This is a genomic window from Embleya hyalina (genome assembly GCF_003967355.1).
Lineage (GTDB): Bacteria > Actinomycetota > Actinomycetes > Streptomycetales > Streptomycetaceae > Embleya > Embleya hyalina.
The window spans coordinates 288,357-336,977 of sequence record NZ_BIFH01000020.1; the positions used below are offsets into that span (position 1 = coordinate 288,357).

Annotated in this window: 41 protein-coding genes (1 of these 41 cut by a window edge); 13 read left to right on the plus strand and 28 right to left on the minus strand. The window is 71.6% G+C overall.

Annotation, left to right across the window (positions count from 1 at the left end; all coding sequences use genetic code 11):
- Positions 1-535: the 5' portion of a glycine--tRNA ligase gene (locus EMA17_RS20275; RefSeq protein WP_126638477.1), read on the minus strand. 848 nt of this gene lie to the left of the window's left edge; 535 of the gene's 1,383 nt are visible here — the first part of the coding sequence; its start codon is at positions 533-535; the stop codon falls past the left edge of the window.
- Between the two features lie 163 nt (positions 536-698).
- On the opposite strand from EMA17_RS20275, the gene EMA17_RS20280 reads away from it, so the two are divergent.
- The 4 genes from EMA17_RS20280 to EMA17_RS20295 are packed head-to-tail and all read left to right on the plus strand — an operon-like array spanning position 699 to position 3,806.
- Entirely contained in the window at positions 699-1,658 is a 960-nt protein-coding gene (locus tag EMA17_RS20280) for a metal ABC transporter substrate-binding protein (RefSeq protein WP_126638478.1), read from the plus strand.
- Positions 1,655-2,431 carry a metal ABC transporter ATP-binding protein gene (locus EMA17_RS20285; RefSeq protein ID WP_126638479.1) on the plus strand — a complete coding sequence of 259 codons (777 nt, stop codon included), beginning with the start codon at positions 1,655-1,657 and terminating at the stop codon, positions 2,429-2,431. The genes EMA17_RS20280 and EMA17_RS20285 overlap by 4 nt, the downstream gene beginning before the upstream one ends.
- Complete coding sequence (locus EMA17_RS20290; RefSeq protein ID WP_126638480.1) at positions 2,428-3,390, plus strand: metal ABC transporter permease; 963 nt, start codon at positions 2,428-2,430, stop codon at positions 3,388-3,390. Before EMA17_RS20285 ends, EMA17_RS20290 begins: the two co-directional genes overlap by 4 nt.
- A complete protein-coding gene (locus EMA17_RS20295; protein ID WP_126638481.1) occupies positions 3,387-3,806 on the plus strand; it encodes a Fur family transcriptional regulator in 420 nt (139 codons plus the stop codon). Before EMA17_RS20290 ends, EMA17_RS20295 begins: the two co-directional genes overlap by 4 nt.
- A gap of 21 nt (positions 3,807-3,827) precedes the next feature.
- On the opposite strand, the gene EMA17_RS20300 is transcribed toward EMA17_RS20295, so the two are convergent.
- The 8 genes from EMA17_RS20300 to leuA all read right to left on the minus strand — a co-directional run bounded on the left by EMA17_RS20300 (position 3,828) and on the right by leuA (position 11,896).
- Positions 3,828-4,370: a hypothetical protein gene (locus tag EMA17_RS20300; protein WP_126638482.1), complete on the minus strand. Its 543-nt coding sequence runs from the start codon at positions 4,368-4,370 to the stop codon at positions 3,828-3,830.
- 144 nt (positions 4,371-4,514) lie between these two features.
- A complete protein-coding gene (locus EMA17_RS20305; RefSeq protein ID WP_126638483.1) occupies positions 4,515-5,303 on the minus strand; it encodes a TIGR03943 family putative permease subunit in 789 nt (262 codons plus the stop codon).
- Positions 5,300-6,388, minus strand: coding sequence for a permease (locus EMA17_RS20310; protein ID WP_126638484.1), 1,089 nt, complete (start codon positions 6,386-6,388; stop codon positions 5,300-5,302). Before EMA17_RS20310 ends, EMA17_RS20305 begins: the two co-directional genes overlap by 4 nt.
- Before the next feature lie 170 nt (positions 6,389-6,558).
- A complete protein-coding gene (locus EMA17_RS20315) occupies positions 6,559-7,446 on the minus strand; it encodes an isoprenyl transferase (protein WP_126638485.1) in 888 nt (295 codons plus the stop codon).
- Positions 7,443-8,195: a DNA repair protein RecO gene (gene recO / locus EMA17_RS20320; protein ID WP_126638486.1), complete on the minus strand. Its 753-nt coding sequence runs from the start codon at positions 8,193-8,195 to the stop codon at positions 7,443-7,445. Before recO ends, EMA17_RS20315 begins: the two co-directional genes overlap by 4 nt.
- A gap of 63 nt (positions 8,196-8,258) precedes the next feature.
- The gene (locus EMA17_RS20325) at positions 8,259-8,930 is read right to left on the minus strand and encodes a TerB family tellurite resistance protein (protein WP_126638487.1); all 672 of its coding nucleotides are present in this window, start codon (positions 8,928-8,930) and stop codon (positions 8,259-8,261) included.
- 117 nt (positions 8,931-9,047) lie between these two features.
- A complete protein-coding gene (locus EMA17_RS20330) occupies positions 9,048-9,995 on the minus strand; it encodes a TauD/TfdA dioxygenase family protein (protein WP_126638488.1) in 948 nt (315 codons plus the stop codon).
- A gap of 143 nt (positions 9,996-10,138) precedes the next feature.
- Entirely contained in the window at positions 10,139-11,896 is a 1,758-nt protein-coding gene (leuA, locus tag EMA17_RS20335) for a 2-isopropylmalate synthase (RefSeq protein WP_126638489.1), read from the minus strand.
- Between the two features lie 313 nt (positions 11,897-12,209).
- Here leuA and EMA17_RS53135 point away from each other — a divergent pair, with 313 nt between their 5' ends.
- The gene (locus tag EMA17_RS53135) at positions 12,210-12,959 is read left to right on the plus strand and encodes a hypothetical protein (protein WP_176605552.1); all 750 of its coding nucleotides are present in this window, start codon (positions 12,210-12,212) and stop codon (positions 12,957-12,959) included.
- A 39-nt stretch (positions 12,960-12,998) separates the two neighbouring features.
- Here the strand turns inward: EMA17_RS53135 and era are convergent, their stop codons facing one another.
- The 11 genes from era to hrcA form a co-directional block, all read right to left on the minus strand.
- The gene (gene era, locus EMA17_RS20345) at positions 12,999-13,949 is read right to left on the minus strand and encodes a GTPase Era (RefSeq protein ID WP_126638490.1); all 951 of its coding nucleotides are present in this window, start codon (positions 13,947-13,949) and stop codon (positions 12,999-13,001) included.
- An 83-nt stretch (positions 13,950-14,032) separates the two neighbouring features.
- Positions 14,033-14,392: a cytidine deaminase-like protein gene (locus tag EMA17_RS20350; RefSeq protein WP_126638491.1), complete on the minus strand. Its 360-nt coding sequence runs from the start codon at positions 14,390-14,392 to the stop codon at positions 14,033-14,035.
- A 120-nt stretch (positions 14,393-14,512) separates the two neighbouring features.
- Complete coding sequence (locus EMA17_RS20355; protein WP_246126779.1) at positions 14,513-15,841, minus strand: hemolysin family protein; 1,329 nt, start codon at positions 15,839-15,841, stop codon at positions 14,513-14,515.
- 51 nt (positions 15,842-15,892) lie between these two features.
- Positions 15,893-16,366 carry an rRNA maturation RNase YbeY gene (gene ybeY, locus EMA17_RS20360; protein WP_078977380.1) on the minus strand — a complete coding sequence of 158 codons (474 nt, stop codon included), beginning with the start codon at positions 16,364-16,366 and terminating at the stop codon, positions 15,893-15,895.
- A 5-nt stretch (positions 16,367-16,371) separates the two neighbouring features.
- Positions 16,372-17,424, minus strand: a complete 1,053-nt coding sequence (locus EMA17_RS20365; RefSeq protein WP_246126789.1) for a PhoH family protein — start codon at positions 17,422-17,424, stop codon at positions 16,372-16,374.
- A gap of 214 nt (positions 17,425-17,638) precedes the next feature.
- The gene (locus EMA17_RS20370) at positions 17,639-18,550 is read right to left on the minus strand and encodes a ribonuclease Z (RefSeq protein WP_126638493.1); all 912 of its coding nucleotides are present in this window, start codon (positions 18,548-18,550) and stop codon (positions 17,639-17,641) included.
- Positions 18,551-18,556: 6 nt separating this feature from the next.
- The gene (locus EMA17_RS20375; protein WP_126638494.1) at positions 18,557-18,919 is read right to left on the minus strand and encodes a histidine triad nucleotide-binding protein; all 363 of its coding nucleotides are present in this window, start codon (positions 18,917-18,919) and stop codon (positions 18,557-18,559) included.
- Positions 18,920-19,010: 91 nt separating this feature from the next.
- Positions 19,011-19,751: a 16S rRNA (uracil(1498)-N(3))-methyltransferase gene (locus tag EMA17_RS20380; protein WP_126638495.1), complete on the minus strand. Its 741-nt coding sequence runs from the start codon at positions 19,749-19,751 to the stop codon at positions 19,011-19,013.
- Positions 19,748-20,815: an NAD(P)H-dependent flavin oxidoreductase gene (locus tag EMA17_RS20385; protein ID WP_126638563.1), complete on the minus strand. Its 1,068-nt coding sequence runs from the start codon at positions 20,813-20,815 to the stop codon at positions 19,748-19,750. Before EMA17_RS20385 ends, EMA17_RS20380 begins: the two co-directional genes overlap by 4 nt.
- A 535-nt stretch (positions 20,816-21,350) precedes the next feature.
- The gene (gene dnaJ / locus EMA17_RS20390; RefSeq protein WP_126638496.1) at positions 21,351-22,484 is read right to left on the minus strand and encodes a molecular chaperone DnaJ; all 1,134 of its coding nucleotides are present in this window, start codon (positions 22,482-22,484) and stop codon (positions 21,351-21,353) included.
- Between the two features lie 2 nt (positions 22,485-22,486).
- A complete protein-coding gene (gene hrcA, locus EMA17_RS20395) occupies positions 22,487-23,503 on the minus strand; it encodes a heat-inducible transcriptional repressor HrcA (protein ID WP_026218791.1) in 1,017 nt (338 codons plus the stop codon).
- 150 nt (positions 23,504-23,653) lie between these two features.
- Between hrcA and EMA17_RS20400 the strand changes: the two genes are divergently transcribed.
- From EMA17_RS20400 to EMA17_RS20410, 3 genes are all read left to right on the plus strand, one after another.
- Positions 23,654-24,409: an MBL fold metallo-hydrolase gene (locus EMA17_RS20400; RefSeq protein ID WP_126638497.1), complete on the plus strand. Its 756-nt coding sequence runs from the start codon at positions 23,654-23,656 to the stop codon at positions 24,407-24,409.
- A 29-nt stretch (positions 24,410-24,438) separates the two neighbouring features.
- Positions 24,439-25,269 carry a DUF3097 domain-containing protein gene (locus tag EMA17_RS20405; RefSeq protein WP_126638498.1) on the plus strand — a complete coding sequence of 277 codons (831 nt, stop codon included), beginning with the start codon at positions 24,439-24,441 and terminating at the stop codon, positions 25,267-25,269.
- Positions 25,270-25,330: 61 nt separating this feature from the next.
- The gene (locus EMA17_RS20410; protein WP_126638499.1) at positions 25,331-26,536 is read left to right on the plus strand and encodes a WD40 repeat domain-containing protein; all 1,206 of its coding nucleotides are present in this window, start codon (positions 25,331-25,333) and stop codon (positions 26,534-26,536) included.
- A 66-nt stretch (positions 26,537-26,602) separates the two neighbouring features.
- Here EMA17_RS20410 and EMA17_RS20415 read toward each other — a convergent pair whose 3' ends face one another.
- Entirely contained in the window at positions 26,603-27,172 is a 570-nt protein-coding gene (locus EMA17_RS20415) for a Uma2 family endonuclease (protein WP_174861400.1), read from the minus strand.
- A gap of 116 nt (positions 27,173-27,288) precedes the next feature.
- A complete protein-coding gene (locus EMA17_RS20420; protein ID WP_126638501.1) occupies positions 27,289-28,182 on the minus strand; it encodes a phenylalanine 4-monooxygenase in 894 nt (297 codons plus the stop codon).
- Between the two features lie 295 nt (positions 28,183-28,477).
- Here EMA17_RS20420 and EMA17_RS20425 point away from each other — a divergent pair, with 295 nt between their 5' ends.
- The 4 genes from EMA17_RS20425 (at position 28,478) to EMA17_RS20440 (ending at position 36,452) form a co-directional block, all read left to right on the plus strand.
- Positions 28,478-30,523, plus strand: coding sequence for a dynamin family protein (locus tag EMA17_RS20425; RefSeq protein ID WP_160161481.1), 2,046 nt, complete (start codon positions 28,478-28,480; stop codon positions 30,521-30,523).
- On the plus strand, positions 30,520-31,629 hold the full coding sequence (locus EMA17_RS20430; RefSeq protein WP_126638503.1) for a C39 family peptidase: 1,110 nt from the start codon (positions 30,520-30,522) through the stop codon (positions 31,627-31,629). The genes EMA17_RS20425 and EMA17_RS20430 overlap by 4 nt, the downstream gene beginning before the upstream one ends.
- A gap of 43 nt (positions 31,630-31,672) precedes the next feature.
- Positions 31,673-34,408 (plus strand): dynamin family protein, encoded by a 2,736-nt coding sequence (locus tag EMA17_RS20435; RefSeq protein WP_126638504.1) that lies wholly within the window; start codon positions 31,673-31,675, stop codon positions 34,406-34,408.
- Positions 34,409-34,478: 70 nt separating this feature from the next.
- Positions 34,479-36,452, plus strand: a complete 1,974-nt coding sequence (locus EMA17_RS20440) for a dynamin family protein (protein ID WP_160161482.1) — start codon at positions 34,479-34,481, stop codon at positions 36,450-36,452.
- Between the two features lie 299 nt (positions 36,453-36,751).
- On the opposite strand, the gene hemW is transcribed toward EMA17_RS20440, so the two are convergent.
- The 3 genes from hemW to lepA form a co-directional block, all read right to left on the minus strand.
- Entirely contained in the window at positions 36,752-37,972 is a 1,221-nt protein-coding gene (gene hemW / locus EMA17_RS20445; RefSeq protein WP_126638506.1) for a radical SAM family heme chaperone HemW, read from the minus strand.
- 49 nt (positions 37,973-38,021) lie between these two features.
- Positions 38,022-39,878, minus strand: coding sequence for an AMP-dependent synthetase/ligase (locus tag EMA17_RS20450; RefSeq protein ID WP_170222195.1), 1,857 nt, complete (start codon positions 39,876-39,878; stop codon positions 38,022-38,024).
- Positions 39,879-40,284: 406 nt separating this feature from the next.
- Positions 40,285-42,138 (minus strand): translation elongation factor 4, encoded by a 1,854-nt coding sequence (gene lepA / locus EMA17_RS20455; protein WP_126638507.1) that lies wholly within the window; start codon positions 42,136-42,138, stop codon positions 40,285-40,287.
- Between the two features lie 341 nt (positions 42,139-42,479).
- Between lepA and rpsT the strand changes: the two genes are divergently transcribed.
- On the plus strand, positions 42,480-42,746 hold the full coding sequence (gene rpsT / locus EMA17_RS20460; RefSeq protein WP_078977364.1) for a 30S ribosomal protein S20: 267 nt from the start codon (positions 42,480-42,482) through the stop codon (positions 42,744-42,746).
- A gap of 318 nt (positions 42,747-43,064) precedes the next feature.
- Here the strand turns inward: rpsT and holA are convergent, their stop codons facing one another.
- The 3 genes from holA to EMA17_RS20475 are packed head-to-tail and all read right to left on the minus strand — an operon-like array spanning position 43,065 to position 48,225.
- Complete coding sequence (holA, locus tag EMA17_RS20465; protein WP_174861401.1) at positions 43,065-44,054, minus strand: DNA polymerase III subunit delta; 990 nt, start codon at positions 44,052-44,054, stop codon at positions 43,065-43,067.
- On the minus strand, positions 44,003-47,503 hold the full coding sequence (locus EMA17_RS20470) for a ComEC/Rec2 family competence protein (RefSeq protein ID WP_126638509.1): 3,501 nt from the start codon (positions 47,501-47,503) through the stop codon (positions 44,003-44,005). The genes holA and EMA17_RS20470 overlap by 52 nt, the downstream gene beginning before the upstream one ends.
- Positions 47,500-48,225, minus strand: coding sequence for a ComEA family DNA-binding protein (locus tag EMA17_RS20475; protein WP_246126780.1), 726 nt, complete (start codon positions 48,223-48,225; stop codon positions 47,500-47,502). The genes EMA17_RS20470 and EMA17_RS20475 overlap by 4 nt, the downstream gene beginning before the upstream one ends.
- Positions 48,226-48,621: the final 396 nt, after the last annotated feature.

Below are 48,621 nucleotides of genomic sequence, written 5' to 3' on the forward strand. Positions count from 1 at the left end.
GCGAGGTCTGCTCGACGGCCTTGTAGTTGACGAAGATGCCCTGGGCGGTCTCCGGGCGCAGGTAGGCGCGGCCGGACTCGTCCTGGGTGGGGCCGAGGAAGGTCTGCAGCAGGCCGTTGAACATCTTGGGCTCGGTGAAGGTGCCCTTGTTGCCGCAGTTGGGACAGGTGATGTCGGCGAGGCCGTTCTCCGGCAGCCGGCCGCGCTTGGCCTCGTACGCCTCTTCGAGGTGGTCGGCGCGGTAGCGCTTGTGGCACGAGGTGCACTCGGTCAGCGGGTCGACGAACGCCTCGACGTGGCCGGACGCCTCCCACACCTCGCGGGCGAGGATGACCGAGGAATCCAGACCGACGATGTCGTCACGCGAGGTGACCATCGTGCGCCACCACTGGCGCTTGATGTTCTCCTTGAGCTCCACGCCGAGGGGACCGTAGTCCCAGGCGGCCTTCTGGCCGCCGTAGATCTCACTACAGGGGTAAACGAAGCCTCGGCGCTTGCTCAGGCTGACGATGGTGTCGATCTTGTCGGCGGCCACAATGCTCTCTTCGGTGCGACGATGCGGGCAGTGACAGTGTCGGCACAGGCTACCGGCGTGCTGGTCACCCCCGTAAATCGATAACTGCCGACCCGGGTCCGCCACGGTTGGCCCAAACCCGTATTATTGACAACGATTGTCATTCTAGTTGAGAATCATTGTCATGAAGATACGCCGCTCCGCCCCGGTCGCCCTGCTCGCGACCGCCGCCGCATCCGCGCTGCTGCTCACCGGATGCGCCGGCACCGACGACGCGAAGGCGGACACCGGGGCGGGTGCGAAGGTGCGGGTGATCGCCGCGTTCTACCCGATGAAATTCGTCGCACAGCAGGTCGGCGGCCCGCACGTGAAGGTGACCAACCTGACCAGGGCCGGGGCCGAGCCGCACGACCTGGAGCTGACCCCCAAGCAGGTCGGCGCCGTCTCGCAGGCCGACCTGGTGGTCTACCTCAAGGGCCTGCAGCCCGCCGTGGACAAGGCGATCTCGCAGAACAAGCCGAAGCACGTCGCCGAGGCGAGCCGGTTCGCCCCGCTGGAGGAGCACGGCACCGAGGTACACGGCGCCGAGGACGAGCACGCGGGCCACGACCACGCCGACGCCGAACACGGCGACCCGCACGTGTGGCTCGACCCGACCCGGCTGGCCGCGATCGCGACCGGCGTGGGCGAATCGCTCGCCGGCGCCGACCCGGGCAACGCGGCCGACTACCGCGAGCGCGCCGCGGCGCTGGTGACCCGGCTGAAGACCCTCGACGGCGAGTTCACCGCCGGCCTGGCCACCTGCGCCCGCAGGGACGTGGTGACCAGCCACGCCGCCTTCGGCTATGTCGCGGAGCGTTACCACCTGAACCAGATCGCGGTGAACGGCGTCAACCCGGAGTCGGAGCCCTCCCCCGCCCGGCGGGCCGACATCCAGCGCCTGGCCCGGGACCGGGGGGTGACCACGATCTTCTTCGAGACCCTCGCCGAGCCCAAGACCGCCAAGACGCTCGCCGAGGACCTGCGTGTGCAGACCGCGGTCCTGGACCCGCTCGAGGGCATAAAAGACGAGGCCCACGACGATTACTTCTCGGTGATGCGCGCCAACCTGGACGCGCTGCGGAAGGGGCTGGGCTGCTCATGACGGAACCTCGGACGCCGGTCGCCCGGTTGATCGGCGGCACCGCCTCCCTCGGCGGCCGACCGGTGCTGCGCGGAGTGGACCTGACCGTGCGCCCCGGCGAGGTGGTCGCGCTGCTCGGCGCCAACGGCTCGGGCAAGTCCACGCTGGTGCGCACCCTGGTCGGCCTGGTCCCGCTCACCGGCGGCACGATCGAGCTGTTCGGCACCCCGTTCGCGCGTTTTCGCGACTGGTCCCGGATCGGCTACGTACCGCAGCGCACCACGGCGGCGGCGGGTGTGCCCGCGAGTGTGCGCGAGGTGGTCGCCTCGGGCCTGCTCGACGGCCGCCGGCTGTTCGGGCCGGGCCGCGAGGGGCGGGCCGCGGTGGACGCGGCGCTCGACGCGGTCGGCATGCGCGACCGCGCCCGCGACGGCATCGCCCACCTGTCCGGCGGCCAGCAGCAGCGGGTGCTGATCGCCCGCGCCCTGGCCCGCCGCCCCGACCTGCTGATCATGGACGAGCCGATGGCCGGCGTGGACCTGCGCAGCCAGGAGGTACTGGCCGGCACCCTGCGCGGACAGCAGGAGCAGGGCCGGGCGGTGCTGCTCGTCCTGCACGAACTCGGCCCCCTCGAGCCGCTGATCGATCGTGCCGTGGTGCTGCGCGAGGGCTGCGTGTGCCACGACGGACCGCCGCCGCGCGCGGTCGGGCAGCACGCGCTGCCCGGCCACGACCACGTACACCCGCACGACGATCACACCGCGCGCCACGCCGGGATGGGACTGCTCTCGTGACGATCCTGGACTTCCCCTTCATGCAGCGCGCGCTGCTCGCGGCCCTGCTCGTGGGCATGACCGCGCCCGCCGTCGGCGTATACCTCGTGCAGCGCCGGCAGGCGTTCATGGGCGACGGCATCGGGCACGTCGCGCTCACGGGTGTGGGTCTCGGCTTTCTGCTCAGCACCTCCCCCGTGCTCACCGCGGTGCTCACCGCGTCGGTCGGCGCGGTGTTGATCGAACTGATCCGCGAGCGCAGCCGGGTCAGCGGCGACGTCGCGCTCTCGGTGCTGTTCTACGGCGGCATCGCGGGCGGGGTGATGCTGATCAACCTGGCCCCCGAGGGCTCGAACGCCAATCTCCAGTCGTACCTGTTCGGCTCGCTGACCTCGGTCTCGCCCGAGGACATCCGGGTGATCACGATCCTGGCCGTGGCCGTGCTCGCGGTCACCCTCGGGCTGCGCCGCGCGCTGTTCACCGTGTGCCAGGACGAGGACTTCGCCCGGGTCACCGGGCTGCCGGTGCGTGCGCTGAACCTGCTGCTCGCGGTCACCGCCGCGGTCACCGTCACGGTCGCGATGCGGGTGGTGGGCCTGCTTCTGGTCAGCGCGCTGATGGTGGTCCCGGTCGCGGTCGCGCAGCAGCTCTCCCGCACGTTCTCGATGACCGCGGCGCTCGCGATCGTGGTCGGCGTGCTGGTCTCGGTCTCCGGCACCGCGCTGACGTACTACGTCGACGCGCCGCCCGGGGCCACCATCGTGTTGCTCGCGATCGGGCTGTTCGTTCTGGTGGGAGTGCTCGCGACGCCGTTGAATCGGCGCCGGGCCCGACGCGCGGAGGCGGCGGCGGGGGAGGTGGACCCGCCTCGGATCGACGACGTGCGTGTGGACGCGGAGGTCCCCGGCGCCGGCACAATGGCGGGGCAGGCACCCAGCGTCGTCGTCCGGCCCGCACCCATCGAGGAGGCACCCAGGTGACCACCGCCCACGGCACGAGCCCGGTTCGGGGTAGGTCCACCCGGCAGCGTGCCGCCGTCTCCGCGCTCCTCGACGAGATCGAGGACTTCCGCAGTGCGCAGGATCTGCACGACCTGCTCAAGCAGCGCGGCGAGGCGGTCGGTCTGACCACGGTGTACCGCACCCTCCAGGCGCTGGCGGACGCGGACGAGGTCGACGTCCTGCGCACCCAGGACGGCGAGTCGGTCTACCGTCGATGCAGCCGTGGGCACCACCACCACCTGGTCTGCCGCTCCTGCGGCCGCACCGTCGAGGTCGAGGGCCCGGCGGTCGAGCGCTGGGCGAACCGGATCGCCGCCGAACACGGCTTCGGCGACGTCTCCCACGAACTGGAGATCTTCGGCACGTGCGCCCAGTGCGCCGACACGCCGGGCTGACCCCGCCCGGATCGGCCTCGGCTACCAGCCGCCGCCCCCGGTCGTGGTGCCGCCCCACGTCCCGCCCTCGGAGCACGTGCCCGTGGGCCGCACCGTGGCCGAGCCGACCGGGTTCGGCTTCAGCACGTTGAGCTGCCCGGCCGCGATCGAACCGCCGGACAGGAACTCCGAGTAGGCGAACGTCTTGGTGATCGACTTCTTGCCCGCGGGCACGTCGATCTCCTCCTGCTTCATGCCGCCGGAGGATCCGCCGTAGGAGATGGTGATCCGGCCGCCCCGGTGCCCGTCGGCGAAGGTGATCGTGCCGATGTACGTCTCCATGAACGCGGTCCTGCACCGGACGCCGGCCAGGGTGCCGGGCGTGACGGTCAGGAACACCCCCTCGACCCGGAGATCCCCGTCGCCGGCCCTGCCGTCCGTATCGGCGGTCCCGACCGGCTCGCTCGTCTTTCCCTTCCGGTCGGCGTCCGCTCCCCGGTCCTGCTTTTGACACGCGGTCGCACCCGATACGAGTACGCCCACGACGGCCGCCGCGACGGCGGCACGACGAATTCCCCAGCCCATGACGATTCCCCCCGATGGCTCGGCGGATCGTCCTCCCCAGGCGATCCGTCCGCGAACTCACGGTAGGGGAACGGATCTTGCCGCACCGCCGCGCTCGCAGGACGCGAACGCGGCGGTGACGGGACGGTGACATCGTCACAACGCCTACTCGTACGGCTCCTTCGGAGTCGGCACCCGATCGACCTTGGCCGCGGTCAGCGCCGGCATCGCGTCGTCGGCCTGGACCTGGCCGTTGGGCAGCCAGCGGCCGGTGACCGTCACCCACGAGTCGGTCGGCGGGGCCGCGGCGCCGTGCACCTCGATCTTGCGCGCGAACGCGTCGGCCGCGCAGCAGCTGATCACCATCCGGGTCACGTACCAGGTGCCCGCGCTCTTGCCGGGTGTGACGAAGCCGGTGAGCTGGACGTCGCGGTCCTTCAGCGGCGCGGCGGTGTCCCACACCGAGCGGATCAGGAAATCGGCCAGGGTCATCGGCAGCGGGTCCCCCGGCGGCAGCGCGGGAAAGCCGGCGTCGTTGTTCGCGGCGGCCGGCTTGGCCACCACGTTGTCCGAGCGCGAGGCGGTGTACGACCCCAGCGCGGGCGGCGCGATCAGGAACAGCGCGAGCACCGGCAGACACAGCAGCCAGGCCGCGCGCGGGCCCGCCGAGTGGTCGTGCCCGTGCCCGGCCTCGTCGGCCGCCGGGGCGGGCGCGACGGGCTCCCCGTCCGCCGCGTGCGCGTGCCCGGCGTCCGCCGCCGGTTCCACCGCCCGCCGCTGGATCCCGTCCCGGACCGCCGAGACCAGGCCGACCAGGAGCAGGATCGCGCCCGCCGCGATCAGCGCGGGCCGCAGGCCGTCCTTGACGTAGCGCAGATACATGTCGGTCAACGAGATCCGCAGCAGCGCGCCGCCGATCAGGATCAACAACACCGCCTGAACGTCCCGCCTCACAACAACCACCATCCGACGACGTAGCTCGCGACGATCGCCACCACGAACGTCGCCGAGGAGAACCGGGCCGCGAAACCGCGCCCGAAGGTGCCCGACTGGAGCGCGATCAGCTTCACGTCCACCATCGGGCCGACCACCATGAAGGCCAGTTTCGCGGTCGGCGAGAAGCCGAGCAGGCTCGCCGCCACGAACGCGTCCGCCTCCGAGCACACCGCGAGCACCACGGCCAGGAAGGCCAGCGCGAGCACCGCGAACCAGGGCGAGCCGGAGACCGCGTCGATCACGTGCTTGGGCACCGTGACGTTGAGCGTCGCGGCGGTGATCGCGCCGACCACCAGGAAGCCGCCCGCGTGCAGGAAGTCGTGCTGGAGCGCGAGCCGGAAGTTCTCCCACCTGCCGTTGCCGCCGTGATCGTGCGGACGGCGCATGGGCTTGATCCACTCCGGCCGGCCGAACCGGGCCCACAACCAGCCCATCAGCACCGCCGTGCCGAGCGAGGCGACGAAGCGGGCGAGCACCATCTCGGGCTGCTTGGGGAAGGCGACCGCGGTCGCGGTCAGCACGATCGGGTTGATCGCGGGCGAGGACAGCAGGAACGCCAGCGCCGCGGCGGGCGCGACCCCGCGCGCCATGAGCCCGCCGGCCACCGGCACCGACGCGCACTCGCAGCCCGGCAGGATCGCCCCGGCGGCGCCCGCGACCGGCACCGCGAGGGCTTGTCGTTCGGGCAGCACCTTGGTGAACACCGAGGGCGGTACGAACGCGGTGATCGCGGCGGACAGCAGGGTGCCCAGAACCAGGAACGGCAGCGCCTGGACGGAGATCGCGACGAACACGGTGGCCCAGGTCTGCACCGCGGGCGTGCCGAGCCGATCCACGATCCACGGCTGCGCGAACAGCAGCACGAGCAGGGCGAGTACGAAGAATTCGAGTTGGCCCGGCCGCCACCGCTCGGCGGGCGGGCGACCGGGTGCCGCGGACCCGGCGGTCGCGGCCGACGACTCGGCGCCACGGAGTGGCGGGGGCGCCACCCGAGCGGCGGCGGCGGGGCGCGGCGGCGCGCTCTTTTCGAACATGACGTTCATGTTCGCATCGATCGCGACGCCGCCGCTCGCTCCACACCCCGCTTTGCGAAGCTTTCACGCTTCGGCAGTCGCGACTTCGGGAGTCGGCCGGCCGAGAACCGGCATTTCGGGCCGTCGAGCCCAAGGGCCCGAGACCCGGGCCTCGGGCCCGAGACCCGGGAGCCCGAGTCTCAGGAGCCCGACGACACCGGTTCCGGCGCGGTGACCGCGTTCGGCAGCGCGCCGCCGTAGCGGCGGTCGCGCGACGCGTACGTCTCGCACGCCTGCCACATGTGCCGCCGGTCGAAGTCCGGCCACAACACGTCGAGGAAGACCATCTCGGCGTAGGCGGACTGCCACAGCAGGAAGTTGGAGGTGCGCTGCTCACCGGAGGAGCGGATGAACAGATCGACATCCGGCATGTCCGGTTCGTCGAGATACTTGGCGAACGTCTTCTCGTCGACCTTCTTCGGGTCGAGCCGGCCCGCCTTGACGTCCTCGGCGATCAGCGCGGCGGCGTCCGCGATCTCGGCCCGTCCGCCGTAGTTGATGCACATCGCCAGGGTCAGGCGGGTGTTGTCCTTGGTGCGCTCCTCGGCGATCTCCAACTCCTTGATCACGCTCGCCCACAACCGGGGTCGCCGGCCGCACCAGCGGATCCGCACACCGAGTTCGTCCATCTCGTCGATCCGGCGGTGGATCGTGTCGATGTTGAAGCCCATCAGGAAGCGCACCTCCTCGGGCGAGCGCTTCCAGTTCTCGGTGGAGAACGCGTACGCGGAGACGTACTTGACGCCGATCTGGGCGGCGCCCTCGACCACGTCGAACAACGACGCCTCGCCCGCGGTGTGCCCGTCGGTGCGGGCCAGGCCGCGCTCCTTGGCCCAGCGGCCGTTGCCGTCCATCACCAGCGCGACATGCCTGGGCACCAGATCGGCCGGGATGTCCGGCGGCAGCGCGCCCTCGGCGTGCGGCTTGGGGTCGCGGTAGTGCCGCTGCTCGCGAGCGGCCCGGGCGGGCGCCGACTCGGCCCGCCGACGGCGGGGGAACAGGCCGAAGCGGCCACGCGACTGACTCACGATCTCTCCACCAATCTCAACGAGCGGATACCCCGCTCCAGGTGCCATTGCAGATACGCGGCCACCAGGCCGCTGCCCTCGCGCCGGTGCCGCGGCTCGCTCGCGTCGGCTCGGCCCCAGTCGCCGGTCAACAGCGCACCGAGCAGGGAAAGGGTCTCGGGTGAGGGTACGACGGATCCGGCCGGCCGGCAGTCGCCGCACACCGTCCCGCCGCCCTGGACGGTGAAGAACCGGTTCGGTCCGTCCAGGCCGCAGCGGGCGCAGTCGGCGAAACTCGGCGCGTAGCCGGCCACCGCGAGCGAGCGCAGCAGGAACGCGTCGAGGACCAGACCGGGCTCGTGGGTGCCCGACGCCAGCGTGCGCAGCGCGCCGATCAGCAGCAGGTATTGCTGCAACGCGGGCTGGCCGCGCTCGTGGTCGGTCAGGCGCTCGGCGGTCTCCAGGATCGCCGTGCCCGAGGTGTACGCGGCGTAGTCGAGCGCGAGCCGACCGCCGTACGCGCCCAGGGTCTCGGCCTGCGTGATGATCGGCAGGCCGCGCCCGGGGAAGTCGCTGCCCCGGGTGAAGAACTGGACGTCGACGTGGGCGAACGGCTCCACCCGGGCGCCGAACTTGGACTTGGTCTTGCGCACCCCGCGCGCCACGGCGCGCACTATCCCGTGGTCGCGGGTCAACAGGGTGATGATGCGGTCGGCCTCACCCAACTTCTGGGCTCGCAACACGACACCCTCGTCACGGAGGAGGCTCATGCTCCCATTGTGCCGCGCGCGGCCGACGTACCGCGTCGGCCGGTCCCCTCGCGGGCCCGCGGGTCACGGGCCCGCGAGCACGTGGTCGACGCGGGCGCGGCCGAGCCCGAGTTGGTCGCCGGCGTGGTACAGGATCACCCGATGCGCCGGGTCGTACGCCCCGCAGGCCAGCGCCACCCGGGCCGCGACGCCGACCAGGTGCTCGCGCCCGGCGACGGCGAGGTGCGGGGCGATCTCGGCGAGCGCCCACGCGGTGTCCTGGGGCAGGTGCGCGCCGACGTCGACGGCGAGCGCGCACGCGTCGTAGCTCGGCATGCCGGCGGCCCGCACCGCCTCGACCGCCGCCGCACGGACCGCGTCCACCTCCTGCGGCTCGTCGTCGACGGCGGCCACCACGGCCACCACCAGCGTGCGCACCGCCTCGCGCAGGAGCAGGGTCAGCGCCCGGGCGGTCGGCGTCTCGAGGACCGCGACGTCGTGCCGGGTGCAGCACACCGCGCACTCGACGCCGGAGCCGGCCCGCCCGAGCGGGATCAGCGCGACGCCGAACAGCACGAGCCGACGCCGACCGCCGCCCTTGCGAAAGCGCCGATCGCCTCCGCACGCCGGACAGTGGAACTCGCCGTCACCGATCGCCGATCGGATGGTCCGGATGCCCACGACGAAGAACATGGTGCCGCCCCCTGCGTCCCGCGCGGCGGAGAGCCTTCTGCCCGCCTGCTTCGATGCTGCCACGAATTTCACGAAGCGTCATCGAAAGCGGACAGATGGTTACTTTTTCCCGGCGCGGAACGGGGCTGACCTGCATCGGAGCCGATCGGGTCGGCGAGGATCGGCAGGGGCCGACGGACGTCAGTAGGGCCGGTCGCCCAGGATCGCCGCGCGCTCCATCACCCGCACGTGCGGGTGGTAGTCGTTGACCGCGTAGTGCTGGGTGGCCCGGTTGTCCCAGAAGGCGACCGTGTCCGGCGCCCAGCGCAGCCGGACCTGGTACTCGGGCGTCATCGCCTGCCGGAACAGCACCCCGAGCAGTTCCTCGCTCTCCGCCTCGGGCAGCCCGACGATGTGGTCGGTGAAGATCCCGTTGACGAACAGCGTGCGTCGACCGGTCACGGGGTGGGTGCGCACCACGGGGTGCTCCACCGGCGGGAACTCCCGGCGCCTGGCCGCCAGTTGCTCGGCGTCGAGACCGTGCCCGAAGGCCAGGGTGAAGTCGTGCACGGCGGTCAGGCCGGCCAGTCGCTCCTTCAGGTCGGCCGGCAGCGCGTCGTAGGCGGCGCCCATGTCCGCCCAGACCGTGTCACCGCCCCGCTCGGGCACCTCGACCGCGCGCAACACCGAGCCGAGCGCGGGCCGTTCGCGCCAGGTGACGTCGGTGTGCCAGATGTTCTCCACGCCCACCGAGGCGGCGTCCTTGGCGAATCGCACCACCTCGGGCACGTCCCCCTGCCCGAGGAAGGGGTGCACCTCCAACTCGCCCCACAGGCGGGCGAAGGCGCAGTGCTGCGCGGGGGTGATCGGCTGGTCCCGAAAGAACAGCACCTTCCATTCGAGCAGGGCGCGGTCGAGTTCGGCGAACAGTTCGGGGCCCACCGGTTCGGCGAGCGAGACGCCGCGGATCTCGGCGCCGATCAGGTCGCCGTACGGGACGAGTTCGAACCGGGTGTACGGCTCGGACCCGACGCCCTCGGGTAGCCGGCGCAGCGGTCGCGGTCCCGGCATCAGGCCGCGGTCGGCGATCCGACCGCGCCCGGGGGCGGCGGGCGCGGCGGGGGTACCGGGGGCGGTGGATGACGTCATGGCAGAGCCCTCCCTGGAGTAGAGGGCCGCACTTTAACTCAGCCGAGTTAAATGGGGAATGGCGTCGAACCGGCCGGACACGACGAGAACGGCGGCCCCCGGTCGCCCGGGAACCGCCGTCGTCTCGCCTCACCGCGTCGAGGTCACCCGCGGGCGGCCCGGTTCACCGCGCTCACCACGGCCTCCAGCGACGCGCGCACGATGTTCTCGTTCACGCCGATGCCCCACAGCACCCGGCCGTCGACCGCGCACTCGACGTAGGCCGCGGCCCGCGCGTCCTCGCCGCCGCTCATCGCGTGCTCGCTGTAGTCCAGCACCCGGGTGTCGAAGCCCAGCCCGCCCAGAGCCCGGACGAAGGCGTCGATCGGACCGTTGCCGATCGCCTCCAGCGTCTGCGCCTCGCCGTCCACGCTCAGCTCGACGGTGAGCACGTCCTTGCCGTCCGCGCCGGAGACCGTACGGTGGCCGCGCAGCGCCAGCCGGCCCCACGGGGCGTCGGGGGTGGGCAGGTACTCGTCCCGGAACACCGCCCAGATCTGAGCCGGCGTCACCTCGCCGCCCTCGGCATCGGTCTTGGTCTGGATGATCCGGGAGAACTCGATCTGCGCGCGCCGCGGCAGGTCCATCCGGTGGTCCGCCTTGAGCACGTACGCGACGCCGCCCTTGCCGGACTGGCTGTTCACCCGGATCACGGCCTCGTAGGTGCGGCCGACGTCCTTGGGGTCGATGGGCAGGTACGGCACCGCCCACTCGATCTCCTCGACCGACTTGCCGGCCGCCGCCGCGTCCCGCTCCAGGATCTCCAGGCCCTTCTTGATCGCGTCCTGGTGCGAGCCGGAGAACGCGGTGTAGACCAGGTCGCCCGCGTACGGGTGGCGCGGGTGCACCGGCAGCTGCGTGCAGTATTCGACGGTGCGCCGGATCTCGTCGATCTCGGAGAAGTCGATCATCGGGTCCACGCCCTGGCTGAACAGGTTCATCCCCAGCGTGACCAGGTCCACGTTGCCGGTGCGCTCGCCGTGCCCGAACAGGCAGCCCTCGACCCGGTCGGCACCGGCCATCACGGCCAGCTCGGTCGCGGCCACCGCGGCGCCGCGGTCGTTGTGCGGGTGCACCGACAGGGCGATGAACTCGCGGCGGGTCAGGTTGCGGCTCATCCACTCGATCTGGTCCGCGTACACGTTCGGCGTCGAACGCTCGATCGTCGCGGGCAGGTTCAGCGTGATCTCGCGACCGGCCTCCGGCTGCCATACGTCCATCACCGACTCGCAGACCTCCAGCGCGAAGTCCGGCTCCGTGTCGATGAAGATCTCGGGCGAGTACTCGTAGCCGAACGCGGTCTCCTCGCCCAGGTGCTTCTCGGCGTAGCGCATCACGTGCTCGGTGCCGGTCACCGCGATCGCCCTGCACTGGTCGCGGTCGACGTTGAAGACCACGCGGCGGAAGGTCGGCGCGGTCGCGTTGTAGAGGTGGACCGTGGCCTTGGGCGCGCCGATCAGCGACTCCACGGTGCGCTCGATCAGCTCTTCACGGGCCTGGGTCAGTACCGAGATGGTGACGTCGTCCGGTACCGCGCCCTCCTCGATGATCGAGCGGATGAAGTCGAAGTCGGTCTGCGAGGCGGCCGGGAAGCCGACCTCGATCTCCTTGTAGCCCATCCGCACCAGCAGGTCGAACATGGTGCGCTTGCGAGCCGGGCTCATCGGGTCGATCAGCGCCTGGTTGCCGTCGCGCAGGTCGGTGGACAGCCAGCGCGGGGCGACGGTGATCGTCTTCGACGGCCAGGTGCGGTCCGGCAGGTCGACGCCCCGGAACGGCTGGTACTTGTGGATCGGCATCCCGGACGGCTGCTGGGTCACGGACGCGGCGGTGATCGGGGTGGAGCGATTCACGGAAGGCATGCGGCTTGGTCTCCTGAACGCGAGGAAGGACTGCGGCGAGAGCAGATGGGCCGGCGACGGGAGGAACGACATCCCGGAGGCTCCGACGTGCGGACATGCCTCTATCCCCGCGACGGGGGAGCCGGTCTGACCTCTGTCAGAGGGATGAGCCCCCGGCGCGGCGGCTAAGGAGAAGCAGCCACTGACGCATGATGTCGGCAACCATACCCGACCGGTCGAAGACGTCGAGACGGCGTCCGTCATACGAACACATGTGATCTTTTCGGCCGGCCCCCTCCCCCCGATGGGCGCGATGCTCCTACGCTCACTCCCCATGAGCGACTACAACCAGGGTCCGTACGGACCACAACCGGGCCAGGGCGGGCCTGGCGGATACCCCCAGCAGGGCGGTCCGGGCTACGGACAGCAGCCCCAGCAGGGCGGATACGGACAGCAGCCGCCCCCGCAATACGGCCAGCAGCCGCCGCAATACGGACAACAGCCGCCGGCCTACGGGCAACAGCCGAACCCGTACGGACAGCAGCCCGGGTACGGACAGCAGCCCGGTGGATACCCGCCGCCCGCGCCGGGCGGAGGCGGCGCGGGCGGCGGGCTTCCGTCGTTCGGACCGGGGGCGATCGCGGGCGCGGTCGGCGCGGTGATCGTGGCGATCGGCTCGTGCCTGGCCTGGATCGGCGCCAAGGGTGACAGCGACACGATCAAGGGCCTCGACGGCGACGGAAAGTGGACTCTCGCGGCCGGGATCGTGGCCGTACTCCTGTTCGCCGCCGGCATCGCCACGCGCAAGGCCGTGGCCTCGGCCGGAGCCGGCGTCCCGGCCCTGGTCGCCCTCGGCTTCGCCATCTGGAACGTCGCGGACAAGTACCGGCTACCCATGCTGAAGGAAGACGTCCCGAGCGACAAGAAGGACCAATACAAGCGGCTGCTCGAACAATCGGACGTCACGCTCAAGGTCGAGGCGGGCCTGTGGATGGTGCTCGCCGGAGCGGTGATCGCGATCGCCGCCGCCGGGTTCGTCCTGATGACCTCGAAGCGGAACCAGTCCGGCCCCTACGGCCGCTGACCCGCCCCTTCGGGCGGGATTGCGAGGGCGGGCTCGGGGTCAGAAACCGAGCTTGCGCAGCTGCTTGGGGTCGCGCTGCCAGTCCTTGGCCACCTTCACGTGAAGGTCCAGGTAGACGGGCGTCCCGAGCAGCGCCTCGATCTGCTTGCGGGCGCGCGTGCCCACGTCCTTGAGCCGCCCGCCCTTGTGCCCGATGACGATCGCCTTCTGGCTGGGCCGCTCGACGTAGAGGTTCGCGTGCACGTCGAGCAGCGGCTTGTCGGCGGGCCGGTCCTCGCGCGGGATCATCTCCTCGATGACCACCGCGAGCGAGTGCGGCAGTTCGTCGCGCACACCTTCGAGCGCCGCCTCGCGGATCAGCTCCGCGGCCATCACCATCTCGGGCTCGTCGGTCAGCTCGCCGTCCGGGTACAGCGGCGGGCCGGCCGGCAGCAGCGGCATCAGCAGGTCGGCGACCAGGGTCACCTGGCTGTCGCCGACCGCGGAGACCGGGATGATCTCGGCCCACTCGATGCCGACGTCCTCGCCCATCTTCTGCACCGCGAGCAACTGCTGGACCAGCGTCTGCGGGTCCACGAGGTCGGTCTTGGTGACGATCGCGACCTTGGGCGTGCGCTTGGCCTCGGCCAGCTCGGCCGCGATGAAACGGTCGCCGGGACCGACCTTCTGATCGGCCGGGATGCAGAAGCCGATCACGTCGACCTCCGCCCAGGTGGCCCGGACCAGGTCGTTGAGCCGCTGGCCGAGCAGGGTGCGCGGCTTGTGCAGGCCGGGGGTGTCGACCAGGACGAGCTGGCCGTCGGGGCGGTGCACGATGCCGCGCACCGTGTGCCGGGTGGTCTGGGGGCGGCCCGACGTGATCGCCACCTTGGTGCCCACCAGCGCGTTCGTCAGGGTGGACTTGCCGGCGTTGGGGCGGCCCACGAAGCACGCGAAGCCCGAGCGGTGGACGGGTGCGGAGGGGTTGGGGCGATCACTCATGGGTGACATTGTCGCTCAAGCCGCGAGCGTTCCTCGCCGCGCGGGTCGGTCGCGGTCGCGCCGGCCGGGGGGAGGCGGGCCCGGGGGCGGCCTCAGACCGTCACGATCGTGCGCACGACCGCGTCCGGACCGGCGGACAGGATCGGCGTGCCGGCGCCGCCGAGGTCGCGCACCGCGTCCCGGTCGGCCTCGGTCACGGTGTCGTCGGTCCCGACGATCGCCGCCGCCTCCAGGCCGCGCGCGCCGCCCGCGACGGCCATCGCGACCGCCGTGCGCAGCGCGGACAGCTCCAGCGAGGGCAGCGCGACCGTCGACGCGGTGTAGGTGCGCCCGGTCTCGTCCCGTACCGCGGCCCCCTCGTCGGCCCCGTTGCGCGCCCGGGTGGCCCGGGCCAGCGTGACGATCTTGGCGTCCTCGGGGTCGACGACGAACTCGGGCGTCTCGGCGCTCACGGGGGCTCTCCTGTTCGGCGCGGTACGAATGCCGACACAGTAACTTGCCACCGCCGATGCCCGGTGGACCGGTCCGGACCGGTCCACCGAGCCGTCGTCACCGCCCCCGCCGACCGGACGTCACCGGTTCCGCTCGGTCGCGGAACCCCCCTCGGCGGGCTTCGCCGGGTGCTCCTCGCCCCGCTTGATCCGGCGCACCACGATGGTGCCGACCCGGTTGCGCCGCCCCGACGGACTCTCCGCGACCAGCCGCAGCCCCTCGACCACCGCCGTCGCGCCCGGGATCGGCACCCGGCCCAGCGCCTTGGCCAGCAGGCCGCCCACGGTCTCCACGTCCTCGTCGTCGAGTTCGAGCCCGAACAGCTCGCCCAACTCGTCCACGGGCAGCCGGGCGGTGACCCGGAACGCGCCGTCGGGCAGCGGCTCGACCGGCGCGGTCTCGGTGTCGTACTCGTCGGTGATCTCGCCGACGATCTCCTCCAGGATGTCCTCGATGGTGACCAGGCCGGCGGTTCCGCCGTACTCGTCGACCACCACGACCATGTGCGTGCGCTCGAACTGCATCTCGCGCAGCAGGTCGTCGGCCGGCTTGCTGTCCGGCACGAAGGTCGCGGGGCGCATGATCGAGTCGACGCTCTCCTTGGCCCAGCCCGGATCGCCCATCGTGCTGCGCCGGGCCAGGTCCTTGAGGAAGACGATGCCGACCACGTCGTCCTCGTTCTCGCCGATCACCGGGATCCGCGAGTAGCCGCTGCGCAGCGCCAGCGACATCGCCTGCCGCAGCGTCTTGTGCCGCTCGATGAAGACCATGTCCGGGCGCGGCACCATCACCTCGCGCACGATCGTGTCGCCCAGTTGCAGCACCGAGTGCAACATCTCGCGCTCGTCGTCCTCGATCAACGAGTCCTTCTCGGCGAGGTCCACGAACGCGCGCAGCTCCGCCTCGGAGGCGAACGGCCCCTCGCGGAAACCCTTGCCGGGGGTGAGCGCGTTGCCGAGCAGGATCAGCAGCTTCGGCAGCGGCCCGAGCACCCGCGCGAGCCCGAACAGCACGGGCGCACCGATCGTGGCCACCGTGACGGGGTGTTGCCGGCCGACGGTGCGCGGGGAGACTCCGACGGCGACGTAGGACACCACGACCATGATGCCGATGGTGACCAGTACGGCCTGCCAGGTCTCGTCGAAGTCGTCCACGCACACCACGGTGACCAGCACCGCCGCCGACAACTCGCACGCGACCCGCACGAGCAGGGCCAGGTTGAGGTACCGGGCGGGATCCTGAACCACCGTCAGCAGTCGCTTGGCGCCTCGGCGTTCGGCGCGGACCAGTTCCTCTGCGCGGACTCGCGAGATGCGCGAGAGGGCGGTCTCCAGGCACGCGAAGAGACCGGCCACCACGACCAGGACGATCGCGCCGACCACGAGGCGCACCACGCTGTCAGCGGGCACTGCCGCCCCCGACGCGTGCTCGGCCGGGGGCGGGGATATCCCGTGGCCGGCTCATCCGCGGTCGTCCGCGGCGCGGCGGGCCTCCCGCCAGGATTCGAGCAGTTCCTTCTGCAGCGCGAACATCTCGCGCTCCTCGTCGGGCTCCGCGTGGTCGTAGCCGAGCAGGTGCAGCACGCCGTGCACGGTGAGCAGGTGCAGCTCGTCGTCCATGGTGTGGCCGGCCGCCGCACCCTGGCGCTCGGCGACGGTCGGGCACAGCACGACGTCGCCGAGCAGCCCCTGCGGGGGATCCTCGTCGGCCTTGCCCGGACGCAGCTCGTCCATCGGGAAGGACATCACGTCGGTCGGACCGGGCAGGTCCATCCATTGGATGTGCAGTTGCTCCATCGCGGGTTCGTCCACGATGACCACGGACAGTTCCGCCAGTGGATGGATGCGCATACGGTCCAGGGTCCATCGGGCGACGTCCACGATCGCGTGTTCGTCCACCCCCGTCCCGGACTCGTTGGCGATGTCGATGGACATGGCCCTCAGTTCACTTCCCGTTCCACTGTCTGCATGTTCACTGTGTGCTTGCCGCGGCCGTTCTTGTCGATCGGCCGCCGGCCGCGCGACCTGGGCACGTCACCGTTTCCGGAGCCGTCGCCGTTCGGCCGCCCGTCCGCCTCGACTTGGATGTCGTAGCGCGCGTACGCGTCCACGATCCGGCCGACGAGCTTGTGTCGGACCACATCATCGCTGGTGAGACTGCAGAACGCGATATCGTCCACGCCGCGCAGGATCTCCTGCACCACCCGCAGCCCCGACTGGGTGCCGCCGGGCAGGTCGACCTGGGTGGTGTCCCCGGTGACCACCATGCGCGAGCCGAACCCGAGCCGGGTCAGGAACATCTTCATCTGCTCGGCCGAGGTGTTCTGCGCCTCGTCGAGAATGATGAACGCGTCGTTGAGCGTCCGGCCGCGCATGTAGGCGAGTGGGGCGACCTCGATGGTGCCCGCGGCCATCAGGCGTGGGATGGAGTCGGGGTCGATCATGTCGTGCAGCGCGTCGTAGAGCGGGCGCAGGTACGGGTCGATCTTCTCGTAGAGGGTGCCGGGCAGGAAGCCGAGGCGTTCGCCCGCCTCGACCGCGGGCCGGGTCAGGATGATCCGGGTGACCTGCTTGGACTGGAGGGCCTGGACGGCCTTCGCCATCGCGAGGTAGGTCTTGCCGGTGCCCGCCGGGCCGAGTCCGAACACGATGGTGTGCTCGTCGATCGCGTCCACGTAGCTCTTCTGGTTGAGCGTCTTGGGACGGATCGTGCGGCCGCGGTTGGACAGGATGTTGAGGGTCATCACCTCGGCGGGACCGTGTCCGTCGTTCGAGCGGACCATCGCCACCGAGCGCTCCACGGCCTCCTCGTTGAGCGGCTGGCCGGTGCGGACGATGACCAGGAGTTCGTCGAAGAGCCGGCGGACGAGGGCGACCTCGGCCTCGTTGCCGGAGGCGGTGACCTCGTTGCCGCGGACGTGGATGTCGACCTCGGGGAAGCCCTGCTCGACCACTCGCAGGAACGAGTCGCCGGAACCGAGGAGCGCCACCATCGGATGCTTGGCGGGGATCGTGATCTTCGCCTGGGCCTGCGCGGTCGGAGTTGCCCGGGAGTCGGCCCGCGGGGTGTTCTCGGAGCTCGCGCCTCGCGCGTTCGTCGTGGGAGCCATGGGCGGCCTTGGCGGCCTGATCACGCCTCATTTCCGTGCTCGGGAAGCGGTTCGATGCTGCTCAATGGTAACTCTCCGGCCCCCGCGAACTTCGGGATTATTCCGGCGCCGGCCGGCGGCGCGGGATCGTGATCCGGTCCAGGTCGTGGGCGGCGACGGTGTCCGGGAACACCTCGCGGGCCTGGTCCAGGAGCGGGCCCACGTCGGGGTAGCGCTGCGAGAAGTGGGTGAGCACCAGTTGCCGCGCGCCCGCCTCGGCCGCGATGGCCGCCGCCTCGCGGGCGGTGAGGTGGCCGACCTCGTACGCGAGCTCGGCGTCGGCGTCGGCGAAGGTGGACTCGCACACGAGCAGATCGACGTCCCGGGCCAGCTCGACCGCGGCCGCGCAGCGCCGGGTGTCCATCACGAAGGCGAACTTCTGCCCGGGACGGGGCACGCTCACCTGCTCCAGGGTCACCCCGCCGATCCGGCCCTCGCGCTGGAGTCGGCCCACGTCGGGCCCGGCCACGCCGTGCGCGGCGAGACGCTCGGGCAGTATCCGGCGGCCGTCCGGCTCGACCACGCGGTAGCCGTAGGACTCGACCGGGTGGGACAGGCGGCGTGCCTCCAGCGTGAACGGCCCGGCGGGGATGTGGACGTGCTCGCCCGCGAGCGGGTGCTCGATCGGCACGGCGGCCTCGTGGAAGGCGGTCGCGTGGTGCAGTCGGTCGAACCAGTGTTGCCCGCTGGCCGGGAAGTAGGCGGTCACCGGGTGCGGGACGCGGTCGAGCGAGAGCCGCTGGAGCACGCCGGGCAGGCCGAGGCAGTGGTCACCGTGGAAGTGCGTGACGCAGATCCGGGTGATGTCGTGCGCGGCCACGCCGGCGTGCAACATCTGGCGCTGGGTGCCCTCGCCCGGGTCGAACAGCAGCCCCTCGCCGTCCCAGCGCAGCAGGTAGCCGTTGTGGTTGCGCTGCCGCGTCGGGGCCTGGCTCGCGGTGCCGAGGACGACGAACTCCCTGGTGGACACGTACGCCTAACCGGGAGGCCAGCTCAGCCCGCGGCCGCCGAGGAGGTGGGCGTGTACGTGGAAGACGGTCTGGCCGGCGCCGGCGCCGGTGTTGAAGACGATCCGGTAGCCCGAGTCGGCGATGTCCTCGGCGGTCGCGATCACGGCGGCCTCGGCCAGCAGCGCGCCGGCCAGCTCGGGGGCCTCGGCGCCCAGCTCGCCGGCGTTGGCGTAGTGCGCGCGCGGGATGACGAGGATGTGTGTGGGTGCCTGCGGGTTGATGTCGCGGAAGGCCACCACGTCCTTGGTCTCGTGGACGATCGTGGCCGGGACGTCGCCGGCGAGGATCTTGCAGAACAGGCAGTCGGCCTGGGGTTCCCCCGCAGCCATGGGTGCCTCCATCGGGTCCGTGTCGATCACGAGCGGTCGTCCCCGATCGTAGTGGGGTGAACACCCCGCTCGCGCGGGCCGGCCGGGCGACTCAGCTCCAGCGGCCGGCGTGGGCCAGGAGCACCGAGGCGGCCGAGACGCCTGCCGTGGAGGTGCGCAGCACGGTCGGGCCGAGTCGGTAGGCGGTCGCGCCGACGGCGGTGAACGCGGCCAGCTCGTCCGGGGTGATCCCGCCCTCGGGGCCGACCACCAGGACCAGGTCGCCCTCGCTCGGGATGGCGGCGGTCGCGATCGGCTCGGTCGCCGCCTCGTGCAGGACGCCCGCGAACGAGGCGGTCGCCAGCAGCGCGGTCACCTGCCGGGTGCTCATCGGCTCGGTGACCTCGGGCAGGTGCAGCCGACGGGCCTGCTTGCCCGCCTCGCGCGCGGTGGCGCGCCACTTGGCCAGCGCCTTGGCCCCGCGCTCGCCCTTCCACTGGGTGATGCAGCGGGCGGCGGTCCACGGCACGATCACGTCGACGCCGACCTCGGTCGTCGTCTCCACCGCCAGTTCGCCGCGATCGCCCTTGGGCAGCGCCTGGACCACCACGATCCGGGGCGCGGGAGCGGGTTCCTCGGTGCGTGAGTCGACGTCGATGTAGAGCGTGTCCTTGCCCTCGGTGCGGTTGACCGTGCCGTACACGGCCAGCCCGGCACCGTCGGCGAGGACGATCGGCTCACCGGCCGCCAGTCGGCGCACCGTGACGGCGTGCCGGCCCTCGGCTCCGTCCAGGACGACCTGCCGGCCGTGCCGGATCGTGTCGCCGGGGGCGAGGAAGACGGGGGCGCTCAAGCGCATGCCTTTCGGGCTGCGGCCATCTCGTCGACGAGCCGGTGGATCACCTCGGCGGCCGGCTCCTCGCGGGCGAGGCGCCAGCCCTGACCGGCCCACAGGGCCAGGCCGTCGGCCTCGCCACGCGCGGCGGCGGCCTTGCGGATCGGCGCGACCAGGTGGTGGACGTACGGGTAGACCCCGGGGGCCTCGGCCTCGTGGCGGGCGGCGAAGCCGTTGTACAGCCCCCGCGCCCAGCGGCCGGAGAAGGCGCGAGTGAGCACGCTGCGCTCGAAGGCGGGGTCGCCGAGCGCGGCCTTGTGCGCGGTCGAGGCGACGCTTTCCGGGCCGCGGAGGAAGGCGGTGCCCAGTTGGGCGGCGCTGGCCCCGGCGAGCCGGACGGCCTCGATCTGCCGGCCGGTCATCAGGCCGCCGGCGGCGATCAGCGGGAGGTCGGTCTCGGCGGCGATCAGGGTGAGCAGCGTGAGCAGGCCGTACGGGGCGGGGGCGGCGGGATTGTCGAAGCTGCCCTGGTGGCCGCCGGCCTCGCCGCCCTGGACGCACAGCGCGTCCACGCCGTGCGCGACGGCGAGCCGGGCCTCCTGGGGGGTGGTGACGGTGGCGACGGTAAGCGTCCCGGCCGCCCGCAGCGCGGCGACCGCCTCGATGTCGGGCAGGCCGAAGGTGAAGCTCACCACCGGGACGGGACGGGCCAGGAGGAGGTCGAGCTTGGCGTCCCAGTCGTCGCGCTCGACGCCCGGCGCGGGGGTGCCGACGGTGCCGCCGTACCGCGCGGCGGCCCGGGCCAGCGAGCGGGCGTAGCGCGCGGTGAGCTCGTCCTCGGCGCGGGTGGGCGGGGGCTGCGGCATGAACGCGTTGACCCCGAACGGCACGTCGCCGAGCAGCGAACGCAGTTCCTCGATCTCGGCGCCCAACGCCGCGGCCGACCGATACCCGGCCGCGAGAAACCCGAGGCCGCCGGCACGCCCGACCGCCGCCGCCAGCGCGGGCCCACTCGCACCGGCCATCGGCGCCTGCACGATCGGCAGTTCGGTCAGTCGGGTCGGATCGGCGTTCGTCGGCATCATGCTCCCCGTTCCCTCGATCGACTGGGCACCCGTCACCCACCCAAGCCTAGGCCGCCCCCACGCCCTCGGGCCCGCGGCCCCGAACGTCCGCGGCGAGCGTCTTTCGAACGCCGGACGGGTCGGGCGTGGTCGCTTTCGGTGGCCGAAGCCGCGGTCCCGGAACGCCCGCGGCGAGCGTCCTCGCCCGCCGGAAGGGCCGGGTTCGGCCGTGCTCGGGGGATGAGGTCGCGGTCACGGGGATCCCACACCCCGGACGGGCCGACTTCGGTCGAGCCCGCGATCCGGGGCCGCCCGCGGTTTCCGGGAGTCGAGGCGAGTCCTCCCCCGCGCCGGGCGTGCCGGGACGGGTCACCCGCTCGAGGACACCACCGCAGGCTCGACCGCCGGACCCGCGCGAAGCCGGTCCGTCCGGCGTGCGACGACCGCCCGCCGCAGGCGAGCGGGGGCCGGCCGCCGGACGGCGACCGATGCCGGTCCGTGCGGCGTTCGAGGACGGTGCACCACCGCCCCCACCCGCGCTCCCTCGCGCCCGCTACCGGCCGTTGAAGGCGTCCTTCAGGCGCGAGAACAGCCCCTGCTGCCCCGGCGTGAACTGCCCCGACGGGCGTTCCTCGCCGCGCAGCTTGGCCAGCCGGCGGAGCAGTTCCTCCTGCTCGGGGTCGAGCTTGCTCGGCGTCTGGACCTCGACGTGCACGACCAGGTCGCCTCGGCCGCCGCCGCGCAGGTGGGTGATGCCCCGCCCGTGCAGCGGGATCGACTGGCCCGACTGGGTACCCGGGCGGATGTCGATCTCCTCCGTGCCGTCCAGCGTCTGCAGCGGCACCTTCGTGCCGAGCGACGCCGCCGTCATCGGGATGGTGACCGTGCAGTGCAGGTCGTCGCCCCGCCGCTGGAAGGTGGCGTGCGCGACCTCGACGATCTCCACGTACAGATCGCCCGCCGGGCCGCCGCCGGGACCGACCTCGCCCTCGCCCGCGAGCTGGATCCGCGTACCGCTGTCCACGCCCGCCGGGATCTTGACGGTGAGCGTGCGCCGCGCGCGGATGCGGCCGTCGCCCGCGCACTCGGGGCACGGGTGCGGGACCACGGTGCCGAAGCCCTGACACTGCGGACACGGCCGCGACGTCATGACCTGGCCCAGGAACGACTTGGTGACCTGGCTGACCTCGCCCCGCCCGCGGCACATGTCGCAGGTCTGCGCCGTGGTGCCCGGGGCCGCGCCCTCGCCGTTGCACGTGTTGCACGTGACGGCGGTGTCCACCTGGATCTCCCGGGTGGTGCCGAACGCGGCCTCTTCGAGGGTGATCTCGATCCGGATCATCGCGTCCTGGCCGCGGCGCGTGCGCGAGCGCGGTCCGCGCTGGCTGGCCTGGCCGAAGAACGCGTCCATGATGTCGCTGAACCCGAAGCCGGCCTGGCCGAAGCCACCACCGCCCCCGCCGCCCCCGGAGGACAGCGGGTCGCCGCCGAGGTCGTACATCTGACGCTTCTGCGGGTCCGAAAGGACCTCGTAGGCGTTGTTGATCTCCTTGAACCGGTCCTGCGTCTTCGGGTCCGGATTGACGTCCGGGTGCAGCTCCCGAGCGAGCCGGCGGAAGGCCTTCTTGATTTCCTCCGGGGTGGCGTCGCGCCGTACCCCGAGGACCTCGTAGTAATCGGTAGCCAACTCTACGACTCCGCGAGGATCTGTCCGACGTACCGTGCCACGGCGCGCACCGCTCCCATCGTTCCGGGGTAGTCCATCCGGGTCGGCCCGAGCACTCCGAGCTTCGCCAGTGTTTCCTGCCCACTGCCGTATCCGACGGCGACCACCGAGGTCGCGGCCAGTCCTTCGTGCATGTTCTCGTGTCCGATCCGCACGACCATGCCCGGGTCGGTCGCCTCGCCCAACAACCGCAGCAATACGACGTGTTCCTCGAGTGCTTCCAGGACCGGGCGGATCGTGTTCGGGAAGTCCATGCCGAAACGGGTCAGGTTGGCCGTCCCGGCCAGGACGACCTTCTCTTCCTTGTGCTCGACCAGGGTGTCGAGCAGGGTGGCCAGGATGCCCGCCACGATCGGCCGTTCCTCGGCGGTGAACGGCTCGGCGAGATCCTGGACCAGCAACGGCACATCGGCGAACCGCTTGCCGGTGATGCGGCTGTTCAGCCGCGCCCGGACGTCGGCGAGCAGGTTCTCGCCGACCGGGCCCGGCGTGTCCATCACCCGCTGCTCGACCCGGCCCGTGCTGGTGATCAGCACCAGCATGACCCGGGTGGGCGCCAGGGTGAGCAGCTCGACGTGCCGGATCGTCGAGCGGGTCAGCGAGGGGTATTGCACGACGGCGACCTGATGGGTCAGCTGCGCGAGCAGCCGGACCGTACGGCCGACCACGTCGTCCAGGTCGACCGCGCCGGCCAGGAAGGTCTGGATCGCCCGGCGCTCGGCGCCGGACAGCGGCTTGACGCCCGCGAGCCGGTCGACGAACAGCCGGTAGCCCTTGTCGGTGGGCACCCGGCCGGCGCTGGTGTGGGGCTGCGTGATGTAGCCCTCCTCCTCCAGCGCGGCCATGTCGTTGCGAATGGTGGCCGGGGAGACCCCGAGGTTGTGTCGGTCCGCGAGCGCCTTGGAGCCGACCGGCTCCTGGGTCGCCACGTAGTCCTGCACGATGGCGCGCAGCACGTCCTGTTTCCGATCGTCGAGCATGGTGCGCACCTCCCTGACCCGTTCTTCCACCCGTTGCCGTGTCGCTTAGGCGGTGGTTCGTCCCACTGGTTGGCACTCCGTCCCGCCGAGTGCCAGTGTACGGGTCACCCGATCCGGACCGTACCCCTGAGTCCGTGCCAAGGTTGACGCATGCTACGCGCCGAACAGCCGAAACACGCCATGTGGGAGCCGATCGGGCCGGGCGTACTGCGTCGTCGGTTGCCCGGTCTCGAACTGAATGTGGCGGTCGTCACGGGGCGGGACGGGATCCTGCTCGTGGACACCGGTTCACACGACCACGAGGCCGCCGACATCCTGGCCTCGCTGGCCCGCGAACTGCCCGGGCACGGATTGCCCGACCGGGTGGTCGCGGTGGTGAACACACACGGTCACTTCGACCACTGCTACGGCAACGACGAGGTGCTGCGCGCCTTCCCCGACGCGGAGATCTGGGGACACGCGGACCTGCCGGAGTATCTGGAGCGGTGGGCCGAGGCCGGTCGGGCGAGCGGCGTCGCGCACGGGTTCGACCCGGAGCTGATGCGCGCGGCGCGGATCGTGCCGCCGACCCGCGCGGTGTCCGCGGGCGCGCCGGTGACGGTGGACCTGGGCGGGCGCGAGGTGGTGCTGTTCGCGCCCGGTCGCGGGCACACCGACCACGACGTGGTCGTCCACGTGCCGGACTGCGGCGTGCTGATCGCCGGGGACATGGTGGAGGAGAGCGGGCCGCCGGTCTTCGGCTCGGACGCGTTCGCCGCCGAGTGGAGCGATTCGCTGGCCCGGGTGCGGGCGTTGGACGCGAGTGTCTGGCTGCCCGGACACGGCGCGGTGGTCGACGAGGAGTTCGTGATCCGGCAGAACCGTTGGCTGGCCGAGGTGGCCGCCGGGCGCGTCGTACCGGACTGACGTACCGTCACCGGGCTAGCGTCGTGGTCATGCGCAGTTATGGACCCGAGTCGCTGATCCCGGGATGGAAGAAGGACAAGCCGGTCCCGGAGGTCGCGGCCGACCGCGATCTGGTGGTGGAGGAGGCGTCCACCGGCTTCTGCGGCGCGGTGGTCCGGGTGGAGAAGACGCCCGAGGGCTTCACCGTCACGCTGGAGGATCGGCACGGGCGGCTGCGGGTGTTCCCGATGGATCCGCGCGGGTTCCTGATCGACGGCGAGGTGGTCACCCTGGTCCGACCGACCGTTCCCGGTCCGGTCCGTGCCCCGGGGCGCACCGCGTCGGGCTCGATCGCGGTGCGGGGCGCCCGGGCCCGGGTCGCGCGCGCCGGGCGGATCTACGTCGAGGGCCGCCACGACGCCGAGTTGGTCGAGCGGGTGTGGGGCGACGACCTGCGGATCGAGGGCGTGGTCGTGGAGTATCTGGAGGGCGTCGACGATCTCCCGGACGTGGTCCACGAGTTCGGGCCGGGCCCGGGGTGCCGCCTGGGTGTGCTGGTCGACCACCTGGTGCCGGGCTCCAAGGAGAGTCGGATCGCGGATCGGGTGAGCGGCGACCACGTGCTGGTGGTGGGACACCCCTATATCGACGTCTGGCAGGCGGTACGCCCCGCCTCCGTCGGCATCGCGGCCTGGCCGGACGTCCCGCGCGGCGTCCCGTGGAAGGAAGGCGTGTGTGCGGCCCTCGGCTGGCCGGTGAATCCGCCGGCGGCCTGGCGCCGCATCCTCGCGGCGGTCGACTCGTACCGCGACCTGGAACCGGCCCTGCTCGGGCGGGTCGAGGAACTCATCGACTTCGTGACGGCGCCGTCCGAGGGGTGAAGCCCCGGTCGACGCGACGGCGGTCGGCCGGCGCGGGCGGCCCCGGCGCTACCGTACGGCGATGGCGCAGGAAGAGATCACCCTCGTATTGCCGGACTCGGCCGGACCGAAGTATCGGATGTTCGGCGTGTCCGGTGCCGCGTTCGTCCGGTCCGCCCGTTCGGGCGACGGGGCGGCCCGGGAGACGCGCAGGGACTTCGCCGACCCGGCCGCCGCCGTGATCGCGCTGCGCCGGGAGGTGGGCAAGGCGATGCGTGCCGGGTTCGTCCGGCTGGGCGGGGCCGAGGACCCGGTGGTGCTGGAGTTCATGCCGCCGGGCAAGACCTCGTCCCGGGCGCTGGACCTGCATCCGGACGGACGCACCGTACTGATCGCCTACGACGGCGCGATCCGGCTCGTGGACGTGGCGACCGGGGTCCGCCGCACGGTGCACGCGGTGCACGCGGCCGAGCGGCTGACCGGCATCGACACGGCGCTGTTCGACGCGACCGGGTCGGCCGTGGTCTACACCGTCGGCGGCTCGACCCGACGGCTCGACCTGGGCACGCTGCACGAGGAACCGCTGGCCGATTACCGGCAGTTCGAGAACGCCCTGTTCGATCCGCACACCGTGCGGCCCGCCTGGGACGCGGCCCGGGGACGCCTGGTGGTCTTCGACGCCGACGACCGGGTGCGCGTCCTGGACGCGGCCGGCGCGCCGATCTGCGAGGTGTCCACCCGATCGTCGACCACCGAGTGCCGGGGCGCCGCGCTGTCCCCTTCGGGTCGGCTGCTCGCGGTGTGGCGGGTCGGTCGCGGGCTGGTGTACGGGCACCGCGACGCGAGCGCCGATCCGACCAACGAGGTCGAGGTGTGGGACGTGGACGCCGGCCGCCCGGTCGCGCGGGTGCCGCTGGAGTGGGAGATCGGCGACCTCGGCTTCGATCCGAGCGAGACGTTGCTCCTGGTCAACCGGGGCCGGGTGCACGGGCCGTTCGCGATCTCGATCGACACCGGGGAGCCGGCCTGGCACCTGGCCGATCCGCACCACCCGAACGGTTGGGCGACCTGCTACGCGTGGGCCTACTCGCCGGACGGCCGGCGGATCGCGGTGGGCGGTCATCGTACGAGCGCCCTGCGCGTGTACGACGCGGATCCGCGCGAGCGCGGCGCCGTCGCCCTCCCCGGCCACGACGAACAACGCGTCCGCCGCCTGGTCTTCTCCGCCGACGGCACCCTCCTGGCCACCGGCGGCGACTTCGGCCGAGTCTTCGTCCGACGGGTGTGAGGCGGCCACCGGCCCTGCCGAGTGCGGCCACAGTGCGGCACCGGCCACACGAAACACGCGGGTCGCCTATCCGAAGTCCGAGGTGTCCAAGGTCATCTTGAAGGGAGCGGGCAGTTCGATCTCCTTGCCGAACGGTCCGCTGTGGGCCGTCGTGTAATCGTCGCCTTCGGGCTCCGAAAAAAGCGTCGCCTTGCCCTTCTCTCGATCCACGAGCAGGTACAGCGGGATACCGCTGCGGGCGTAGCTGCGGCGTTTGGCCTCTCGATCGATCTCGGCTCGTTGTGACGTGACCTCCACGACCATGGCCACGCCCGCGCACGGCATCCACGACTCCGCGTCGCGGAACAGGCTCAGTTCCCTGGGTGCGAACGTGCCGTCGGGAATGACGTGATTGCCGGAGAGCGCGCCCGCGCTCTCGACCCTCAGGCCCTTGTTCCCGGAGAAGTGCATGGGCGTGTCCGTGCCCACCACGATCTGATCCACCATCTCGGCGATGATGTGCTCGTGGCGCCCCGACGGCGGTGGTGTCACGACGATCTCCCCCTCGATCAGCTCGGCGCGGAAGCCCAGGGGGGTGTCCAACGCCAGGAAGCCGTCCAGGACGACGTCTTCCTGCGTGGGGATCTCGTGTGCCATAGCTGACATTCTGAACCCCTTCCGTAGTCGACGCGAGCATAAGGACGCGTCGTGCGGGCGACCGGAACGTTCGGGTTCCGGTCACCCGCACGGGTGAACGACCACGTGAAGCGGCGCTACGGGGTCTTCGCCGAGGCCGACAGGGCGGCGATGGAGTCGTCGGTGCAGTCCGCCCAGAAGGTGCCGACGACGTCTTCCAGCTGGGTCATCGATTGGGCGGCGTACAGGATGTCCTGGTAGTGCGTGATGTCGTACTGCATCGTGCCCATCGCGACCAGGTCCAGGTCGCGGATGTCGACCGTGCGGAACTCGCGGATCTCGCCGTAGGAGGACAGGATCCCGGCGCCGTAGGCCTTGAGCGCGCCGCCCTCGTGCATGACGCCGAATTCGAGGGTGAACCAGAAGACCTTGGAGACGAACTCCAGCGCCTCGCGGCTCTCCACCCGGCGGGCCGCCTCGCCCGCGACCCGGTACAGCGCCGCGAAGCGGTCCGAGGCGAGCATGTTGGCGTGGCCGATCACCTCGTGCACGACGTCGGGCTCGGGGGTGTACAGCGGCACGCTGTGGTGGCGGATGTACTGCGTGGAGTGGAAGTAGGAGTCGGCCAGCGACCCGTAGAAGTCGCGCAGCGGAACCAGGCCGGCCGCGGGCAGGTAGCGGAAGCCGGTGAGCGGGTGCAGCGCCTCGCTGACCTCCTCCAGCTGGGGGATCCGCTCGGTCGGCAGCTTCAGCCGCGCGGCGCCGTCCAGGTAGTCCGCGACCGCGTACTCCGCGTGCGAGGCGGACAACTCCCTGGAGACCAGGCGCCAGACCTCGTGCTCCTCATCGGTGTACTCGACCTCCGGGATCGGATCGCCGCGCCGGTGGTCCATGGCCAGCCCCGCGATCCGGTTCCGGCGTTCGCGGTACACCTCGTCCGCGAACCCCGGGTGGCTGCGGGACAGCTCGACCTCTACGCCCCCGTCGGCCCTACGGGTGACCGGGGCCAGATATTGGGCCTCCTCGAACATGCCATCTCCTGATCGCATCGGAATCGACTCGCCGGACAAGTCGTGGCACCCACACAACCAGTATGCGCCGTTTTCATGCCTTTCAGACCGATCGGGTCGGGGGCCACGGCAACGGGAATCAGCTGCGAGGGGTCGCCTCGACGCCCTCATCGCATCATCCGGACGGGCGTCACACAAGGGGCACAGGAGCGCAGACGACCGCGCCGAACGCACCGTCCACAGACCGAGACGGGATTCCCGCCCGCGTGACAGGATCGCCCGTACATCGGGGAGGGCACCGTCGAGAGGGGGCGCGGTGGTGGATTCACACGGCATCGCCGGGGATCGGGCGAGGCGACGCGAGGTGGTGGAGGCACTCACCGAGACCTCCGACCATCTCGACTTCGCGCTGGCGATGGTCCGCCGCATCGTGGGCGACCAGGAACGGCTCGGGGAGCTGACCGCCCGCATCCGCGAGATCGAGACCCGGCTCCGGGACGACCGCTACTACCTGGCGGTGATCGGCGAGTTCTCGGCCGGCAAGAGCACCTTCGTCAACGCGCTGCTGGCCGACGACCTGCTGCCCACCTCGGCGCTGCCGACCACCGGCGCCGCGACCAGGATCACCCACGGGGAGGAGTTCTCCGTCGAGGTGCGCTTCACCGGCCACGGGATCCGCTACGTGTACCCCTCCGGGCGGTACACCGGGGCGGACAGCCCGCTCGGCCGGATGCTCGCGCACCTCGCGCCGGACACCCCGATCCCCGAGGACACCGCCGGCATCCTGCGCCTGCTCACCGCCGACGAGGCGATCGCCCCGAGCGTGCAGAGCCTGGAGGTCCGCCACCCCGCGCCGGCGCTGCGCGACGGCCTGGTGATCATCGACACGCCCGGAACCAACGCCCGGGCAGGTCACACGGAGATCACGCGCGCGGTGATGCGCGACGTCGCCGACGTGGCGGCCGTACTGACCGCGTCCACGTCGCCGTCGCCGGTGTCGCTGACCGAATTCCTCACCGACGCGCTCGATCCGGGCCAACTGCGCCGCTGCATCATCCTCGTCACCAAGATGGACCACATCGACGAGGACGAACGGGACGATCTGCTCGCGCACGTGCGGCAGCGGTTCGCCCGGATGCTCGGTGTGCCCGACCCGGTCCTGGAACCGGTCGCCGCCGAGCCGGTGGTGCGACTGGCCACCGGACGGCCGCTGCGCGGCCCCGAACAGGAGCACTGGGCGGCGGAGTTTCCGCGCACCGTCGCCCGGCTGCGCGACCTGATGCGGCGCCAGCGCATCGTCGCGGTCTCCGACCACCTGCTGCGACTGCTCGAGGACCTGCTCGACGAGTTGCGCCGCGAGGTGACCCTGGCCGAACAGCGGCTCGACGCCGAGGAGGCGGAGCTGGCCGAGGCGCGGATCGCCGACATGGCCGCCTTCGTCCGGGCCCAACACGGCGAGACCGCGCGCCTGCTCGGCGCCGGCGCCCAGCGCGCCCAGCAGGCGGTCGGCGGCATGGCCCCGCAGTGGTGGGGCTACACCCGGGACGAGATCGATCGGGCCCTGGAGCGCGCGAACACCCCCGACGAACTGCGCGCGGTGCTCGCCGAACAGGCCCCCGAACTGATCCGGCGCGGCCTGCCCCGGATCGGCGACATCGTGCAACAGGCGGTCACCGGCGCGCTGTCGACCGCGGCCGAGACCGCGCGCGCCGCCGCGGACACCGCGTTCGCCGCCGCCTACGCCCGCCTCGGCGCGGTGGCCCGACCGGCCGGGTCGGACGCGGTCACCGTGCTGACCGGGCATCAGCTCGCGGACGCGGCGATGCGGGCGTACGAGAATTCCGTCACCGGGGTGACCCAGCAGATCCGGGCCGTCCGGCTCGACCCGACCGCGCCCAAAACCCCGGGCGCGCGGATCGGCGGCGCCCTGGACCAGTGGTTCGGCGGCACCCGCAACGGCTCCCAGAGCGCTTCCCCCGGACGGATCGGATTCGGCGGATTCATCGCCAAAGTGGCCGATTCGTTGTCATCCACCGACATGACGGCCCTGCGGAACCACGCGCGCACCGAAATGCATCAGACACTGCGAACCGTCGCGGACGGTTTGTCCGGACAGATCGACGAGGCCGTGCGCACGGCCACCACGCACTACTCGCAGGACGTCTCGCGACACGTGGACCGCTACCGGGCCACCTACGAGGCGACGGTCGCCGAACTGGTGGCCGAACATCAACGCCGTGAGGATATTCTCGCGGCTCGCAGAATCCTGTTGCAGGACGCGGACAGGCAGACGGAACGGCGTCGCGCCACGGTGAACAGCCAACGCGAACGCCTCACGCACCGGGGGGATTTCGGCAGATGAGCGACTACACGCACGACGACGACCTGTTCGCGGTGGTCTCCGACGACACCATCGACACAGTGGACACCGCCGACGGGGGAACGGTCGGGGCGGCACCACTGTGGGAGACCGACGCGGCCGGCGGATTCAACGGCGCCTACCCGAACTCCACCCTTCCGTACACGGATCCCAACTTCGATCCGCTGCACGACCCCAACTACGACCCGTTCCACGCGGACAGCGACGGCGACGGCAAGGTCGACGCGTACGACCCGAAGGCGTTCGACCCGACCGACGGCAACCAGCCCACGCCCAGTCAGCAGTGGCACGACGACCAGGTGAACAACCCGTACCTGGACCCGTACGACCCGTACGCGGATCCCTACGGCGACCCGTACGGCGGCGACCCGTACGGCGATCCGTACGGCGACCCCTACGGCACCGACCCGTACGCCGACCCGGCCTCGTACGACCCGAGCACCTACACCGAGGCGACGCCCGCGTCGTGGGGCGCGGTCTACGACGACCAGGGCAACTGGACCTACCACGCGCCGGACTGGACGCCGGAGCAGTTCCAGGGCACCGGCGACCCGGTCGGCGACGCCAAGTACTGGCACCAGCAGGCCGGCGACACCAGCTGCGCGGTGGTCTCCCAGGGCATGATCCTGGAGAAACTCACCGGCGTGCCGATGGACGAGAACGCGCTGGTGACCGAGGCCCAGCGGGCGGGCATCTACGACCCCGCCAACGGCACCATGACCGGCGACATCGGCAAGCTGCTCGAAATGCACGGCGTGGACACGGACATGGTCCCGGGCGCCGACATGCGGCAGATGCTCGACGCCCTGCAGAAGGGCGACCAGGTGATCGTCGCCCTCGACGCGCAGGAGATCTGGTCGCCGCTGCACGACGCGACCACCGGCGCGCCGCTGGAGCAGGACCCCACGATGGGGCACGCGGTGTGGGTGACCGGCGTCGACACCCGGCCCGACGGGTCGACGTACGTGCTGCTCAACGACCCGGGCGCGCCGTTCGGCAAGGTCGAGCCGATTCCGCTGGCCGACTTCGTCAACGCGTGGCAGGACCGGGACACCACGATGATCGTGGCCCACCCCACGCACGCCTGATCGTTCGACACCACCACACATTCGACGGGAGTAGGGACCACACATGTCGTTCGATCGTGAACACGTGCTGCGCCAGGCCGCGCAGGTACAACCACGCCGGCGTCCCGGCGTCGCGGGTCTGCTCAGCGGGATCCACCGCAGCGACGAACTGCGCGGCTGGATCACCATGGAGTCGGTGGCACTGCCGCCGGTACCGGAGCGGACCGCCGACGGCTGGACGTTGTGGAGCCTGATCGGGGTCGGCAAGGCCACCCCGGGACGGCGGGAGCTGCCGATCCACCCGGTCTGGGGCGCGGTCCGGTGGGCCTGGCCGAGCGAGGACGTGCTGCGGCACGTCAAGCTGAGCGAGCTGCCGGAGGTTGCCGCCTCGGTCGAGGCGACCATCTCGGACCCGTCCGCCTGGACGTTGTCGATGCAGCCGGACGCGCTGGCGGAGCGGGCCCGCTTCTTCCAGTCGCTCGGCCGATTCCTGGCCGACCCGGAGGCGGACGCGCGCGGCGGACCGAAGATCCTCGCCGGGCTCTACGCGCGGGTCATGCCCGTGGGGGCGGTGGCCGCCTATCACCGGCTGGTGCCGTCGACCGCCTCGTGGCTGCGCGCGGGCGCGCCGCGTGAGGCGGCCGCGCGGCGCGACTCGGGCGACTCGCCCACCGGCCGACCCGGCCCGTCGGGGCAGACGGCGGACCGGAGGCAGGCCCCGGCTCCGGGTCCGCGCCCGGCGGGCGACGACGCTTCCGGTACGCCGGGGCCGAACCAGGGGTGGGCGGGGCGCCTTGCGGGTGGGCCCGGCGCGGGTGGCGCGGGTGCGCCGGGTGCGGCTGGGCCCGACGCGGGTTCGGCGCACGCCGGCGGGGCCGAGCACAGCGCGCCGGCGGTGGTGACGCCGGCCGCGCCTCGGCCGCCGGCGCCGCGGCCGGCCGCCGAAGCCCCCGCCGCACCGGTGTCGGCTTCGCCGCCCGCCCCCGCCGCGACGCCTCCCGGCTCGGTGACGAGCCTGGTCCGGCAGGCGCCCTCGGCGACCACGCTCGGCCGGCGGATCAACGACGCGCACACCATCGCCACCGACTTCGGCCTGGACGCGATCGCCGCCGAGCTGGACCGGCTGCGGGCGCGGATGCGCCGACCGGGGCTGCGGATCGCGGTGGTCGGCGAGTTCGGCCGCGGCAAGACGTCGCTGATCAACCGGCTGCTCGGCGCGCCCGTGCTGCCCGAGGGCCGGCACACCCCGGTGCCCCTGGTGGTCGTGGCCGGACCCGAGCCGCGCCTGGAGTTGCAGTTCGCCGACGGGCGCGCCGAGCCGCGTCCGGCGGTGGCCGCGGCCTGGGACGAGGTGTACCGGCTCAGCGAGGACCGCGACCTCGACGCCCCCCGCCTGGTCGGCGTGCGGGTCCTGGTGGCCGAACCCGAACTGGCCCGCCTGGACGTCGAGTTGGTGGACACCCCCGGCGTCAACGCGGGCCGGGGCAAGGGCGAGGACGCGGAGGACCTGGACCGCCGGACCGAGGACCTGGTCCGGCGTACGGTCGCGGCCAGCGACGCGGTGCTGATGGTGGTGTCCGCGAGCGCGCCGCTCGGCCTGTCCGAGACCGCGTTCCTGGAGGAGGAGGTGATCGCCCGGCACGTGCCGCGGATCACCGTGGTGGTGTCCAAGCTGGACACCGTCGACGAGGACGAGCGCGAGGACATCGTCGACTACCTCGGCGGTCGGGTGCGCCGCATCTCGCCGACCCTGCGGGTGCTGGCCGGCCCGCATCGCGAGGACGCCTCGCCCGCGGCCGGCGTGTACGAGCGGATCACCGAATACAGCACCTCCGGCGGCCGACGCAGCATGCGCTCGCGCCAGACGGCGGGCCAACTGCTCGCGCTGCTCGACGAGATGGCCGGCCTCGGTCGGGACGGTCTGGCCGGCGCGGCGCTGGGCGAGGCGGAACGGCGGCGCGCCGTCGAGGAGTCCGAGGTGGAGATCGACCGGATGGCCGGCGAATGGGGCCGGGTCCGGGTCGAGCTCCAGCAGCGCCGCACGCAGACGTCCGAGAAGTTCCGCGAGCACCTGCAACTCTCGCGCGGGGACCTGTTGGACACGCTGCGCTACGAGCTCGAGCGCGCGCCCGACGCCCGCACCTGGTGGGAGCGCGACCTGCCGTTCCGACTGCGCCGCGAACTGACCGCGCTGGCCAAGAAGTTCGAGGCCCAGTTGCACTCCAGTGTGCAGGCCGACGTGCAGTGGCTGGACGCGAAGATGAAGCTGCACTTCGGGCGCGGCAGCGGCTACCGCCTGGAGAAGGTCGAGCAACTGTCCACCGAGTTCGAACTCGGCGAGGCGGAGTCGCTGGGCCTGAAGGACCTCAAGAGCCGCAAGCTGGCCTGGCGGATCGGCCCGACCGGCGTCGCCGTGCTCGGCGCGCTGTTGATCCCGCTCACCGGCGGCGTCTCCGCACTGCCGATGGGCGCGAGCATGGCGGCGTCGGCCGGCGGCATGGTGCTCGGCGAGGTCAAGTCGACCTCGCTGACCGAGGCACAACGCGCGCAGGCGATGAAGGCCCTGGAGCCCGTGGTCGAGGAGGTCCTCGGTGGTTTCTCCGAGGAGGTCTCCAAGCGGCTGCACACGCTGTACGCCGGAGTGATGGACGAGGCGGTGCGCGGCCAGCGGGCCTGGCGCACCGATCGGCAGACCGCGCTGGCCAAGGTCGGCGCCGATGGACCCGCATGGCAGGATCTGGTCTCGCGCAGCGAGCAGCTGGGGGTTCAGCTCAACACCATGCTGGGCGCCAGAGGCTAGTGCCGGACGCCGATGCCGGGACCGGAGCAGGTCCCGACATCGGGCAGCCGTCGAGGAGGGGAGCGGTCAGGTGGACACGGGTCACGGGGCGGCCGATGGGGCCTACGCGGGCTACGGCGCGTGGCGGGCACGGCAGGAGACCCTGGTCGGCCTGATCGATCGGCTCACGCCGATCGTGGCCGGGCTGCGCATCGGCGCGGGCGTCAAGAAGCTGGACTCGCTCAAGCAGCGGGCCGCGTCCGAGGCGTTCAAGGTGATGATCGTCGGCGAGTTCAAGCGCGGCAAGAGCACGGTGATCAACTCGATGCTCGGCGAGAAGGTGCTGCCCTCCTTCGCCCGACCGTGCACCGCGATCATCAACGAGGTGACGTGGGGCGACACCCGCTCGGCGCTGATCTACCCGCTGGAGGCGGACGGCAGCGCCGGTGAACCGCTGACCGTCGGCGTGGACGAGATCGCCGACTACGTCACCATCGGCGCGGACGACGACAACACCCCGAACCCGTACGAGCGGGCGGTGGTGCGCTGGCCGCTCGAACTGTGCCGCAACGGCGTGGTGGTGGTCGACTCCCCCGGCCTGAACGAGGCGCCGGAGCGCGAGAAGGTCACCCTCAACTACCTCGAACAGGCCGACGTGCTGGTGTTCGTGGTGGACTGTCAGGCCGCGATGTCGCGCAGCGAGCAGCTGTTCCTGGACGTGCACGTCAAGGCGCGCGGCCACGAGGACGTCTTCTACGTCGGCAACAAGATCAACCTGGTCGAGGAGGAGGAACGCGAGGACGTGCGGCGGGAGATCCGCAAGCGCCTCTCGCCCTACCTCTCCCGCCCGGACCGGGTCTTCTTCGTCAACGCCCGGGCCGCGCTGACCGGTCGCCAAAAGGGCGACCCGGACCTGCTGGCCGGGTCCGGGATGCCCGAACTCGAACGCGGCCTGGAGGAGTTCCTGACCCGCGAGCGCGGCCGGGCCAAGATCCTGTCCCCCGCCCGGGAGCTCAAGTACCTGCTGATCGAGGCGCGCGAGCAGATCGACCGCAAGGAGGCGCTGCTCACCCAGGACGTGGAGGAGTTGCGCGCCACCTACGAGCGGGTCCAGGGCCCGCTGACCCGCCTGGAGCAGAACCGCCGGGTGATCGTCGCGCAAATGGAGGAACACCTGCGCGAGACCCGGGGCGAGGTCGAGGGCGCGACCCGGCGGTTCATGGACCGGGTCGCCGCGAACATCCCGAACTGGGCGCAGGAATACGACCCGAGCAACACCATCGGCGCCAACCCGTTCAACGCCCGGGAGAAGATGGAGGCGGCGGTCAAGGAGATCACCGACCACCTCTCCGGGCGGGTCCAGGTCGAGTTCGCGCAGTGGCAGGAGAACGAGCTCAAGCCGCTCGTCGCGCGCCGTGTCGAGGACATGGAGCGGATGATCGACGACGACGTGAAGCAGTTCGTCACGCGCATCGACGAGATCCGCGCCTCGCTCACCGCCGGGCCGGTCGGCACGGAGGAGGACGGCAAACCCTCGACGCCGATCGAGCGGCTGCTCGCGGACGCGGTCAGCTTCGTGCTCGACCCGGCGACGGCGGTCTCCGGCGGCAAGTTCAACCTGCGCTCGATGCTCACCGCGCTGCTCCCGCAGATCGCGGTCGGCACGGCGGCGTTCCTGGTCGGCCTCGGACCGTTCGTGATCCTGGGCGCGGTACTCGGCTCGACCGTGTTCAAGGGCGCGCTGCAACTGAACAAGGCCAACCGCCGGCTCAAGGAGCAGGTGGCCGAACAGGTCCAGCTGGAACTGCGCAAGCAGGCCGACACCGACGTCACCAACCTGGGCGAAGAGGTCGTCAAACAACTCCGCAAGATGCGCGACGCGATCGCCCAGGGCCTGGACGCGGAAATCAAGTCCATCCGCGACGAGGTAGGCGCGGCCCTGCGCACGAAGGAACAGGGCGAATCCGACGCAAAGCGCGAAAGCACCGAAATGCGCCGCTACGCCCAGGAACTGAACCGAGTCGACGAGTCCTTGGCCGACTTGATCATGGACGTAGCCATGTAACCCCCGCCCACACCCACCGAGCACCGGCCAGGCAAACCCAAGCCCGGCCGGCGCTCGGGGCCAATCAGCCCGGCCGGCACTTGAGGCGAAGTAGCCCGGCCGGCGCTTGAGGCCAAGCAGCCCGGCTGGCGCTTGAGGCGAAACAGCCCGGCCGGCGCTTGAGGCCAAGCAGCCCCGCCGGCGCATGAAACGAAACAGCCCGGCCGGCGCATGAGGCCACCCAGCCCCGCCGGCGCATGAGGCGAAACAGCCCGGCCGGCGCATGAGGCGAAACAGCCCGGCCGGCGCATGAGGCCCGGCTAGTCGACCAGATCCCGCACGACCGCGTCGGCCAACAACCGCCCCCGCAAGGTCAACACGACCCGATCCCCCGCATCGCGAACAAGCAGCCCATCCGCCACCGCCCGATCCGCCGCCCCCCGCCCCACCTCCGTGAGGAGCGAGCGCGAAACCCCCTCCACCAGCCGCAACTCGAGCAGGATCCGCTCGACCCGCCGATCCTCGGCGGTAAGCAACTCACGCCCCTGCCCAGGAGACGCCCCCGCCGCCAAACGCTTCGCGTACGCTGCGGGATGCCGCACGTTCCACCACCGCACACCCCCCACGTGGCTGTGCGCCCCCGGCCCCGCTCCCCACCAGTCGGCCCCGGTCCAGTACAACTCGTTGTGCCGGCACCGCGCCGCCGCGTCGGTCGCCCAGTTGGACACCTCGTACCACCCGAGCCCGGCCGCCCCGAACGCCTCGTCCGCCATCAGGTAGCGGTCGGCGAGCACGTCGTCGTCCGGCATCGGCAGTTCGCCCCGCCGCACCCGCCCGGCCAGGCGCGTACCGTCCTCGACGATCAGCGCGTACGCCGAGACGTGGTCCGGCCCCGCACCGAGCACCGCGTCCAGCGAGGCCCGCCAGTCGTCGTCCGACTCCCCCGGCGTGCCGTAGATCAGGTCCAGGTTGACGTGCTCGAACCCGGCCGCACGCGCCTCGGCCACACACCGCTCGGGCCGCCCCGGGGTGTGCCGCCGGTCCAGGACCCGCAACACGTGCTCACGCGCACTCTGCATGCCGAACGACAGCCGGTTGAACCCGCCGGCACGCAGTGTGTCCAGGTAGGCCGGATCCACCGACTCGGGATTGGCCTCGGTGGTCACCTCGGCCCCGGCCGCGAGCCCGAACTCGTCCCGGATGGCCCCCAGGATCCGGGCCAGGTCGGCGGCCGGCAGCAGCGTGGGCGTACCGCCGCCGAAGAACACCGTCTCCACCGGCCGGTCCACGTCCCCCAGCAACCGCCGGGCCAGCCGGATCTCGGCGATCGCGTCGTCGGCGTAGGACCCCTGCGAGGCCGATCCGCCGAGCTCGGTCGCGGTGTAGGTGTTGAAGTCGCAGTAGCCGCAGCGCGACGCGCAGTAGGGCACGTGCACGTAGAAGCCGAACGGACGGCTCGCGCCGGCGAACTCGGCGAGCGCGGACGCGGGCAGCGAGCCGTCTTCGGGCACGGGCAGACCGTCGGGGGGTGCGGAGGGCATCCCCCCATTGTCCACGAGCACGCGACCGACCCGCCGACGGCGACCGGCTTCAGGTGACCAGCGTGCCCTTGTACATGTCGTCCAGGACCGCCGCGTACTCGTCCTCCACCACGCGCCGCTTGACCTTCAGGCTCGGCGTCAGCTCACCGCGTTCGACGCTCAGGTCGCGCGGCAGGATGGCGAACTTCTTCACCGTCTGCCAGCGCTGCAGGTCGGCGTTGAGCCGGTCGAGATAGTCCGCGACGAGCGCCCGGACCTCCTCGGCGCCGACCAGTTCCTCGTACGAGCGGCCCCGCAGCGCCGGCTGCTCCGCGGCCCAGCCCCGAAGCGCGTCCGGGTCCAACGTGATCAGCGCGGAGCAGAAGTTGCGGCCCTCCCCGTGCACCAGGATGTTGCTCACGAACGGGCACAAGCCCTTGAACCGGCCCTCGATCTCGCTGGGCGCGACGTACTTGCCGCCCGAGGTCTTGATCAGGTCCTTCTTGCGGTCGGTGATCCGCAGATAGCCGTCCTCGATCACGGCGATGTCGCCGGTGCGCAGCCAGCCGTCCTCGGTGAGCACGTCGGCGGTCGCCTCGGGATTGTTGTGATAGCCCTGCATCACCGCCGGGCTGCGCACCAGCAGTTCGCCGTCCTCGGCGATGCGCATCTCCGAGCCGGGCAGCGCCGGGCCGACCGTACCGATCCGGTGCCGGTCGAAGCGGTTGACCGAACTGCCCGCGCTGGCCTCGGTGAGACCGTAGCCCTCCAGGATCGGTATGCCGATCGCGTCGAAGAACTCGGCGACGTCGGGCGAGAGCGCCGCACTGCCTGAGATACAGCCCTTGAGCCGACCGCCGAACAACGCGCGCAGCTTGTCGAAGACGAGCCGGTCGGCCACCCGATACTTCACGTCGAGCACCGCGGACGGGGTCCGGCCGGCCTGCCTGACCTGCGACATCTCCCGGCCGACGCCGATCGCCCAGCGAAAGATCCGATACTTCGCGCCACCCTCGGCGCGCACCCGCATGTGCACGGAGTTGTACACCTTCTCGAACACGCGCGGCGCGGCGGCCATGAACGTCGGCCGCACGATCGGGAGGTTGGTGATCAGCTTGGGAATCCGGCCGTCGATCGCGGTCGGATAGCCGATCCGGACCTGTCCGCAGACCATCACCTTGCCGTAGCAGTGCGCGAGCGGCAGCCACAGGTACTGGAGTTCGTCGGCGTCGTTGTCCCCGATCGCGGCCTGCGCCGCGGCCTGATAGGCCCAGGTGTCGTGCGCGAGCCGGACACCCTTGGGCCGACCGGTGGTGCCGGAGGTGTAGATGAGGGTCGCGAGCCGGTCCCGGGTGATCGCGGCGACCCGGGTCTCCACCAGGTCGGGCTCCTCGACCAGCCGGGCGCGGCCGAGGTCCTCCAGTTCGGCGAGGGTGATCACCCAGTCGTCGGCGGGCTCGGCCTTCGGCGGGTCGAAGACGATCACCTTGCGTATCGCGGCCAGGTCGGCCCGCGCCCCGCGCAGCTTGGCGAGTTGGGCGTCGTCGGCCACGAACGCCATCACGCTGCCGGAGTCGGTCAGGATGAAGGCGGCCTCGTCGGCGTTGGTGGTCGGGTACACGGTGGTCGTGGCGGCGCCGGCGCAGAGCACGCCGAAGTCGGCGAGCACCCATTCCAGCCGGGTCTCGGCCACGATCGCGACCCGGTCCTCCGCCTCGACCCCGAGCGCCACCAGACCGGCGGCGATCGCCTTGGCCCGCTCGCCCGCCTGCCCCCAGGTGACCGAGCGCCATTCCTCGCGGTCACCGTCGCCCACCGCGACCGGGTGGCGGTACGCCTCGTTCTCGGGCGTGGCCCGAATCCGTTCCAGGAAGTCCACCGCGATGGACGGCGAACGGTTCTCGATGGCGGCGGACTCTGAACTCACTTCGGCCTCCGTGTCCAGGCTGGATTTCCGGGGTGTGGTGGTGGTGCCGAGCGGTGTCGCGATCACATACCCGTATCGGTACCGGTATGCGCGTGAGCCGGAGCGGACATCGGAACCGACCAACCGGTCTGCGGAAGACGCCGATGGGTAGGTCCGATGGTGGAGCGTGGCTGGTGTTCGGTGCGCGATTCGGCCGACAGGTTCGGTATGGCACGAGCAGAACGCGAAGCGGGTGCATCGATTCCGTCCGATGCACCCGCAACGTACGCTGCTCGAGGGCTACGCGGTAGTAGCTTTTTCGGATCAGTTGCTGAATCGAGTAATCGATTCTCCTCCCGGGCGGCCGAAGCCACCCGAATGTCCTATTTCAGCCCCACCGCGGCTCTCACCACGGCCCTGCCTCGACCTACTTCCGCCCACCGCTGTCGTCGGTGGACAGCGCCGCGATGAAGGCCTCCTGCGGCACCTCCACACGGCCGACCATCTTCATCCGCTTCTTGCCTTCCTTCTGCTTCTCGAGCAGCTTGCGCTTGCGGCTGATGTCACCGCCGTAGCACTTGGCGAGCACGTCCTTGCGGATCGCGCGGATGTTCTCGCGGGCGATCACCCGCGCCCCGACGGCGGCCTGGATCGGCACCTCGAACTGCTGACGCGGAATCAACTCGCGCAGCTTCTTGGTCATCTCGACGCCGTAGTTGTACGCCTTGTCCTTGTGCACGATCGCGCTGAACGCGTCGACGGCCTCACCCTGGAGCAGGATGTCGACCTTGACCAGCGCGGACTGCTGCTCGCCCGTGGTCTCGTAGTCGAGCGACGCGTAGCCGCGTGTCTTGGACTTGAGCGCGTCGAAGAAGTCGAACACGATCTCCGCGAGCGGCAGCGTGTAGCGCAGCTCGACCCGGTCCTCGGAGAGGTAGTCCATCCCGATCTGGACACCGCGCCGGGTCTGGCACAGCTCCATGATCGTGCCGATGTACTCGCTCGGGGCCAGGATGGTGGCCCGCACCACCGGCTCGTGCACCTCGGCGATCTTGCCGCCGGGGAACTCGCTCGGGTTGGTCACGGTGTGCTCGGTGCCGTCCTCCATGACGACCCGGTACACCACGCTCGGCGCGGTCGAGATGAGTTCCAGGTTGAACTCGCGCTCCAGCCGCTCCCGGACGATCTCCAGGTGCAGCAGCCCCAGGAAGCCGCAGCGGAACCCGAAGCCGAGCGCGACCGAGGTCTCCGGCTCGTACACCAGCGCGGCGTCGTTGAGCTGGAGCTTGTCCAGCGCGTCGCGCAGCTCGGGGTAGTCGGAGCCGTCCAGCGGATACAGGCCGGAGAACACCATCGGCTTCGGATCCTTGTACCCGCCGAGGGCCTCGGTGGCGCCGTTGTGCAAGGAGGTGATGGTGTCACCGACGCGGGACTGCCGAACGTCCTTCACGCCGGTGATGATGTAGCCGACCTCGCCGACGCTCAGGCCGTCGGACGGCTTGGGCTCGGGCGAGATGACGCCGATCTCCAGGAGCTCGTGGGTCACCCCCGTCGACATCATCTGGATGCGCTCGCGCTTCTTCAGGTCGCCGTCGACCACACGGACGTAGGTGACCACGCCGCGGTACGAGTCGTAGACCGAGTCGAAGATCATCGCGCGGGCGGGCGCGTCCTTGACCCCGATCGGCGGCGGCACCAGGCGTACGCACTCGTCCAGCAGCTCGGGCACACCCACGCCGGTCTTGCCGGAGACCTTGAGCACGTCCTCCGGGTCGCAGCCGATGATGTGCGCGAGCTCCGCCGCGTACTTCTCGGGCTGGGCGGCCGGAAGGTCGATCTTGTTCAGTACCGGGATGATCTGGAGGTCGTTCTCCAGGGCCAGGTAGAGGTTGGCGAGCGTCTGCGCCTCGATCCCCTGGGCCGCGTCCACCAGCAGGATCGCGCCCTCACAGGCCGCGAGCGAGCGGGACACCTCGTACGTGAAGTCCACGTGGCCGGGGGTGTCGATCATGTTGAGGATGTGGATCTGCCCGTCGGGGGCCGTCCACGGCAGCCGCACCGCCTGCGACTTGATGGTGATTCCGCGCTCACGCTCGATGTCCATGCGGTCGAGGTATTGCGCGCGCATCTGCCGCGCATCGACCACGCCGGTGATCTGAAGCATCCGGTCGGCAAGTGTCGACTTGCCGTGGTCGATGTGGGCGATGATGCAGAAGTTCCGGATCAGCGCCGGGTCGGTACGACTGGGCTCCGGCACGTTCACTGGCGGGGTCGCGGGCACGCGGGCTTCCAGATTCTCGATCGGGTGGACTGGCAAGGGTCAGGCTCGGATGCTGCGAGTGCCCTGTGCGGGCCGCGGTGATCGTCGTCGGATCACGCGCCGGAGCACAGGTGTCCTCCATATCGTCCCATGCGGCATGGGTACGCCGCGTTGGCGGCGGGTGTCGGGGGCGTTCGGCGGGGCGGGACGGGGTCGGAATGTGGGCCGTGTCCCAGCCGGCCGCCGGCTGCTGGTAATCTGATGGATCGCGTGTGGCGTACGTGTCTCTGCCACGCAAGTCAACGTCCGAACGGGCCCTCTCCCTGGATCGGATCCCGACCTAGTACTCAGAAGGCTCTTTCGTGGCGAACATCAAGTCCCAGATCAAGCGCAACAAGACGAACGAGATTGCGCGCCAGCGCAACAAGGCCGTCAAGTCGGAGCTGAAGACCTTCGTGCGCAAGGCGCGCGAGGCCGCCGAGGCCGGCAACGTCGAGCAGGCCGAGGCGCTGACCCGCCTCGCGGCCCGCAAGCTCGACAAGGCCGTCAGCAAGGGTGTCATCCACAAGAACCAGGCCGCCAACAAGAAGTCGGCCCTGGCGAAGCGTGTCGCGACGGCCAAGGCCTGACTCGCAACACCCATCACCTGGGCGTGACACCCGAGCGCATGGCGCTCAGCACACCTTCGAGAGCGCCGCTCCCCACCCCGGGGGGCGGCGCTTTCGCAGTGTCCGGGAGGTAGGCGGCGGCGCCGGACAAGTCAGGGCGGGCGGGCGGGCCGGGTTCCGGGCCCGCCCGCCGGTCGGCCGGACGCTCGTGTCGTCCGAGACCCCCGACTGCGCCGGGTCCACCGAGTGCGGGAAATGCGCCAAATGCGCAGCAAAGCCCAGTGCGCGGCGAACAAGCGATCCGGCCGGCAGTGGGACCCGGGACGGTGATCGCGAGGATCAGGCGTTGCGGGCGGTGGAGATCGTCACCACGGCCTTTTCCAGTGCATACGCGGGATCCATGCCGCCACCCTTGACCGCCGCGTCGGCATCGGCGACGGCGGTGAGGGCTCGCACGATGCCGTCCGGAGTCCAGCCGCGCAATTGCTGCCGAACCCGGTCGACCTTCCACGGCGGCATGCCGAGATCACGCGCCAGGTCGTTCGGCCGGGCGTTCCGGGGGGCGGCGCCGACCCGGGCGATCTGCCGCACGCTCTGCGCGAGCGCGCTCGTGACCATGACGGGCGCGACACCCACGGACAACGCCCAGCGCAACTGCTCCAGCGCCTCGGCGGTACGTCCCTCGACGGTCTTGTCGGCGACGGTGAAGCTGGACGCCTCGGCAACGCCGCTGTAGTAGCGCGAGACCACTTCCTCGTCGACCACGCCATCGACGTCCGCCATCAGCTGGCTGCAAGCGGAGGCCAACTCCCGCAGGTCGTTGCCGATGGCCTCGACCAACGTGCGACAGGCGTCCTCGGTGAGCGAGCGCCCGGCGACCCGAAACTCCGCCCGCGCGAACGCGATGCGATCCCCGACCTTGGTCACCTTGGGACACGCGACCTCGCGCACACCCACCTTGCGCACCGCGTCCAGCAGCTTTTTGCCCTTGGGCCCGCCCAGATGCGCGAGCACCAACACGATCTCCTCGGCCGGATCGGCGATCAACCGCGTGACCTCGCCGACCAGATCCGTCCCCAGGTCCTGCGCGGACCGGATCACGATGACCTTGCGCTCACCGAACAACGAGGGACTGGCCAACTCGGACAACATCCCGGCCTGCAACGCCCCCGGCGCCATGTCCCGAACATCCGCCTCGGGATCCTGCGCCCGCACGGCGCGCACCACATCGCCGATCGCCCGATCCACGAGCAACTCCTCGGCCCCGACGACAAGCGTCACCGGCGCGAGCGGATCATCCTGCATTCGTCTGGCCACCCGACCAAGCATCCCACGCCCAACAGACACCCCACCCCACCCACACAAGCGCCCGGAGCACCGAAGTCGACGTCGATCGACCGGCGGTATTCACGAACCCGGATGGCGCGGGGTCCGTAGCGCGATGAGGACGTAAAACCGCAGGTCGGCACGGGCAAGGAGCCAGGAGGCTCGTCTCGGAATCCGGTTCCGCCTTCCACTGGGCACTTTCGGGCCCGGCACAGGCTCTCCAGGTCCGAAATGCCGGAAGCCGGCGCTCGACACCGCAGTTGGGTCACACCACGCGCAGACGTCGGGCCCGGCCTCGCAGACATCCGGCCCCGGCCTCGGAAGCCGCCGCCACCGACACCACCCCGTCCCACCACGACCCGGCTCGGGCCGATCCGGGCAACGGTGGAGCGCAGCGGAGCCGAGCTCTCTCCGCCACCGGCGAAGCGCAGCGGAGCCGGACCCGCCAGGCGCCGCGCAGCGGCAACGCCCCGCCCCCTTCCGCCCCCGACGGAGCGAAGCGCAGGAGAAACCACTCCGCCACCAGCCCGACGCGGCACCCGCGCTCCACCACCCCTCACCCGTGCCTTCCAGCAGCCAACACCCCATCCCCGCCGAGAAGTCCGTCCCCGCTGGGACCTCCACCCCCGCTGGGACCTACACCCCCGCCGGGAAGTCCACCCCCGTTGGGAACCGCACCCCCGCCGGGAACTCCGTCCCTCGCGCCACCGCAGGATCCGCAACCCCCGATGCCCGCTGCGGGCGACCACAACAGCGGGCCGACCGCCATCCACCGGAGGTTGGTGGGCATGAGTGGTGGCCGGTCCTCGGGCCACCGCCCTGAGGTGCGCCGGGGAGCCGGTTACCGCAATGGGCCCGTCGGTGTCGGTGCGCAGCAGGCGGGCGCCGGATGCGGCGACCAGGGCGCGGGCGGACGGCGACGGGTGGCCGTAGGGGTTGTCCTTGCCCACCGAAACCAGGGCCAGCCTGGGGCGCAAACCGAGAACGAAGGCGGGATCCTGTCGCGCCGAGCCGTGATGCGCAACCTTCAGGACGTCGACCCGAACGCCGGCCAGCCGCCCCCGCAAAGCCTCCTGCGCCTCGACCTCGGCGTCCCCGGTGAGCAACATCCGAACCCCGTGCCGTTCCGCGAGCACCACCAGACTCGCATTATTGGCCACCGACCCACCCACGGCCCGCCCCGACCGGACCTCCCCCACCAACCCACCACCACCCGCCACCACGGCCCCACTCCCTCCCACCTCGATCGGACCGGGCCGCGCGGCAGGAAGGCAATGACCGTTCGAGGTCCGGTCGAACATCACTCTCGGACCATCAAATCTTTCGGAGTCCGACGGAGCGAGGGTTTGCCACGTCAGGGAGCCCAATGTGCGATGTTCGACGGTGTTGCCGGGAGTGGTCAAAGCAACACCGGCTCCGGCGGCCCAACGGCGGACTCGCGTCACTTCGCCCGGAGGGTCGAGAACCGGGGTCCCCTGAACAAGGCCCACTCCTCGACCGCGCAGTGCTCCGGGAAGCCCCTCGACGTGGTCCGCGTGGTAGTGACTCAGCAGGATCAGCGGCAGCCGGCGGATGCCGAGGTCGCGTAGGCAGCCGTCGACCGCGTCCGGATCGGGGCCGGCATCGATCAGGACGCCCGCGCCGGCGCCCGCGTTCAGGACGATGGCGTCGCCCTGACCGACGTCGCACATCACCAGGTGCCAGCCCGGAGGCGGCCAGCCGGTCAGCGGGCGCACCAGCATCGGCGGGCGCAGCAGGAGGACCACCGCGAGGGTCGCGAGCAGGGCCGTCGTCATCGCCCGTCCCCGGCCGGACCGCTCGGACCGCGGCGTGCGGCGAAGCAGTCGCAGGGTCGGGACGGCCGCGATCGTGATCACCGCCAGCGCCACGCCGCCGAAGAGGCCGGTCGGCCAGGTGACGGCGGCGCCGGGCAGGTCGGCGCCGGTGCGGGCCACGGCCGCGATCCAGGCGATCGGCCACGAGCCGAGCCAGGCGGTGAGGCGGGCGAGCGGGAGGCAGATCGGGGCGAGGAGCAGGGTGACGAAGCCGAGGATCGTGGCCGGTGCGACCGCGAACTCGGCGAGCAGGTTGCACGGGACGGCCATCAGGCTGACCCGGCCGGCGAAGGTCACCACGAGCGGTCCGCATACGGCCTGCGCGGCGAGCGGTACGGCGACCAGGACCGCGGCCCACGTCGGCCAACCCCGGGCCCGGAGCCGGCTCGTCCAATGCGGGGCGAGCAGGAGCAGCGCGCCGGTGGCCAGCGCGGACAGCGCGAAACCGTAGGAACGGGCCAGGGTCGGATCGAGCAGGACCAGGCCGAGTACGGCAACCGCCAGCGCCGGGAGCCCTCGCCGGGGCCGACCGGTGTACAGCGCGACCACGGTGACCAGGCCCATCGCGGCGGCCCGCAGCACACTGGGCTCGGGACGAGCGACGACCACGAAGCACGCGACGGCGACGGCGCCGGCGATCGGCAGCGTACGTCCGTGGACTCCCGCACGGCGGAGCACGAACAGTACAAAACCCAACAGAATCGTGATGTTGGTTCCGCTGACCGCGGTCAAATGGGTGAGTTCGGTGGTGCGAAAGTCGGCTTCGAGGTCGGCCGGAAGCCGACTCGTATCGCCGACGACCAGGCCCGGAAGCAACCCCCGGGCAGCGGGCGGCAGTTCCGCACAGGCGGCCCGCAGGCGCGCGCGGAGCAGACCCGCGAAGCGCTGGTGGGCCGCAGGGGCGCCGATCCGATGCGGAGCGGCCCGGATCAGGAGCAGGGCCTGGCCGCTCCGTCCCGGAACCAGGCGGCCCTGGACCCGAATCGGGGTGCTCGGCAGCAGCCCGAGCCAGGCGCCCGCGTCGGGCCCGTCGGCCAGCACCGTGACGGGGGTCCGCACCCGCGCCCCGGTCATCCGTGGGGTCCCCGACGCGCCGGGGCCGCCGGAGCCGCCGCGTGGGTCGCCCGGTGGGCCGCCGGATGTGTCGATGCGGTCGATGCGGGCTTCGAACACCGTGGGTGGCGAGCCGAGTTCGCTGCCTCGGACGCGGGTGACGCGACGCTCCGGGTCGGTGCGCACCGTCAGTTCGACGGTGGCCTCGGCACGCTGCCGGGCCGCGGCCGCCACCGGGCCGTCGTGGTCGGCGGCGGTGCGAAGGCCGGCGACCAGTCCGCCGGCCGCGACGCACACGAGCACGACGGCGAGCATGGCCCGGCGCCGAATCGTGGGCCGACACGCGAGTACGGCCGCACACGCGCCGGCACAGACGCTCACCGCGACGGTGGCCCGAAGCGGGATCAGCGGCGCGCCCCACGCCGCGGCCCAGGCGGCGGCCGCGCCGGGAACGAGGCGGGCGTCGGCCCGGGCACGGCTTCTCCGGCGCGGGGGTGCCGGACGAGGGGCGGCCGGGGGCGGGGCTCCCGGGCCTCGGCGGCCCGGGACATCGGGTGCGGTCATACCCGAACCCTCGGTTTCAGGTCGCTGTACTTGCGATCACCGATGCCCCTGACCTGGCGCAGTTGATCGACGGTGACGAAGCGACCCAACTGGGTGCGTTTTTCGATGATCTGGCGGGCCAGGACCGGGCCGACGCCGGGCAGTTGCTCGAGTTGTGCGGCGGTCGCCGTGTTGAGGTCGACAACGGCTGCCGAGGCACCTGCCGATGCGGCGGAGCCGGCTCCGGACGGGCTGCCGGCGGCGGGCGGAGGCGGGGCACCGGGGACACCCACCGGGATCTGCTCGCCGTCGGCCAGGGGCCGAGCCAGGTTCAACGTGGCCAGGTCCGCCGCCGGCAGCGCACCCCCGGCGGCCTGCACCGCGTCCGCCACCCTCGACCCGGGCGGCAGGACGACCACCCCGGGTCGGGCCACCTTCCCCGCCACGTGCACGGTGAGCGGCCCGCCGGAGGACGTCGGCGCACCGCCGGCGACCCCCGACGCGGGCCCGGCCTGCACCGGAGCCCCCACCCCGGTACCACCCGTCGCCTGCCCCACCGCCACGGGCGCGGCCACACTCTGCGGACGCGCCCGCCACCACCCGCCCACGGCCAGCGCAACCGCCACCAACGCAAGCACGGCGACCGCGACCACCACCCGCCGATCCACACCCACCCGAAGCCGAGGCGGCACCCGATCCGCCACCGCCTCGACCAACCGCCGACCCGAATCCGCCCCCCGCACGGAAAGCACCTCAGGCGCCCCCAGCAACGCCGCAACCCGCTCCGCCCCCGACCTCGGCGACCCCGAGGGAGAAGATGCAGAAGAACCAGCCGAAATCCCGGACATGCCCCGAAACTAGGCCGCACCCCTTCCCCGACCGGCCCGTCTCCCGACCCCTGTGCACAACAGCCAACCTGTGGAAACCGGATCCCCCCACGTGAGTACGGAGGCGGGTTTCGGCGCTCCGACAGGCCAGGGGCCTTCCGAGCAGGTCCGGACGCTTCCGGCGCGAGCGCCGCGCTTATGGCTGCGGACGGCCAACGCGGGGCCGGTCGGGATCGTGGCGTGGGCCGCCGCCGGCGGCGCGTGGGGCTTCGAGACTTGGGGCCTCCGGCGAGGCGGGTGTGTTGGTCGGCG

Excerpts from the sequence above, each read along its gene's own strand:
- EMA17_RS20280 (WP_126638478.1), top strand. The coding sequence starts at position 699 with ATGAAGATACGCCGCTCCGCCCCGGTCGCCCTGCTCGCGACCGCCGCC.
- EMA17_RS20285 (WP_126638479.1), top strand. The coding sequence starts at position 1,655 with ATGACGGAACCTCGGACGCCGGTCGCCCGGTTGATCGGCGGCACCGCC.
- EMA17_RS20300 (WP_126638482.1), bottom strand. The coding sequence starts at position 4,370 with ATGGGCTGGGGAATTCGTCGTGCCGCCGTCGCGGCGGCCGTCGTGGGC.
- EMA17_RS20310 (WP_126638484.1), bottom strand. The coding sequence starts at position 6,388 with ATGAACGTCATGTTCGAAAAGAGCGCGCCGCCGCGCCCCGCCGCCGCC.
- recO (WP_126638486.1), bottom strand. The coding sequence starts at position 8,195 with ATGAGCCTCCTCCGTGACGAGGGTGTCGTGTTGCGAGCCCAGAAGTTG.
- EMA17_RS20330 (WP_126638488.1), bottom strand. The coding sequence starts at position 9,995 with ATGACGTCATCCACCGCCCCCGGTACCCCCGCCGCGCCCGCCGCCCCC.
- leuA (WP_126638489.1), bottom strand. The coding sequence starts at position 11,896 with ATGCCTTCCGTGAATCGCTCCACCCCGATCACCGCCGCGTCCGTGACC.
- EMA17_RS53135 (WP_176605552.1), top strand. The coding sequence starts at position 12,210 with ATGAGCGACTACAACCAGGGTCCGTACGGACCACAACCGGGCCAGGGC.
- era (WP_126638490.1), bottom strand. The coding sequence starts at position 13,949 with ATGTCACCCATGAGTGATCGCCCCAACCCCTCCGCACCCGTCCACCGC.
- ybeY (WP_078977380.1), bottom strand. The coding sequence starts at position 16,366 with ATGTCCATCGACATCGCCAACGAGTCCGGGACGGGGGTGGACGAACAC.
- EMA17_RS20365 (WP_246126789.1), bottom strand. The coding sequence starts at position 17,424 with ATGGTGGCGCTCCTCGGTTCCGGCGACTCGTTCCTGCGAGTGGTCGAG.
- EMA17_RS20375 (WP_126638494.1), bottom strand. The coding sequence starts at position 18,919 with ATGGCTGCGGGGGAACCCCAGGCCGACTGCCTGTTCTGCAAGATCCTC.
- EMA17_RS20385 (WP_126638563.1), bottom strand. The coding sequence starts at position 20,815 with ATGCCGACGAACGCCGATCCGACCCGACTGACCGAACTGCCGATCGTG.
- hrcA (WP_026218791.1), bottom strand. The coding sequence starts at position 23,503 with ATGCTCGACGATCGGAAACAGGACGTGCTGCGCGCCATCGTGCAGGAC.
- EMA17_RS20400 (WP_126638497.1), top strand. The coding sequence starts at position 23,654 with ATGCTACGCGCCGAACAGCCGAAACACGCCATGTGGGAGCCGATCGGG.
- EMA17_RS20405 (WP_126638498.1), top strand. The coding sequence starts at position 24,439 with ATGCGCAGTTATGGACCCGAGTCGCTGATCCCGGGATGGAAGAAGGAC.
- EMA17_RS20410 (WP_126638499.1), top strand. The coding sequence starts at position 25,331 with ATGGCGCAGGAAGAGATCACCCTCGTATTGCCGGACTCGGCCGGACCG.
- EMA17_RS20415 (WP_174861400.1), bottom strand. The coding sequence starts at position 27,172 with ATGGCACACGAGATCCCCACGCAGGAAGACGTCGTCCTGGACGGCTTC.
- EMA17_RS20420 (WP_126638501.1), bottom strand. The coding sequence starts at position 28,182 with ATGTTCGAGGAGGCCCAATATCTGGCCCCGGTCACCCGTAGGGCCGAC.
- EMA17_RS20430 (WP_126638503.1), top strand. The coding sequence starts at position 30,520 with ATGAGCGACTACACGCACGACGACGACCTGTTCGCGGTGGTCTCCGAC.
- EMA17_RS20435 (WP_126638504.1), top strand. The coding sequence starts at position 31,673 with ATGTCGTTCGATCGTGAACACGTGCTGCGCCAGGCCGCGCAGGTACAA.
- hemW (WP_126638506.1), bottom strand. The coding sequence starts at position 37,972 with ATGCCCTCCGCACCCCCCGACGGTCTGCCCGTGCCCGAAGACGGCTCG.
- holA (WP_174861401.1), bottom strand. The coding sequence starts at position 44,054 with ATGCTTGGTCGGGTGGCCAGACGAATGCAGGATGATCCGCTCGCGCCG.
- EMA17_RS20470 (WP_126638509.1), bottom strand. The coding sequence starts at position 47,503 with ATGACCGCACCCGATGTCCCGGGCCGCCGAGGCCCGGGAGCCCCGCCC.